Origin of the sequence: Brevibacterium sp. ZH18, from assembly GCF_022748595.1 — a bacterium.
Taxonomy (GTDB): Bacteria; Actinomycetota; Actinomycetes; order Actinomycetales; family Brevibacteriaceae; genus Brevibacterium.
The window spans coordinates 1-57,355 of sequence record NZ_JALDSX010000009.1 but is presented as its reverse complement, the minus strand read 5'-3'; the positions used below and the strand labels follow the sequence as shown (position 1 = coordinate 57,355).

Annotated in this window: 48 protein-coding genes, 1 tRNA gene and 1 other RNA gene (1 of these 50 cut by a window edge); 20 read left to right on the top strand and 30 right to left on the bottom strand. The window is 64.3% G+C overall.

From position 1 onward, the window contains the following. A protein-coding gene (locus tag MPN20_RS05570) for a SpoIID/LytB domain-containing protein (protein WP_242780342.1) crosses the window boundary here: on the top strand, positions 1 to 202 show its 3' end. The gene continues 1,373 nt to the left of window position 1, outside the view; 202 of the gene's 1,575 nt are visible here — the last part of the coding sequence; its start codon lies beyond the left edge, outside the window; it ends in the stop codon at positions 200 to 202. Between the two features lie 159 nt (positions 203 to 361). Here MPN20_RS05570 and MPN20_RS05565 read toward each other — a convergent pair. From MPN20_RS05565 to MPN20_RS05550, 4 genes are all read right to left on the bottom strand, one after another. After that, positions 362 to 446 (bottom strand) — tRNA-Ser (locus tag MPN20_RS05565). 117 nt (positions 447 to 563) lie between these two features. After that, complete coding sequence (locus tag MPN20_RS05560; RefSeq protein WP_242780340.1) at positions 564 to 1,763, bottom strand: ABC transporter permease; 1,200 nt, start codon at positions 1,761 to 1,763, stop codon at positions 564 to 566. Continuing rightward, positions 1,760 to 2,488: an ABC transporter ATP-binding protein gene (locus MPN20_RS05555; protein WP_242780423.1), complete on the bottom strand. Its 729-nt coding sequence runs from the start codon at positions 2,486 to 2,488 to the stop codon at positions 1,760 to 1,762. The genes MPN20_RS05560 and MPN20_RS05555 overlap by 4 nt, the downstream gene beginning before the upstream one ends. A gap of 14 nt (positions 2,489 to 2,502) precedes the next feature. Continuing rightward, positions 2,503 to 3,630 carry a hypothetical protein gene (locus MPN20_RS05550; protein ID WP_242780338.1) on the bottom strand — a complete coding sequence of 376 codons (1,128 nt, stop codon included), beginning with the start codon at positions 3,628 to 3,630 and terminating at the stop codon, positions 2,503 to 2,505. 182 nt (positions 3,631 to 3,812) lie between these two features. On the opposite strand from MPN20_RS05550, the gene ffs reads away from it, so the two are divergent. Both ffs and MPN20_RS05540 read left to right on the top strand, forming a co-directional pair. Then, positions 3,813 to 3,908: signal recognition particle sRNA small type (gene ffs, locus MPN20_RS05545), an RNA gene on the top strand. A 226-nt stretch (positions 3,909 to 4,134) separates the two neighbouring features. Then, a complete protein-coding gene (locus tag MPN20_RS05540; RefSeq protein WP_242780421.1) occupies positions 4,135 to 5,658 on the top strand; it encodes an Ig-like domain-containing protein in 1,524 nt (507 codons plus the stop codon). A 95-nt stretch (positions 5,659 to 5,753) separates the two neighbouring features. Here the strand turns inward: MPN20_RS05540 and MPN20_RS05535 are convergent, their stop codons facing one another. Continuing rightward, a complete protein-coding gene (locus MPN20_RS05535; RefSeq protein ID WP_242780336.1) occupies positions 5,754 to 6,782 on the bottom strand; it encodes an iron-siderophore ABC transporter substrate-binding protein in 1,029 nt (342 codons plus the stop codon). A 214-nt stretch (positions 6,783 to 6,996) separates the two neighbouring features. On the opposite strand from MPN20_RS05535, the gene MPN20_RS05530 reads away from it, so the two are divergent. Together MPN20_RS05530 and MPN20_RS05525 are read left to right on the top strand one after the other, a co-directional pair. Beyond that, a complete protein-coding gene (locus MPN20_RS05530; RefSeq protein ID WP_242780334.1) occupies positions 6,997 to 7,302 on the top strand; it encodes a hypothetical protein in 306 nt (101 codons plus the stop codon). Between the two features lie 174 nt (positions 7,303 to 7,476). Beyond that, positions 7,477 to 8,319, top strand: coding sequence for a membrane protein insertase YidC (locus MPN20_RS05525; protein WP_242780332.1), 843 nt, complete (start codon positions 7,477 to 7,479; stop codon positions 8,317 to 8,319). Between the two features lie 122 nt (positions 8,320 to 8,441). Here MPN20_RS05525 and MPN20_RS05520 read toward each other — a convergent pair whose 3' ends face one another. The 4 genes from MPN20_RS05520 to MPN20_RS05505 form a co-directional block, all read right to left on the bottom strand. Beyond that, entirely contained in the window at positions 8,442 to 11,063 is a 2,622-nt protein-coding gene (locus MPN20_RS05520) for an ATP-dependent Clp protease ATP-binding subunit (protein ID WP_242780330.1), read from the bottom strand. 78 nt (positions 11,064 to 11,141) lie between these two features. Continuing rightward, a complete protein-coding gene (locus MPN20_RS05515) occupies positions 11,142 to 11,987 on the bottom strand; it encodes a DUF3152 domain-containing protein (RefSeq protein ID WP_242780328.1) in 846 nt (281 codons plus the stop codon). 78 nt (positions 11,988 to 12,065) lie between these two features. Further along, complete coding sequence (locus MPN20_RS05510; RefSeq protein ID WP_242780326.1) at positions 12,066 to 12,734, bottom strand: VOC family protein; 669 nt, start codon at positions 12,732 to 12,734, stop codon at positions 12,066 to 12,068. Further along, a complete protein-coding gene (locus tag MPN20_RS05505; RefSeq protein WP_242780324.1) occupies positions 12,722 to 13,366 on the bottom strand; it encodes a VOC family protein in 645 nt (214 codons plus the stop codon). Before MPN20_RS05505 ends, MPN20_RS05510 begins: the two co-directional genes overlap by 13 nt. 201 nt (positions 13,367 to 13,567) lie before the next feature. Between MPN20_RS05505 and MPN20_RS05500 the strand changes: the two genes are divergently transcribed. Genes MPN20_RS05500 through MPN20_RS05475 form a run of 6 tightly spaced genes read left to right on the top strand, consistent with a single transcriptional unit; the run spans position 13,568 to position 21,441 of the window. Next, positions 13,568 to 15,304 (top strand): TIGR04028 family ABC transporter substrate-binding protein, encoded by a 1,737-nt coding sequence (locus MPN20_RS05500; protein ID WP_242780322.1) that lies wholly within the window; start codon positions 13,568 to 13,570, stop codon positions 15,302 to 15,304. Further along, positions 15,301 to 16,419, top strand: coding sequence for an ABC transporter permease (locus MPN20_RS05495; RefSeq protein ID WP_242780320.1), 1,119 nt, complete (start codon positions 15,301 to 15,303; stop codon positions 16,417 to 16,419). Before MPN20_RS05500 ends, MPN20_RS05495 begins: the two co-directional genes overlap by 4 nt. Further along, positions 16,416 to 17,279, top strand: coding sequence for an ABC transporter permease (locus tag MPN20_RS05490; RefSeq protein WP_242780318.1), 864 nt, complete (start codon positions 16,416 to 16,418; stop codon positions 17,277 to 17,279). The genes MPN20_RS05495 and MPN20_RS05490 overlap by 4 nt, the downstream gene beginning before the upstream one ends. After that, the gene (locus MPN20_RS05485) at positions 17,276 to 19,009 is read left to right on the top strand and encodes an ABC transporter ATP-binding protein (RefSeq protein WP_242780316.1); all 1,734 of its coding nucleotides are present in this window, start codon (positions 17,276 to 17,278) and stop codon (positions 19,007 to 19,009) included. The genes MPN20_RS05490 and MPN20_RS05485 overlap by 4 nt, the downstream gene beginning before the upstream one ends. A gap of 10 nt (positions 19,010 to 19,019) precedes the next feature. Next, positions 19,020 to 20,063 (top strand): putative FMN-dependent luciferase-like monooxygenase, encoded by a 1,044-nt coding sequence (locus MPN20_RS05480; RefSeq protein WP_242780314.1) that lies wholly within the window; start codon positions 19,020 to 19,022, stop codon positions 20,061 to 20,063. Between the two features lies 1 nt (position 20,064). Continuing rightward, positions 20,065 to 21,441 carry an alkylhydroperoxidase domain protein gene (locus tag MPN20_RS05475; RefSeq protein WP_242780312.1) on the top strand — a complete coding sequence of 459 codons (1,377 nt, stop codon included), beginning with the start codon at positions 20,065 to 20,067 and terminating at the stop codon, positions 21,439 to 21,441. A 7-nt stretch (positions 21,442 to 21,448) separates the two neighbouring features. Here the strand turns inward: MPN20_RS05475 and MPN20_RS05470 are convergent, their stop codons facing one another. Next, positions 21,449 to 22,072, bottom strand: coding sequence for a class I SAM-dependent methyltransferase (locus tag MPN20_RS05470; RefSeq protein ID WP_242780310.1), 624 nt, complete (start codon positions 22,070 to 22,072; stop codon positions 21,449 to 21,451). 146 nt (positions 22,073 to 22,218) lie between these two features. On the opposite strand from MPN20_RS05470, the gene MPN20_RS05465 reads away from it, so the two are divergent. Then, entirely contained in the window at positions 22,219 to 22,818 is a 600-nt protein-coding gene (locus MPN20_RS05465; RefSeq protein ID WP_242780308.1) for an XRE family transcriptional regulator, read from the top strand. A gap of 34 nt (positions 22,819 to 22,852) precedes the next feature. On the opposite strand, the gene MPN20_RS05460 is transcribed toward MPN20_RS05465, so the two are convergent. The 3 genes from MPN20_RS05460 to aqpZ form a co-directional block, all read right to left on the bottom strand. Next, on the bottom strand, positions 22,853 to 23,293 hold the full coding sequence (locus tag MPN20_RS05460; RefSeq protein WP_242780307.1) for a DUF779 domain-containing protein: 441 nt from the start codon (positions 23,291 to 23,293) through the stop codon (positions 22,853 to 22,855). After that, entirely contained in the window at positions 23,293 to 24,816 is a 1,524-nt protein-coding gene (locus MPN20_RS05455) for an aldehyde dehydrogenase family protein (RefSeq protein ID WP_242780305.1), read from the bottom strand. Before MPN20_RS05455 ends, MPN20_RS05460 begins: the two co-directional genes overlap by 1 nt. Positions 24,817 to 25,157: 341 nt before the next feature. Further along, on the bottom strand, positions 25,158 to 25,916 hold the full coding sequence (gene aqpZ / locus MPN20_RS05450) for an aquaporin Z (RefSeq protein ID WP_242780303.1): 759 nt from the start codon (positions 25,914 to 25,916) through the stop codon (positions 25,158 to 25,160). A gap of 252 nt (positions 25,917 to 26,168) precedes the next feature. On the opposite strand from aqpZ, the gene MPN20_RS05445 reads away from it, so the two are divergent. Further along, a complete protein-coding gene (locus MPN20_RS05445) occupies positions 26,169 to 26,381 on the top strand; it encodes a hypothetical protein (protein WP_242780301.1) in 213 nt (70 codons plus the stop codon). 19 nt (positions 26,382 to 26,400) lie between these two features. On the opposite strand, the gene MPN20_RS05440 is transcribed toward MPN20_RS05445, so the two are convergent. After that, on the bottom strand, positions 26,401 to 27,471 hold the full coding sequence (locus MPN20_RS05440) for an AI-2E family transporter (RefSeq protein WP_242780299.1): 1,071 nt from the start codon (positions 27,469 to 27,471) through the stop codon (positions 26,401 to 26,403). Positions 27,472 to 27,578: 107 nt separating this feature from the next. Between MPN20_RS05440 and MPN20_RS05435 the strand changes: the two genes are divergently transcribed. Next, entirely contained in the window at positions 27,579 to 30,248 is a 2,670-nt protein-coding gene (locus MPN20_RS05435; protein WP_242780297.1) for a M3 family metallopeptidase, read from the top strand. Further along, positions 30,223 to 30,969 (top strand): queuosine precursor transporter, encoded by a 747-nt coding sequence (locus MPN20_RS05430; protein ID WP_242780295.1) that lies wholly within the window; start codon positions 30,223 to 30,225, stop codon positions 30,967 to 30,969. Before MPN20_RS05435 ends, MPN20_RS05430 begins: the two co-directional genes overlap by 26 nt. On the opposite strand, the gene tgt is transcribed toward MPN20_RS05430, so the two are convergent. Continuing rightward, positions 30,966 to 32,216: a tRNA guanosine(34) transglycosylase Tgt gene (gene tgt / locus MPN20_RS05425; RefSeq protein ID WP_242780419.1), complete on the bottom strand. Its 1,251-nt coding sequence runs from the start codon at positions 32,214 to 32,216 to the stop codon at positions 30,966 to 30,968. The two genes, MPN20_RS05430 and tgt, sit on opposite strands and share 4 nt — an antisense overlap. Before the next feature lie 57 nt (positions 32,217 to 32,273). Here tgt and mmuM point away from each other — a divergent pair, with 57 nt between their 5' ends. Next, positions 32,274 to 33,197 carry a homocysteine S-methyltransferase gene (mmuM, locus tag MPN20_RS05420; protein WP_242780293.1) on the top strand — a complete coding sequence of 308 codons (924 nt, stop codon included), beginning with the start codon at positions 32,274 to 32,276 and terminating at the stop codon, positions 33,195 to 33,197. 5 nt (positions 33,198 to 33,202) lie between these two features. Here mmuM and MPN20_RS05415 read toward each other — a convergent pair whose 3' ends face one another. From MPN20_RS05415 to MPN20_RS05405, 3 genes are all read right to left on the bottom strand, one after another. Then, complete coding sequence (locus MPN20_RS05415; protein WP_242780291.1) at positions 33,203 to 34,204, bottom strand: 2-oxoglutarate and iron-dependent oxygenase domain-containing protein; 1,002 nt, start codon at positions 34,202 to 34,204, stop codon at positions 33,203 to 33,205. Between the two features lie 100 nt (positions 34,205 to 34,304). Next, the gene (locus MPN20_RS05410) at positions 34,305 to 35,723 is read right to left on the bottom strand and encodes an FAD-linked oxidase C-terminal domain-containing protein (RefSeq protein WP_242780289.1); all 1,419 of its coding nucleotides are present in this window, start codon (positions 35,721 to 35,723) and stop codon (positions 34,305 to 34,307) included. Beyond that, the gene (locus tag MPN20_RS05405; protein ID WP_242780287.1) at positions 35,720 to 36,805 is read right to left on the bottom strand and encodes a histidinol-phosphate transaminase; all 1,086 of its coding nucleotides are present in this window, start codon (positions 36,803 to 36,805) and stop codon (positions 35,720 to 35,722) included. The genes MPN20_RS05410 and MPN20_RS05405 overlap by 4 nt, the downstream gene beginning before the upstream one ends. A 262-nt stretch (positions 36,806 to 37,067) precedes the next feature. Between MPN20_RS05405 and mqo the strand changes: the two genes are divergently transcribed. Next, entirely contained in the window at positions 37,068 to 38,543 is a 1,476-nt protein-coding gene (gene mqo, locus MPN20_RS05400) for a malate dehydrogenase (quinone) (RefSeq protein WP_242780285.1), read from the top strand. A gap of 81 nt (positions 38,544 to 38,624) precedes the next feature. Here the strand turns inward: mqo and MPN20_RS05395 are convergent, their stop codons facing one another. From MPN20_RS05395 to MPN20_RS05385, 3 genes are all read right to left on the bottom strand, one after another. Further along, positions 38,625 to 39,449: a bifunctional allantoicase/(S)-ureidoglycine aminohydrolase gene (locus tag MPN20_RS05395; RefSeq protein ID WP_242780283.1), complete on the bottom strand. Its 825-nt coding sequence runs from the start codon at positions 39,447 to 39,449 to the stop codon at positions 38,625 to 38,627. 66 nt (positions 39,450 to 39,515) lie between these two features. Next, positions 39,516 to 40,823 carry an aldolase/citrate lyase family protein gene (locus MPN20_RS05390; protein ID WP_242780417.1) on the bottom strand — a complete coding sequence of 436 codons (1,308 nt, stop codon included), beginning with the start codon at positions 40,821 to 40,823 and terminating at the stop codon, positions 39,516 to 39,518. Positions 40,824 to 40,978: 155 nt separating this feature from the next. Further along, entirely contained in the window at positions 40,979 to 42,358 is a 1,380-nt protein-coding gene (locus MPN20_RS05385; RefSeq protein WP_242780281.1) for an NAD-dependent malic enzyme, read from the bottom strand. Between the two features lie 257 nt (positions 42,359 to 42,615). Between MPN20_RS05385 and MPN20_RS05380 the strand changes: the two genes are divergently transcribed. Continuing rightward, positions 42,616 to 43,401: an IclR family transcriptional regulator gene (locus MPN20_RS05380; RefSeq protein ID WP_242780279.1), complete on the top strand. Its 786-nt coding sequence runs from the start codon at positions 42,616 to 42,618 to the stop codon at positions 43,399 to 43,401. An 81-nt stretch (positions 43,402 to 43,482) separates the two neighbouring features. Here MPN20_RS05380 and aceE read toward each other — a convergent pair whose 3' ends face one another. The 4 genes from aceE to uraD all read right to left on the bottom strand — a co-directional run bounded on the left by aceE (position 43,483) and on the right by uraD (position 48,295). Further along, positions 43,483 to 46,281: a pyruvate dehydrogenase (acetyl-transferring), homodimeric type gene (gene aceE / locus MPN20_RS05375; protein WP_242780277.1), complete on the bottom strand. Its 2,799-nt coding sequence runs from the start codon at positions 46,279 to 46,281 to the stop codon at positions 43,483 to 43,485. Positions 46,282 to 46,346: 65 nt separating this feature from the next. Beyond that, the gene (gene pucL / locus MPN20_RS05370; RefSeq protein WP_242780275.1) at positions 46,347 to 47,231 is read right to left on the bottom strand and encodes a factor-independent urate hydroxylase; all 885 of its coding nucleotides are present in this window, start codon (positions 47,229 to 47,231) and stop codon (positions 46,347 to 46,349) included. 249 nt (positions 47,232 to 47,480) lie between these two features. Continuing rightward, a complete protein-coding gene (uraH, locus tag MPN20_RS05365; RefSeq protein ID WP_242780273.1) occupies positions 47,481 to 47,804 on the bottom strand; it encodes a hydroxyisourate hydrolase in 324 nt (107 codons plus the stop codon). Beyond that, on the bottom strand, positions 47,801 to 48,295 hold the full coding sequence (gene uraD / locus MPN20_RS05360; protein WP_242780271.1) for a 2-oxo-4-hydroxy-4-carboxy-5-ureidoimidazoline decarboxylase: 495 nt from the start codon (positions 48,293 to 48,295) through the stop codon (positions 47,801 to 47,803). The genes uraH and uraD overlap by 4 nt, the downstream gene beginning before the upstream one ends. Positions 48,296 to 48,617: 322 nt before the next feature. On the opposite strand from uraD, the gene MPN20_RS05355 reads away from it, so the two are divergent. Then, a complete protein-coding gene (locus MPN20_RS05355) occupies positions 48,618 to 49,808 on the top strand; it encodes a glycerate kinase (protein ID WP_242780269.1) in 1,191 nt (396 codons plus the stop codon). Between the two features lie 135 nt (positions 49,809 to 49,943). Then, entirely contained in the window at positions 49,944 to 50,411 is a 468-nt protein-coding gene (gene bcp / locus MPN20_RS05350; protein WP_242780267.1) for a thioredoxin-dependent thiol peroxidase, read from the top strand. A 98-nt stretch (positions 50,412 to 50,509) separates the two neighbouring features. Here bcp and MPN20_RS05345 read toward each other — a convergent pair whose 3' ends face one another. The 5 genes from MPN20_RS05345 to MPN20_RS05325 all read right to left on the bottom strand — a co-directional run bounded on the left by MPN20_RS05345 (position 50,510) and on the right by MPN20_RS05325 (position 57,172). Next, a complete protein-coding gene (locus tag MPN20_RS05345; protein WP_242780265.1) occupies positions 50,510 to 51,682 on the bottom strand; it encodes an endonuclease domain-containing protein in 1,173 nt (390 codons plus the stop codon). Positions 51,683 to 51,770: 88 nt separating this feature from the next. Then, positions 51,771 to 53,189: an allantoinase AllB gene (gene allB, locus MPN20_RS05340; RefSeq protein WP_242780263.1), complete on the bottom strand. Its 1,419-nt coding sequence runs from the start codon at positions 53,187 to 53,189 to the stop codon at positions 51,771 to 51,773. Between the two features lie 305 nt (positions 53,190 to 53,494). Next, complete coding sequence (gene gcl, locus MPN20_RS05335) at positions 53,495 to 55,306, bottom strand: glyoxylate carboligase (RefSeq protein ID WP_242780261.1); 1,812 nt, start codon at positions 55,304 to 55,306, stop codon at positions 53,495 to 53,497. Positions 55,307 to 55,388: 82 nt separating this feature from the next. Continuing rightward, a complete protein-coding gene (locus MPN20_RS05330; protein ID WP_242780259.1) occupies positions 55,389 to 56,276 on the bottom strand; it encodes a 2-hydroxy-3-oxopropionate reductase in 888 nt (295 codons plus the stop codon). An 83-nt stretch (positions 56,277 to 56,359) separates the two neighbouring features. Beyond that, positions 56,360 to 57,172 (bottom strand): TIM barrel protein, encoded by an 813-nt coding sequence (locus tag MPN20_RS05325; protein ID WP_242780257.1) that lies wholly within the window; start codon positions 57,170 to 57,172, stop codon positions 56,360 to 56,362. Between the last annotated feature and the right edge of the window lie 183 nt (positions 57,173 to 57,355).

The window sequence follows — 57,355 nt, the reverse complement described above, 5'->3', positions numbered from 1 at the left end:
CTGGACGGCCACTCTCAAGCAGTCGACTGCGGCGAATGCCTTCGGCCTCAAGGACGTTCGCACGATCGTCGTCACCCGAACTGGGTCCGGCCTCGTGAAGACTGCGAAGGCGACTTCGACGAACGGCCAGACCTCTAGCCTCACCGGCGCCCAGCTGCGCAGCAAGCTGGGTCTGCGCTCAGCGACGTTCACCGTGGGCTGAGCCGTGTCCTGAGTCCCACCGCGCCAGCCGAGCCCTGAGGCCCATCTCGCCAGCCGACCGGACGCCGATTCGACGACCGAACACTGAGCATTGAGCATTGAGCACAGACGACGAAGGCCCTCACCCGGATGCTTCCAGGTGAGGGCCTTCGACTCTACGCGGAGGATAGGGGATTCGAACCCCTGAGGGCGTTAACCCAACCCGCGTTCCAGGCGAGCGCCATAGGCCACTAGGCGAATCCTCCGCGAGCCAGCCTATCCGAGTCGTGTCGACAATGCGAAATCAAGACGGCCCAGTGTGAACCATCACACTAATCTCGGGTGAAATCCCCGTCAGCCTCCGCGCTCTCCTCCACCGGGCTTCAGGCTCGGATCGCGTCAATGATGCGCACCTTCGTAGCGACGATGGCCGGGATCAGTCCGGCAAGAGCGCCAACGCCGACTGAGACCAGCATGCCCACGGTGACGGCAGTGAACGGCACCTGAGGTGAGCTCGCGGCTCCGAACATGAGTTCAGAGACGAACGGTGCCTTGAGCACGAGAACGGCGATGAGAACGCCCACAGCTCCGGCGATGGTTGTGGCGACGACGCTCTCCATCATGACGGAGAAGAAGATCCGTCGGCTGGTCGCACCGAATGACCGACGGATGCCGATCTCTCTGATTCTCTGCTGGATCGTGACCAAAGAAATGTTGAGAAGGCCGAGCATGCCCATGAAGAGGATGAGAACACTGATGGTGAGCAGGACGTTCTTCACCGGCCCCAAGGACTCATCCATGTCCGAGGCGAAGTCGGTTCTGTCTGCGTAGACGTCGAAATCGGGCAGCTGCCGTTTGAGATCGGCCACCGCCTGCTTGCTCAGCTCTTTGCCCTCGTCCGGCGGAAGCCACATCTCAAACTCTGTGGGGGCCGCGACTTCAGTGCTGACTTTGTCTTCCTGGCCGTTGAGCACGTAGAGGCTTCCGTATTCGGCGTATTCCGTGGACTCGACCGAACCGATGACCGTGCCTGTTGACTGAGTCTCACCGGGCAGTGTGATCGTGGCAGGCAGACTGGCCGGATCGATTCCATATTCGTTCAGGAAATCCTCGTCTGCGACGAGGGCCGGCGACAAGTTGTTCTTGTCTGCTTCGGTGAACCACCGCCCATGTTCGACCTTGAGCCTGCGCATGTCATCAAAGGCCGGATCAACAATGTACATCGTTGCGCTGACCTTGCCTGTCGGGCCCGAGATCGACGTGTCGATCTGCCCGAAGGCCGACACATGGCGGATGCCGAATCGTTCGGTGGTGCTTTTGAGTGCAGCATCGACCTTTTCGACCTCGGACTCGCCCATGTCCGATTCAATGGGCTGGAAGCTGAAAGTGTAGGTCGAGTCGCGGCCCGCCTGCTGCTCGTATTCGTCTGCCAAGCCCTTCTGCATCATGTCACCGAACCCGACCACCAGCGTCAGGGCACAGACCGCGACCCCGACTCCGATGAGGGACATGAGGACACGCACCTTGTGAACGCGCAGCTCTTGCCACGCTTCGACGATTGATGCCGCAAAACCGGTAATCATGGACGTCCACCTGCCAGAGCCTCGGCGGTCACACCGTTGACGACCGGATGCAGCTGACCTTGACCGAGTGAGAACTGCCGAGATGCCATGTTTGCGATTGCCAGATCGTGGGTGATGGTGATGAGCGCAGCCCCGGAATCCTTGGTGATGCCGTCGAGGATCTCCATGACCTGCACTCCCGTATCGACGTCGAGGGCACCTGTCGGCTCGTCTGCAAGCACGAGTCTGGGTTCGCGCACCAAGGATCGGGCGATCGCGACCCGCTGTTGTTCACCACCGGAGAGCCGGTTCGGCTTCGTATTCATTCGATCCCCTAGGCCGAGCCTGCCCAACATCTCTTCTGCGATCATTCTCCGATTCCTGAACTCCCGGCCACTGCCGTACATCAGCGGAGCTTCGACGTTCTCGACGGCGGTGCGCCCGGGCAGAAGATTGAATTGCTGGAAGACGAATCCGATGTCGCGTCCCCTGAACGCGGCCGCGCGGTTTGGGGAAATCTTCTGCACTGGGGTCCCTGCGAATTCCATGTCGCCGGTCGTCGGCGCATCGAGGAGGCCGAGGATATTGAGCAGCGTCGACTTTCCGGTTCCTGAGCGACCGACGATGCCGATGTGCTCCCCACTGTCCACCTCAAGATTGACGTCGGTGAGAATCGTGAGAGCCTGGCCTGCAGCAATGGGTACCGACCGGGACACGTGTCGCAGTGACAGCAAGGTCGAGGCCATCGGCTCGGTGGGACTCACTCCTCGCCGCCTTCCATGTACGAGCCGTCTTCGAACTCGCCGTCCATCTCGTCATCTTCGGGTTCGGTTCCCGGTACGAATTCCTCGATCTCCTCACCTTCCTTGAGACCCGACTTCACTTCAACCATGGAACCGTCGTTGAGCCCGAGACGCACGCTGCGTTCCTCCGATTGACCATCGTCTCCGATGACCCACACCGTCCCCGAGTCCGTGAGACCGCGCACAGCAGTAACGGGCGCGGTGATGACGTCACTGACAGCTCCCGCCTCAACTGTCATGGTCAGGCCCAGGCTGTTGTACACCGTGACATCCTTGGGGACTTTGCAGATCATCTGCGGCCCTGACTCGGCACCTGCCCCTGAACCTTCGTCAGCGGCCGGTTCCTCAGCAGAGGACTCACCAGAGGCAGCGTCGTCTGCAAGGTCATCACCCTGAGCTTTCGATGCCGCAGGTGTCCCCGCACCCTGATCAAGGCGCAGATTCTCGCAGTCGAAGGGCTCGGGCCCATCAGTGATGGTGATGTTCGCAGTCTCCGGAAGCTTCGGCACCCGATAGAGATCGACCGCTTCGATCGGCGCCCTGGCACTGAAGGTGTTCTTCAGCAGCTCGTTCACCTGTGTGTCCGGCGAAACGTGTTCGTTCTTCTCAACGGCGAAGTCGCCCACGGTCCCATCGGCTGCTGCGGTGACCGTGTGATATTTCGGCTTCACGGGATCCTGTCCCTCTTCAGCCTGCGAATCATCCGGGGCGTCGGTCTCAGAATCGCTGCCCGAAGACGCCGGAGGCTGCGTGTCGTCTGCTTCTTCGCTTCTGACTTGGAACAGCTCTGCACCTTCAAGCACCTCGTCTCCGGGTTGCACGAAGAAGTGGTTGACCACGCCCTCATGAGCGGCCTTCACCGCGGTCGGTGCGTCGACGTTGATCGTGCCTTTGGCTTCGATGGTGTTGGAGATGTCTCCACGTTCAGCGGTGATGACCGAACCCTCGGGTTCACCCGTTGCTTCGACACCGTCGAATCCGTCGTCGGCAGCCGGCTTGAAGGCGATCCACCCCAGAAGCGCGGCGATCACCACGAATACGACAAGAAAGGCGAGAGGCAGAATGACGCGACGGAAGATGTGCATGTTTCCTTCGGAGGATAGGTGACGAGATTCGACCACTCTATCGAGCAAAACCGCAGGTCAAGCGTCGGTGGAGTCACAGAAACATAACAGATACCTTGTCAGAGTTTTCACGCCGGAGAACCACCGCCCCGCGACGCCGGGAACTCGTTTTGTGCCTCGACATGCTCTCGACTAGACTGTTCGTTGGCTCCCCGTGCGGCGTCATCTTGTGAACTCCCCCAGGGCCGGAAGGCAGCAAGGGTAAGCGAGCTCTGGCGGGTGCACGGGGAGTCCTCTATCTCCCAAGGTCACAATTCCACAACTCCCCTTCCCCTGTGTCAGCCCAGGTCAGAGACCACCCGGACAGCAAAGACGCGCACTGTGCCATTGGTTTGGCAACTTTCTTTAATACTTTCGTGATTTGGCTTCATTACCATGGAATGCGGCTCTCATCCCTTTGCCCGAACGAGGTTTCCTGTTTTGTCACACAAGAAGATTCAAGGGGCCGTTGCTGCCTTGTCAGCAGTGGTCCTCCTGGCGGCGTGCACGCCCTCTGGCTCCAACCCCGACACCACTCGCGATGATGCGAAGGAGTCTGCCGAAGCAGCCGCCGATCCCGTCTTCCGCGTCGGCACGATCACCGACGCTGCGGCCGATGACAGCGCCTCATCGAAGACAGGCGCTGCGTCGACAGAGCCCGCAGCACCGACAGGATCAGCCGCCCCCACGAGCACGACAGCACCCGCTCCCGAACAGGCCGGAGAAGTCGTCGATTCCGGCTCGGACATCACGGTCGACCCAGGGCAGCGACTCAGCCTCAACGTCGACGGCGCCGTGCTCAGCGACATCTCGATCTCGGACGTCGATCATCCGCGCATCTCCACCGACCCGGGCCAGTTCTTCGACACCTCGGGATCTCAGCTCGACGCGGTCAAGGCCGACGACGCTGCAAACGAGAAGTCCGGAAACTCAGAGTCGACGGAGGAGCCCACTCAGTCGGAGGACCCCACTCAGTCGGAGGGGCCCACGGACGAGAGCACCAAGGAATCCACCGACGGTGCCACAGAGGACCCGCAGGATGAGAAGAGCAAGCAGGAGAAGGCCGACACTGTCACCGCTCCCGACGATGCCGCCGCCTGGGTCTCCACGTACGACCTCACCGGCGACAGCACCTACGATCTCACTGCCACTGCCACCTCGGCGGACGGGCAGGAGCACAACTTCACTGCGACGGTCACCACGAACACCTCGAGCGACGCTTCGCCGATGTCCGTGCGCACGACCCTCTCCGACGATCAGACAGTCGGCGTGGGCGCACCGATCATCTTCAGCTTCGGGTCGACCGTGGCCAAGCAGTACCGCGATGACGTCGAACATCGCCTCTCGGTCAAGGTCACCGACAAGGACGGCAAGAAACGCAAGGTCGAAGGATCATGGGCCTGGCTGCCCGACGACCCGCAGTCGCGACTGCACTTCCGCCCCAAGGACTTCTGGCCTGCACATTCGAAGGTCTCCGTCGACGCTCCGCTGAAGAACGTGCCGACGACCGACAAGACTGTCGGGCAGAACGACCTCACCCTCGATTTCGAGATCGGCCGCAAGCAGGTCGTCAAGGCTGACGCCAAGTCCCACCGCATGACGGTGACACGCGACGGCAAGCAGACCATGAACTTCCCGGCCTCACTGGGCGCCCCGAAATCCCCGTCCTACAACGGCACCCACGTCGTCATGTCGAAGTCGGCTGACTACACGATGAAGTCCCAGAAATGGGACTACGAAACCGACGTCAAATGGGCCGTGCGCATTCACAACAACGGCGAATTCATCCACGCTGCCCCGTGGTCGACCGGCGTTCAAGGCTCAGCCAACGTCTCCCATGGCTGCATCAACCTTTCGACTGCGCGCGCAAAGCAGTACTACGACACGGCCATCTTCGGCGATCCTGTCGAGATCACCGGCTCGGACGTCAACCTGTCCACCGAGGACAGCGACATCTCCGACTGGGTCTACGACTGGAGCGACTGGAAGAAGATGAGCGCGCTCGACTGATGTGCCCTGCGGGCACCCAATGACCTGGCCCGAGCCCGGACCCGGCGCGCACAGCATCGTGCGCGCGGGACCCCAGGACCAGCCTCGGCGAGCAATTATTTGTCGAGCTTCTTGACGGCTTCGTCGATCATCGGCACGTAGCGCTTGAGCGTCCACGGCACGGTCAGCGGATTGATGATCGATGATCCCGTGACGAACGGCTGGTCGTCAGGGGCGACGACCGCACCCTTCTTGATCGCCGGAATGTTCGCATACAGTCCCTGGGATTCGATCTCCTTGCGGTTGGCATCATCCGAGTAGAACGTGAAGATGAGGTCCGAGTCGTTGAGTTTGTCCGCATTCTCCAGACCGATGAGCGCGGAATCGGTGCCCGGCGCATCAAAGTCCTTCTTGAGAGTGTCGACAACAGGGTCGGGGGTCAATCCGAGTGCTGAGACCATCGACACGCGCTGCTCGCCCGGATAGAAGACACCCAGTGTGCCGGGGCCCGAGTTGTAGATGAAGGAGAAGGTCAGCCCGTCATATTCGGGGCGCTTGGCATCTTTGAGCTGTTTCTTGATGTCCTCGACGAGGCCCTCAGATTCCTTCTCCTCACCCAGGGCTTTGCCGATCGTCGTGATCTGGTCATCCCACTCGATCGTCCATGGCTGCTCGGGATAGGCGACGGTCGGTGCGATCTGGTCGAGCTGCTTGTACTGGTCGGCGGTGATGCCCGACCAGGGAGCGAGGATAACGTCGGGTTCAAGCTCGGCGATTGCTTCGACATCGAGTTCCGTGTCGCCCTGGAACTGCTTGGGAAGTGTGTCGCCTCGCTTCTCCACTTCTTCATGGATCCACGGCATGTAGCCCGAGTCGTCGCTGCCCCACTTGTACTCCTCCATGCCGACCGGGGTCTTGCCCAGGGCGATGGCGGTCTCTGTCGAACCCTGCCCGAGGGTGACGACGCGCTTGGGCTCGGACTCGATGACGGCCTTGCCCAGCGCGTGTTCGATGGTCACAGGCTGGAAGTCGCTCGATGCGGTCGTCTCCGACGCTGCTGAGTCCTGGCTGCACGCGCTCGCACTGAAAGCGAGCGTGATGATGGTGCCGATGGCCATGGCCCGGCGAGTGAGATGAGCTGTCATTCCTGCCCTTCCGACAGTTGGGTCGTGATCGACCCCACGTTCATTACATAGGACAGCCTAACTTAATCTTTCGAAGGATTTGAAACATTTGTGAGGTATACCTCAGTCCCCCGCGGAACCGTTCACACGCGGTCCTGCCCGCTCGCTGCACCAGGTTCACTCGCTCTCCGCGTGATAAAGTCGACTCACGAATCGAGCGGAAAGGTCGACGAGAATGCTGCTGAATCTGTGGATGACAGTGCATTTCTTCGTGGTGCTCCTCGGCGCTGACGTCGACTCGACCCTGCAGCAGTCACCATCACATCTGCTCATCCTCGTTCTCCTGGGCGCTGCCCTTCTTTCGCCTCTTGCCTCGTGGGCTACTGCCGCACTCGCGAGAGCTCTCTCCCTCGCCACGCACCGCCCGTGGATGCGTCGCGAGCAGGCTGAGGTCCGCGACTTCCGCATGCCCTCTGAGCCGGGAACTCCTGGAACAGCCTGGGCCAGAGCCCCTTCACTCGTCGTTCGCTCCTTCGCCTGAACGACGACTCTCCCGACGTGTCTCCAAGGCACGGTCACTGACGTCTCCCCTGCCCGCCTGTCTGTGCGCGGCCGCGGTGTCGCCATGCGTCGTTCGGACGACGAACACCCATGACGAAACCACGATTGCTGAGAGCCTCAGCTGCTCCAGCAGTGCCCAGGAGGGCCGCCCACCATGAACATCTATGAATTCCCACCCATCGAACTCCTTGTCAACGCCGCCTATTGGATCGTCACCTGGCTCAGCGCACTCCTCGAACCGTTGGCCGGCACGGCGAGCGCAGCACTGGCCGTCGTCGTCCTCACGATCGCGGTGCGCTGCCTGCTCATCCCCGTCGGCCTATCTCAGGTCAAAGCTGGGATCACGCGCAAACGCCTTGCACCGAAGATCGCCGAGCTGCAGGCTCGGCACAAGAAGAATCCCGAGTTGATGCAGCAGAAGCTCATGGAGCTCTACAAAGAGGAGAAGACCTCTCCGATAGCTGGCTGCCTGCCGGTCCTGGCACAGATGCCCGTGCTCATGGCCGTGTACGGGATCTTCATCCAACCCACGATCAGCGGACATACCAATGAACTCCTCAGCCATTCGCTGCTGGGCATCCCGCTCAACACCGGTTTCGTCCGACTGCTGGGCGCGGGCGATCTGACGCCGGTCACGCTCACGGTCTACGCCGTCATCGTCGTAGTCATCGCGGTCGTCGCCGGGCTGTCGCGACATCTCCTGACTCCGGCCGCACCGGAGACGAACGCCAGGCAGCAGTCGGAGGCCACGCAGAACGCTCCTGTCACGCAGAACTCCGTGGCAGGGACGCCTGCCGTGCCCGATCTGTCCGGGGTGATGAAGACCTTGAGCTTCATGCCGTTCATCACTGCCGTCATCGCGCTCTTCGTCCCTCTCGCCGCCGCCCTCTACCTGATGACGACGACCTCATGGACGCTGTGCGAACGGATCGTACTCAACCGTCTCCTCAAGGCCGACGAGATTCCGGATGCGGCCCAGAAGAGTTCAGCCGGCTGAGTGCTGCGGGGGCATGGCTGCCACGTAGAGCAGGCCCGGACCGGAGGAATGATCCTCCGGTCCGGGCCTGCTGTTATGCACTTCGCTTGTCACCTCGGCGGGCACAGCCACCGAGGCGGTGCTCAAGCTGCCACGGGTACCTCGGGTGATCCGGAGGTCACCTGCAGCTGCCCGTCGACGACTCGTGCGCTGACGGTTCCACCATCGGTGACCGCCTCGTTGACGAGGAGATCAGCGATGCGGTCGTCGAGCTCACGCTGGATCACGCGGCGCAGCGGACGGGCACCGAATTCGGGCTCGTATCCGGTCTCGGCCAGGAAGTCCACGGCGTCCTCGGACACCGTAAGGCTGATTCCCTGGCGTGCCAGACGCTCAACGGAGTGCTCCAGCTGGAGGCGGACGATGACGCGCAGCTGCTCACGATCGAGGCGTGAGAACATCACAGTCTCGTCGATCCGGTTGAGGAACTCGGGACGCATGACCTCCTTGAGCTTGCCCATCACCTTCGAGCGCAGATCCTTCTCGGTGACCTGCGCATCGGTCGAGGCGAAGCCCAGCGGAGTGGTGCCTGCCATGAACTCGGAGCCGAGGTTGCTCGTCATGATGATGACAGTGTTCCGGAAGTCCACGGTCCGGCCCTGTCCGTCGGTCAGTCGACCGTCGTCGAGGACCTGGAGCAGCAGGTTGAACGCATCGGGGTGGGCCTTCTCGACCTCGTCGAGGAGGATCACCGAGTACGGACGCCGCCTGACCTGCTCGGTGAGCTGGCCGGCCTCTTCGTAGCCGACGTATCCGGGAGGCGAACCGACCAGACGCGACACCGTGTGGCGCTCCCCGAATTCGCTCATGTCGAAACGGATCATGGCCGACTCGTCATCGAACAGCGTCGATGCGAGCGCCTTAGCCAGCTCGGTCTTGCCCACGCCTGTGGGGCCGAGGAACAGGAAGCTGCCGATCGGACGATCGGGATCTCCCATGCCCATCTGCGAACGGCGAACGGCCTTCGACACTGCCGTCACCGCATCGTTCTGACCGATGACACGACCGTGGAGGACATCCTCGAGGTGCGCGAGTCGGGCCTTCTGGTCCTGAGTCATGCTCGCGGCAGGGATGCCGGTGGCCCGGGACACGACCTGGGCGATCTGATCGGAGTCGACGACGCCGACTTCGTCGCCCTTGTTCTGAGCGAGACCGTCGTCCTTGTTCTGAGCGAGACTGTGGCGGCCCTCATGGTCAGCCGGGGCCTCAGCCTGTGCCGCGGACTTCTGCGGGTTCTCCGCCGCCAGAAGCTTCTCACCCAAGTCCATGATCTCGTCGCGGAGTTCGCCGGCGCGCTCGTAGTTCTCTTCGCCGATGGCTGAGTTCTTCTCGGTCTCGAGACGAGCGATCTCTGCCTTCATCGCCTCAGGATCGGCCTTGGGGCCGCGGCGCAGGGACAGCCGAGCACCGGCCTGGTCGATGAGGTCGATGGCCTTGTCCGGCAGGTACCGATCGCTGATGTAGCGATCGGAAAGTTCGACTGCCGCACGCAGCGCTTCCGGTGTGTAGGTGACGTTGTGGTGCTCGGCGTAACGGTCCTTGAGCCCGTCGAGGATCTTCACGGCATCCTCGATGTTCGGCTCACCGACGCGCACCGGCTGGAACCGGCGCTCGAGCGCGGAGTCCTTCTCGATCGTGCGATATTCCTTGAGCGTGGTCGCTCCGAGCATATGCAGGTCACCGCGAGCCAACCGAGGCTTGAGGATGTTGCCGGCGTCCATCGAGTTGGACTCGCCGTTTCCGCCGGCCCCGACGAGCGTGTGCAGCTCGTCGACGAAGACGATCATGTTGCCGTCCTCGGCGATCTCGTCGAGGGCACCGGTCAGTCGTTCTTCGAAGTCACCGCGGTAGCGGGTGCCGGCGAGCATACCCGGCAGGTCGAGGGCGATGACGCGCTTCCCCGAGAGCTGAGCCGGGATGTCGTCGGACTGGATGGCCTGTGCCAGGCCCTCCGCGATCGCGGTCTTGCCGACGCCTGCCTCACCGAGGAGGACAGGGTTGTTCTTTGTGCGACGAGCGAGGATCTCGATGGTCTCCTCGATCTCCTTGCCACGACCGATCACCGGGTCGAGCTCACCATCGGCGGCCAGAGCTGTGAGATCCGTGCCGAACTTCTCAAGCATGGACCCGCCAGTCTGACCTGCGCCAGATGCGTCGTCATCGGGGTCGCCCATATCGGCGCCCTCGGCACCGGCCTGCAGCCTCTCCTGAGTCACTCCCGCCTGCGCAAGGATACGTCCGGCGGGCATCTCATGGTTGAGGACGAAGGCGAAGAACAGGTGCTCGGGGTCGACGTAGGTCGACCCAAACGCACGCGCCACCTGGTAGGCGTCGAGGAGCGCACGCTGGCCGGAGCCGGTCAGCGTCAGAGCGCCCTCGGGCCTAGTGTCCGTGGCAGCCGGGAGGCGTTCCTCGACGGAGTGCGCAACCTGCTTCGGGTCCGCGCCAGCCTGGCGGATCGCTGAGATACCGGGTTCCGTCTCGGCCATGGTCCGCAGGATGTGCAGCGCGTCGACCTCTGACTGACCGTGTTCGCGGGCGTAGTCCGCGGCATTGTCGATGACCTCGTGGCTGCGCTTGCTCAGCAGCTTGTTGATGTCGACGCTGCGTCCTTGACGGGCACCGTGCTGACCCTGCAGGTAGCGGGCGAGGAACTCGTCGAACGAGTCTCCGCCGGAGCCGGCAGGTCCGAAGAATGTGGCCAATCTGACCTCCTGTTGAAAGTTGAGCGTGTATGACTCAATAAACGACGGAAGGTGCAGTCTTATTCCCACCCGGATCCATCAGGCCTTCGAGGGCCACCCGTTGGGTTCGCAGCCCTGCAGGCCCTTGGTCTGCTGCTGCATGAGAGGAGCCGTCTTGCCTGGACCTGGACAGTTCTCGTGGCTGTGGCCCAAAGCGTGGCCGACCTCGTGGTTGATGAGGTACTGGCGGTACTGAGTGATGTCGTCGAACTCGTCCGTGGCGGAGACCCAGCGCTTCGCATTGAGAATGACGTTGTTGCCGTTGCGACACGAGAGCTTGCCCAGGGTGCGCAGCGGCAGGCACATCGAGTCCACCGTGTCGGGGCTGGCGATGCTGATCATCGCGTCCTGGCCCTTATCGACCATTTCGATGTTCACATCGTCGAGATCCTGCCAACCGCGCTCATCCTGCAGAGTCGTGATGATGAAGGCTGCAGCCCCATCGACGTCGATCGGCAGATTGTCTTCGACTCGCAGGGCGACCTTGAAGGTCTTCCCTCCTTTGCGATTGGGCCCGGTCTCCTTCTCCGGGCGGTCCCATTCGCCGCTGCCACTCATATCGATGTCGCTCTCACTGATGCCCTCGGCACCGGCAGCTTCTGCACCGTCGGACCCTGCACTCTCAGTAGGTCCTGCAGACTCGCTGGGGCTGCCGGAGTCGCTCGGAGCCGTTCCCGCACTCGCGCCCGTGGAGGATGCAGCCGGTTCGGCCGCGGCAGAAGTCGGTCTCGTCTCCTCAACCGAGTCGGGGGCGCAGGCGCTCAAACCGATGAGCAGGGAGGCGAAGATGAGCATCGCGCCCACGCGCAACGGATGGACGGAGGAGCGCAACGAGCGGACGGAGGAGGCGGAGGAAAACGGGGTGGGGCGCGGAAGTCTCGACACGTCTGTGAGTCTATCGCGAGACACTCTCAGATACGGGTCGAAGCGACCGCGAGCGTCAACCGTTGGTCGCCAGCAGGCTCAGAACTCGAGCACGCCGCCGGGACCACGCAGCCGAGCATGGAGTCGATAGTCAGGGCCATCGACGACCACAGCGTCCGGGGCACCGAGCACGGCGAGTGCTGCACGCGTGGCCTCGGCATCAGGAGATTCGACCGAGAACTCGAGCAGTTCGACGGAGGGCAGAGCCGCCTCGGCGGGGTGGGTCGACTCGCCCCAGTCGATGAGGAACGGCTGCGTCCCCTGGTGCGGCAGCGGCTGCTTCGACGTCAGCCGCCACTCAAGGAGGTCACCGTCCGCGGTCTCCCGGGACATGTCGCGGACCTCACCGAAGTCGACTCCCTCGGTATTGGCGCCGGCGACCTTCGCGAGGAATGCGGGCGGATGGATGGCCCACGTCTGCAGAGTCAGACCCTGGGCCAGGTGGGCGTCGAGAGGAAGAGTGCCATCGGCCGGAGCTTCCTGCTGCGGATCGGGGCCGAGGATCTCAAGGTACGTGTGCGCACCGGTCGACCACCCAGCGGGCGCGAGGCCGACGAGGAAGTTCGCCGTTCCCCGTCCCGGATGACGACCGCCGGCGACAGCTCGGACTCCGGTCAGTCGCTCGAACTCGGCGATCCCGGCTTCGAGCTCGGGGACCGTGATGATGAGATGGTCGAGATTGGAGGGAATCGAGTTCAGATCGTCCATGATCCACCGGGACCTTTCAGCGTGGCGTGCAGGGATTCGGAGACTCCTGCCTCTGTCTCGATCCTAGCCGCCAGAACGTCGAGGATACTGCGCGTCTCATCCGCATCCGGGCTCGTGGCCCAGAACGCTTCGAGCTCGACGGCGGGCATCGCCTGCTCCGAAGGATGCGGCGAGGACTTCCAATCGATGAGGAACGGCTGGATTCCTCCCAGCGCCAGCGGAGTCCGCCGCGTCAGCCGCCATTCGAGAAGCTCGCCCTCAGGAATGCGCCGGGACATGTCATAGACCTCGCCGAGGTCGACAATCGGGTCCTGCGATTTCGCAGCAGTCGCGACGGCCGAATCGAAATCGTCCGGGCAGATGGCCCACCGCTGCACCGTGGGCTCGGTGATCCCGGCCAGGCGAGCGGCAGCGAGGTCCGGGTCCTGCTCGGGGTCGGGACCGATGAGTTCAAGGTAGACGCGGTGGGCGCCTGCAGTCGTGAGGCCGAGCAGGGCATTGGCCGTACCGAGGCCGGGATGCACTCCGCCGGCAATGGGAAGCACCCCAAGGTTCGCGTGACATTGCTCAACACATTCAGCGAGGACTGGAGCCGCAATCACGAGGTGGTCGACATTCGAAGGAATCAACATGTCTCAATATTAAGCCTCCAATTGACTGTCAGTACACCGATGCGCTTAACTCAAGGCATGCAGATGCACGCGGAGAAGCAAATGTGGTGGCACCGCCTCCACGTCGACCTCATGCTGGTGACCAGCTCCAATTGTTGAGCTATCTTTCACACCCCACTCACTGCCCTGCTCACCGTTGACCTGTACAAAGGACCACATTCCATGACGGATCTCCGTCCCCTCGCCTCGGCGCATGACGCCCGCACCTCACATGCGGGACGTCCCTCGCGCACTGTCGGCCGGCGCAATTTCCTCAGCCTCGGGCTGGGATTGGGCACGATCATCACACTCTCCGCCTGCACCCCCACCGATGACGCGCCATTGGCCGATACCGGTCAGCCCGTCAAGGGCGGAGTGCTCACGTACTTCGAACCCCAGACCTGGACGCTGCTCTATCCGCCCTCGGTCGGGTTCTACCCCAACGGCGGCATCCTGAACAACATCTCGGCCCGCCTGCTGTGGCAGGATCCGACGACCCTCGACCTCCACCCCTGGCTGGCCACTGAGCTGCCCGAGATCAATGCCGATGCCACCGAGTTCACGTTCACGATCCGTGATGGTGTGACCTACTCCGACGGATCACCGCTGACGGCGAAGAACGTCGCTGCGAACTTCGATCTCTTCGGTAAGGGCGACGAGGCGCGCACACTGCCGGTCTCCGAACAGATCTCGAACTATGAGCGCAGCGAAGTGCTCGGTGAGAACCGCGTCCGTTTCCACTTCAGCGCCCCGTCCCCCGGCTTCGCGCAGGCGACGTCGACGATGAATGCGGGCCTCCTCGCCGACTCGACGCTGGCACTGGACGCCGAGGGCTTCGGTCCCGGCGGAGCCACGCAGATCCACACTTGCGGGCCGTTCCACATCACCGAGGAGACTATCGGCACGAAGCTCTCCGTCCGCGCTCGAGACGACTACGACTGGGCACCGCCGCATCTGTCCCACCAAGGCCGAGCCCACCTCGACGGCATCGACTACCTGGCCAACAACGAATACTCGGTGCGTATCGGCGCGGTCCTCTCTGGCCAGGCCGACGGTGTCCGCGACGTCCAAGCTCCGGATGAGCCGCGGGTGAAGGAACAGGGGCTGCGCCTCTTCGCGAAGGCCACGAACGGCATCAACAACAGCATCAACTTCCGGTTCCGGCACGAACTGCTAGCTGACCTCAAGGTCCGCCAGGCCATCATCGCCGCCATCGACCGGCAGGAGATCGTCGACAAGCTCTTCACTCCCAACTACCCGCTGGCGACCGGCCTGCTGGCCAAGGGCGCGATGGGCTACAAGGACCAGTCCGACTCCTGGGTCCACAACCCGGATGAAGCGAACAGCCTCCTCGACGAGGCCGGCTGGGGCGAGCGCAACGGGCAGGGCTTTCGCACCAAGGACGGTCAGGTGCTGGCCCTTGTCGTCAACATCGCCTTGCCGCAGCCACGGTCGAATGAGGTTCAGACCCTCATCCAGCAGCAGCTGCGCCGCGTCGGCGTGCGACTCTCCATCAACCCCGGCGACCAGTCCAAGCAGACGCTCGACGCACTCGATCTCGAGACGGTCCAGATCTATCACTCGATGGTCGCCCGCGCGGACTTCGACAATCTGCGGTCCAACTATTCCTCGGTCAACCGCGACGTCTTCCTCAACGGGAAGGATCGCACGGATGCCGATGAAGAGAGCATCGACCCGGAGATCGACCGGCTCCTCGACGCGCTCGCCTCTGAGCCCGTGACCGAGAAGCGGCAGAAGGCTGCCGAGAAGGTCCAGGACTACCTGGTCGACAACGCCTACGTGCTGCCCTTCTTCGAAGAGCCCCAGGTCTTCGCCTTCCGCCGCCACGTCCACGGCTTCGCGACCGAACCTGTGGGCCGTCCCGACTTCTACAGCGCCTGGTTGGCAGGAGAGAAATGATCATCGACACCCGCTACCTCTTCCTGCGGCTGGGCCAGGCACTGCTCGTGCTCCTGCTCGCCTTCACCGCAGCGTTCATCCTGCTCAGCCTCATTCCCGGCGACGGCGTCACCGCGCGCTTTGCCGATCCGGCGCTCGGCCTCTCGGCCGACCAGGTCGCCGAGATCCGCACCGAAACCGGTGCCGACGAACCCTGGTTCAGCCGCTACCTGCTCGCTCTCGGCGGCTTCTTCACCGGTAACTTCGGCTTCTCCGTCCAAACCGGTGCCGCGGTCTCGACGATCATCGCCGCGGCTCTGCCCTCGACCGCAGTGCTCGCGCTCTCAGGGTTCACCACCGCGCTGGTCCTCGCCGTGGTCATCGCGGTGCTCGCGACCTTCGGGCCGGCGACCGGACCTCTGTCCTGGGTCCGGCGAGTCCTCGACTCGGTCCCCAGTCTGTTCATCTCGATCCCGGTGTTCTGGCTCGGCATCCTGCTCATCCAGGTGTTCTCGTTTCAGCTGGGGGTGGTCTCCGTGGTCTCCCCCGGCCCCGCCGAGGCGCTCGTCCTGCCCACGCTGACCGTGGCGGTTCCGCTGTCGGCCCCGATCGCACAGGTCCTCATCCGTTCGATCACCGACGTCAAGGCCTCCGGCTTCGTCAAGGTCACCTCGGCGAAGGGTGCGTCCGAACTGTGGATCCTCGTCCACACGGTCGCCCGCAATGCGGTGCTGCCGGGTCTGACCATCATCGGACTCGTCTTCGGTGAGCTCGTCGCCGGCGCCGTGGTCACCGAGACCGTCTTCGGCCGCAACGGCATCGGGCAGATCACCGCGCAGGCCGTGACCCACCGGGACAATCCGATCCTGCTCGCCGTCGTGGTCATCGCGACCTTCGCCTACGTCATCATCAACCTCATCGTCGATCTCCTCTACCCGATCATCGACGTTCGCCTGCGCAGTCAGGCCAGCACCGCCTCGGCGGGGGCATTCCGGTCGTCGACCAAAGCGGACGCTTCCACCCGCCGAGCCCTGGCCACGACGGCCGGCAGCGTCGGCGTCGACCTCGGCTGGGACGAGAGTTCCGAGCCGGGCCGCTCCCCCGCGTCGCACGAGACGAAAGGTCCGCGTTCATGAGCCTCTTCACCGCGATCACCCGCACCTCCCCCGAGGCGACCCGCCCCGGCCGCAGCCGCCGCGCCAATGCCATCGGACCGGCAACCATCGTCTCGGCGCTCATCCTGCTCATCGCAGTCCTGTGGGCGCTCTTCCCGAGCCTGTTCACCCACCACGATCCCAACGACGGCGGGGACACAGCAGCTCTGCTCGCGCCGAGCCTCGACCATTGGTTCGGCACCGACCAGACCGGCCGTGACGCGTTCACCCGTGTCGTCTACGGCGCTTCGCAGTCACTGCTGGCGGCGCTGGTGGCAGTGGGCGTCGGCCTCATCGTGGGCACCGCGATCGGCCTCATCGCCGGGACTCGACGCGGCTGGCTCGACGATGTGCTCATGCGCTTCATCGACGTGCTGCTCTCGATCCCTGCGATCCTGCTCAGCCTCTCGATCGTCATCGTCCTCGGCTTCGGCACGATCAACGCGGCCATCGCCGTCGGCGTCACGGCCATCGCCCAGTTCGCCCGGCTGGCCAGGTCAGAGGCCGTACGGATCAACACGAGCGACTTCGTGGCCGCAGCCTACGGATCGGGCGGGACGTTCTTCTCAGTCCTGTTCCGACACATCCTGCCGAACTCGATCTCCCCTGTGCTGTCCCTGGCCGTCCTGCAGATCGGATCCGCGATCCTGCAGATCTCGACGCTGGGCTTCCTGGGCTACGGCACTCCCCCGCCGACCCCGGAATGGGGTCTCATCATCGCCGAGGGCCGCAACTTCGTCGCCACCGCCTGGTGGCTGACGGTCTTCCCCGGCCTCGTCGTCATGGCCATCGTCCTGGCCACCCACCAGATCGGCAACACCCTGCGAAAGGCAACATCATGACCGATGCGACTCCGCTGCTGAAGGTCGAGGGACTCACCGTCGACTTCTCCCGCCGAGGCGAATCGGCACCCCCGGCTGTCGACGGGCTCAATCTCGTGGTCCGGCCCGGATCGATGACCGCGGTTGTCGGCGAATCCGGGTCGGGAAAGTCGACGACGGCGAACGCGGTCATCGGCCTCCTCCCCGAGACCGCACGAGTCACGGGCGGCCACATCCACTTAGGCTCGGTCGATCTGGGTTCGCTGGGCACGACCGCCTGGCGGGGTGTGCGCGGCAGTCAGATCGGCTACGTTCCGCAGGACCCCGGCAATTCGCTCAACCCGCTGCAGACGATCGGGAAGTCCGTCGCCGAGGCGCTGCGGATCCACGGGCGCGCCGACCGCAAGTCCGCACGAGCCCAGGTCCTCGATCTGCTGGAGAAGGTCGGCATCGACCGTCCCGAGATGCGCGCGGATCAGTTCCCGCACGAGCTCTCCGGCGGTATGCGTCAACGGGTGCTCATCGCTTCGGCCATCGCACTGCGTCCGCGTCTGCTCATCGCCGACGAGCCGACCTCGGCCCTCGATGTGACCGTGCAGAAACAGGTCCTCGACCTCCTCGACGACCTGCGTGCGGAGACCGACATGGGCATCCTGTTCATCACCCACGATCTCGCGGTCGCCGGTGAGCGCGCCGATGAGGTCGTCGTCATGCAGTCCGGGAAGGTCGTCGAGGCCGGGTCCGCTGACCGGATCTTCTCCCGGCCCGCGACTGACTACACGTCCCGGCTGCTCGCCGATGCTCCCGCGCTGAAGACGAAATCCCGACGTGCCCCGACCGCCATCGAAGCTGGGGCCCCGACCGCCGCCGAGGTGGGCGCTGGGTCTGGGTCTTCGGTCGAGCCTGGTCGTGCGTTCGTCTCGGTCGAGGGTCTGACGCAGGTCTTCACTCGCAGCGGCGACCAGGTCATCGGCGTCGAGGACGTCTCCTTCACCGTCGAGCGCGGGACCACCCACGGCATCGTCGGCGAATCCGGATCCGGAAAGACCACGACGGGGAAGGCTCTGGCCGGCTTCCTCGCTCCGCAGTCCGGGCGACTGCTCGTCGGGGACTTCGACGCGGCGAATCTGGGTCAGCAGCGAGGTCGCGGTGCTCGCGCGCGACTTCAGGACTTCCGTCGCACGGTTCAGCTCGTCCACCAGAATCCGTATTCGGCGCTGGATCCGAAACACTCGATCCGCCAGACCGTGACCGAGCCCCTGCGCAACTTCCGCATCGGCACCCGGGAGTCACGGCCGGCACTCGTCGAGGAGACCCTCGAACGGGTGGCCCTGCCCAGGACCTATCTCGACCGCCGGCCGCAGGAACTCTCCGGCGGACAGCTGCAGCGTGTGGCCATCGCCCGGGCGCTCATCGCGGGTCCCGAACTCGTCGTCTTCGATGAAGCGGTCTCGGCCCTCGACGTGACGGTGCAGGCGCAGATCCTCGACCTCCTCGACGAACTCCAGACCGACCTCGAGCTGACGTACGTCTTCATCTCCCACGATCTCGCGGTCGTGCGCCAGATCGCTGATACGGCGTCGGTGATGTCGCACGGTCGCCTGGTGGAGAACGGACCGACGGAGGGTCTCTTCGCCCGCCCGCAGACCGACTACACACGCACACTCCTCGATGCGATCCCGCGCCCCGTGATGCTCCACGGCGGCGAGGACTCCGAGAGTCCAACCTTGCACGCAGCAGCAGAAAGATGAGACGAACACGATGACAAGCACCACCCGCAGCCCCAAGCTCGGCTTCTTCACCCGCCTGCTCGAGGACGCTCCCGCGCCTCTGCGCTACCAGTACGCCCTCGAACAGATCCACCGCGCCGAGGCCGTCGGCTTCGACTCCGCCTGGGTCGCCCAGCACCACTTCTCCGCAGCCGAGGGCGGGTTGCCCTCCCCTCTCGTCTTCCTCGCCCACGCTGCGGCACAGACCTCGCGGATCCGTCTGGGCACGGCGATCATCACCCTGCCCATGGAGAACGGCGTGCGCGTGGCCGAAGACGCAGCGGTCACCGATGCGCTCTCCGGCGGACGCCTCGAGATCGGACTCGGCTCGGGCGGCAACCCGAAGTCCTTCCCTGCCTTCGGCACGAGCTTCGACGAGCGCCGCGAAGTCTTCGCGAGCAACCTCGCTGCGTTGAAGACGCTGCTGGCCGGTCAGTCACTGGAGACCGGGCATGCGCTCTACCCGGAGCCGGTTGGTCAGTCTGACGGTGTCGGGCTCGTCGATCGTCTGTGGCAGGCCACCTTCTCCTCCGGAGGTTCCGCCGCGGCCGGTGCTGCCGGAGACGGCCTCATGCTCTCGCGCACCCAGCCCAGGCCCCAGGGCAACCCCGGAGCAACCCTCGACGAGGTGCAGCTTCCGGTCATCGACGCCTACCTGTCGAACTTGCCCGACGGGATCGAACCGCGAATCCTTGCCTCACGCACGGCCGTCGTCGCCGATGCCGAATCACTGCCTCAGCTGCGTGCACTCACCGAGCCGGCACTGCGTTCCGAGGCCGACCGCCTCGTCGGCTACGACACCTCCGGCCTGACCTTCGATGAGCTGCTCGTGGCCACCGACACCTACCTCGGCACCCCCGAGCAGGTCAGCGAACGCCTCTCAAACGATCGCGTTCTGGGGCAGGCCACCGACGTCAGCTTCCAGGTCCACTCCGTGCCCGCGACGAATGAGACCACCCTGCGATCGATCGAACTGCTCGCCACCGAAGTTGCCCCGGCACTCGGCCTGGCACTGACCACGGAACAGGCGGTCTGACATGCCCGACATCATCAACACCCTCGCCGGAATCTCGGCCCAGGACCCCCTCGACGCACTCCGCGATCACCGGGCACAGGCGAAGGAAAACGCCCAGCTCAGCTTCGAGGCTCTGCTCGAACCCGTCGACCCGGGCGGGTTCTCCCACCGTGACCGCTACGCCGTGGCCGCGTTCACCGCCGGGCTGCTCGGCTCCTCGTCCGCTGAGGAGTTCTATCGCGATCTCCTCCGCGACGAAGACGAGGTCGCCTCGTGGACTATTGCGGAACTTCTCGATGAGGCACTGCTCGAACTCGACTCACGCTCGGACGTGCGCGGGCCCTACGGCATCTTCGAATCCGCCGAGCTCTCCAGTGAGAATGTCGCCGGGCCCTGGCTGGTCGTCGACGAGAAGTCCGTCGACATCCTTGGCCCTCTTCTCGCTGCAGGACTCGAGTTCGCCCATCTGCTCGTTCTGCATCCTCGGGGTTCGCGGCCCGAGCACATGGCACGGCTGCTCGACGCCGGATGGGACGAGGACATGATCGTGACACTGGCGCAGCTGGTGTCGTTCCTCAACTTCCAGATCCGCATCAGCACGGGGTTGGCGGCGCTCTCCCATGCTCCTGCTGCCGTCGACGTGCCCGTCTCCGACGCAGTGCCGACACCGACGGGTTCAAAAAGCCAGCCCGAGCATTCCTCTGCGGGCGGCGGCAAGGGCGGGACCACCTCGGCGCGGGACGCAGCCGCAGCGAAAGGCGCCACGGCCTTGAAGAAGGTGGGCGAGCGCGTGAGCACGTACCCCGATCTCACACGCCCACAGCTTTTCCAACAGTCGGGACTCGGCTGGGTGCCGTGGATCGCACCCGTCGACGAGGCGGAGCTGAGCGAGGTCCAACGCGAGGCACTCATCGAAGCGGGGCGGGCGAAGAACCCCTACTTCCGCCTGCTCGCCAGGGATCCGGCGGCTTTGCGTGCACGGACCCTGACGGATCTCGACATATTCTTCAACACGACCGACGGGCTCGGGCGGGCCGAACGGGAACTGGCAGCGACTGCGGCCTCACGACTCAACGGTTGCCTGTTCTGCGCGTCGATCCATTCGGATCGGGCGACGGAGGAATCCGGCCGCCGGGATCTTGTGCAGACGCTGCTCGACGAGGGAATCGGGACATCGTCCAACCTCGGCGATCCGGTCTGGGATGCCGTCGTCGATGCCTCGGTGGCGCTCACGCTCACCCCACAGGCATTCGGTCCTTCGCACGTGAGCGCACTGCGCGAAGCCGGCCTCGACGACGGGGACATCATCGACGCCCTCAACTGCGCAGCCTTCTTCAACTGGGCCAACCGCCTCATGCTCTCCCTCGGAGAGCCCGAGGTGCTGACTCCCGGGAAGTGAGCCGGCCTCAGACGCGGCGCAGTGCTCTGACGATGACGTCGTCGATGGCGTTGGGGCGGCCTCCGGGACCAATGACGAAGCGATGCGACTCCTCTGCCATGATGATCTCCCATACCGCTGGGTCGAGACGGTCTGTGATCGCGGCAGCAGTCGCCGAGGCTGTGGCCGGCGGATGCGTGTCACCGGCCGATGAGTGCTGGTGGAGGTGTCCGACGATGAGCAGTGTTCCGCCCGGTGCCACCCAGGATGCGATGCGATCGTAGAACTCCAGCTGCCCCGTCGCGGGGTGGGCGTAGTGAGTGGTGACCAGGTCGAATTGCGTGTCCGGCTCCCAGACGGAGAGGTCCGCTTGGACCCAGCGCACCCGGTCCGCGACTCCGGCGGCCGCGGCGCGGTCCTTCGCGTAGCCAAGTGCTGCGTCCGCAACATCGGCCCCGGTGACGTCCCAGCCCTGGGCTGCCAGCCAGATCGCTTCTGCCCCGGCACCACAGCCAGCGTCGAGGGCCATTCCAGGAACGAGGCCTCCTGTCTCATGGACCAGATGAGGGTTCGGGTCTCCGGAACTCATCCCCGGCGCCCGTTCACCGCTCCAGGTCCGGTCCCAGTAGTTCTTGTCGAATGAGTGAGTCATCAGCTCGCCTTCTCTGTTTGCTTGTTGGCCAGATCCACCACTGCGTGATCAAGGTCCGTGGGGATGGGGGTGGTGTTGATAACTCCAATGGTGACGACGACCAGGCACTATTGCAAACGATTTTTCCAAATGGCAAACTGGTGAGCATGGATGAACTCTTGGATCGCACTCTTGATGCTGTTGGGCCACGGCTGAAGCAGCTGCGACAGCGTCGCGACATCACTCTGACAGATCTCTCTGCGGAGACCGGTATCTCGATCAGCACACTGTCCCGACTCGAAGCCGGCCACCGCCGTCCCAACCTCGAGCAGCTGCTGCCCTTGGCGCGAGCGTTCGGAACCACTCTCGATGAACTCGTCGACGCGCCGCCGACCGGAGATCCGCGCGTCAACTTACGCCCGATCCCCACTCGCGACGGCCGAACGATCCTGCCGCTGTCGCGTCGCGCCGGCGGCATCCAGGCCTACAAATTCGTGCTGCCGGCAGGACATGACGGCGAGGAGCCCGTGCTGCGCACCCACGAGGGCTATGACTGGGTCTTCGTCCTCAACGGCAGGCTCCGCCTCGTGCTCGGCGAACACGATCTCATCCTCGAACCCGGTGAAGCCGCCGAGTTCGACACCCGCACCCCACACTGGTTCGGTGCCACGAGTTCAGGACACGTCGAGTTCCTCAGTCTTGTCGGCAAGCAGGGCGAACGAGCCCATGTCCGAGCAGCACCCAAGCGGCACCTCGGCGCAGAATAGTGCCAACTCCCGTTTGACGGTGACCAGTCTGGCCTCAGCCGACGTCCATAAGCGTGGACCGGATGATGAAGCGGTTGCCCGTCGGGGATTCGACGCTGAAGCCGCCTCCTCGGCCGGGGACGACATCAACGGTCAGGTGCGTGTGCTTCCAGTACTCGAATTGTTCGACCGACATCCAGAAGTCGATGCCCGAGGTGGTGGCATCGCCATCTGCACCGGCAGCGTCGGGCACTGGCACCTCGAAGTGGCCGAGCAGGACGTCGGCATCCGAGGTGAGGAAGTCGCCCTCCGGGAAGCACATCGGCGATGAGCCGTCACAACAGCCTCCGGACTGGTGGAACATGAGCTGTCCGTGTTTGACGATCAGCGGCCCCAGGAGGTCGATGGTGGCCTGGGTCATCGCGACCCGTGACTTCTCCTCTCCGTCGATGGTCGGAGTCGATTCGAGGACTGTTGTTTCGGCTGTCTCATTCATCAGAAGAATCCTTGTGCGTTCTCCGAGTAGCTGACCAGCAGGTTCTTGGTCTGCTGGTAGTGGTCGAGCATCATCAGATGGTTCTCTCGACCGATACCGGATGATTTGTACCCACCGAACGCTGCGTGCGCCGGATAGGCATGGTAATTGTTCACCCAGACGCGGCCCGCCTGGATGTCGCGGCCTGCCCGGTAGGCAGTGTTGCCGGTGCGGGCCCAGACGCCTGCGCCCAGACCGTAGAGGGTGTCGTTGGCGGTGGTGATGGCGTCGTCGTAGTCCTTGAACGAGGTCAGGGCGACGACAGGTCCGAAGATCTCCTCCTGGAAGATCCGCATGTTGTTCGTGCCTTTGAAGATGGTCGGCTGGACATAGAAGCCTCCGGCCAGGTCGCCGTCGAGTTCGGCTTTGTCGCCCCCGATGAGCACTTCGGCGCCCTCATCCTTGCCGATCTGCAGGTAGGACATGATCTTCTCGTACTGATCGTTCGAGGCCTGTGCCCCGACCTGGGTGTCGGTGTCGAGCGGGTTGCCCTGCTTGATCGCACGGACGCGCTCGACGCCGGCGGCCACGAAGTCGTCGAAGATCGACTCCTGGACGAGTGCACGTGACGGGCAGGTGCAGACCTCGCCCTGGTTGAGCGCGAACATTGCGAAGCCCTCGAGAGCCTTGTCCCGGTAGCTGTCGTCGGCGGCCATGACGTCGTCGAAGAAGATGTTCGGCGATTTGCCGCCGAGTTCCAGTGTCACCGGGATGATGTTCTGCGAGGCGTACTGCATGATGAGGCGACCGGTCGTCGTCTCACCGGTGAACGCGATCTTCTTGATCCGCTTGTTCGAGGCCAAGGGCTTGCCTGCCTCGACGCCGAAGCCGTTGACGATGTTGAGGACTCCTGGTGGCAGCAGATCGCCGACGAGCTCAGCCAGGATGAGGATTGATGCGGGGGTCTGCTCGGCCGGCTTGAGGACGACGCAGTTACCGGCGGCCAGTGCAGGTGCCAGCTTCCATGTGGCCATGAGAAGAGGGAAGTTCCACGGGATGATCTGTCCAACGACGCCGAGCGGCTCATGGAAGTGGTAGGCGACCGTATCGTCGTCGATCTGAGAGAGACCGCCCTCCTGAGCCCGGATGGCCGAGGCGAAGTAGCGGAAGTGATCGATGGCCAGCGGGATGTCGGCTGCCAGTGGCTCGCGGATACCCTTGCCGTTGTCCCAGGTCTCGGCGACCGCGATCATCTCGAGGTTCGCCTCCATACGATCGGCGATCTTGAGGAGGATGTTCGATCGTTCCGTGACCGAGGTTTTGCCCCAGGCAGGTGCCGCGGCCCACGCTGCGTCGAGTGCGGTTTCGATGTCTTCGGCCGTGGAACTGGGGATCTCAGTGAAGACCTGCCCGGTCACGGGTGTGATGTTCTCGAAGTAGTTGCCGTTCTTCGGCGGCACCCACTCTCCTCCGATGTAGTTCTCGTAGCGCGGTTTGAACGTGACGAGCGAACCTTCGGTACCAGGTGCTGAGTAGACTGCCATGACACTCCTTCGTGTGAGTCCATCCACTCGAAATCGTCTGTCATCTCCGGTGCTCTGACCGGTGCCGACCGAGTGGATGAGTAGCGTCCTCTCACCATAGGCCGGACAGTGCGCAGGGACAATAGGCGTCATTGCTTCGTCGTTGAGTTCGCAAGGTTTGGGCGCGCATGTCGGGACTTGTTTTCTCTTCGCCGGGATGATCGCATAGCCCGCGCTAGCCCGCCCTTCGTCGAGTTCTTTCAACCAAAGCCCACAGTGACCGATCGCGACGTCTCGCTCGTCCACCGCTCGCAGCATGACCTGCCCAAAAGCCGGAGAGAATGCAGGCCAGGGCGGCAGAATCATCCACCCTCGGTGATGGGCACTTCCGCTGCCTTCGGGAACAGCAGGTTATAGGTGAGTCCGGCAACGGCGGCACCAGCGAGCGGCGCGAGGAAGAACACCCACACTTGGCCGAGCGCATCCCCACCGGCGAACACCGCAACTCCGAATGAACGCGCCGGGTTGACTGAGGTATTCGATATCGGGATGGCGACGAGGTGGATGAGCGTCAGCGAGAGGCCGATCGCCAACGGGGCCATTCCGACCGGAGCTCTGTCATCGGTTGTCCCGAGGATGACATAGAGGAAGATGGCGGTGAGGATGAACTCGGCGATGAGGACGCTGGCCAAGGAGAATCCGTTCGGGGAGAATTCTCCATACCCGTTTGTGGCCAGACCGTCCTTCGCAAGCGAATAGTCGGGATTGCCTGAAGCGATGAGAAGGACGACTCCACCGGCGACGATGCCGGCGACCATCTGAGTGATCCAATAGGGAACTGCGTCCCTGATCGGGGTCCGGCCCGCGAGCACGCAGCCCAACGTCACTGCGGGATTGAAGTGCCCACCGGAGACATGCCCGACGGCGAAGGCCATCACGACGACGGTGAGACCGAAAGCCAGTGCGACTCCGAGGAATCCGATCCCCATGTTGATTCCGTCATCACCGACGACCTTCGCAGCGAATACAGCAGCACCGCAACCACCGAAGACGAGGACGAATGTGCCGAGGAATTCGGCGAAGATCTTTGAGAGAAGTGTGGGTTTCTGCTGGACAGCCATGAGGGATCATCCTATCTGTGATGCGTATCACATATCAGGTCGTTTCCCATACTACAGTCACGTCTCAGCAAATGAACTCAAGCTGCGCTGTTGTTTCTCCTGAGCAGGACCGACGATCTCATTTCAACGGCATCACCATTGATCAGACAGATTGATCAGACAGGGAGTGCGGTCGTAGTGGGGATTAGGACTCGATGCGGCAGACGGACACCCGGTCCTGCTGTGTCACCGGCACTTGGTACGCTCGAAACCATGAGCGACACTGACAGCCCCGTCGCGCGGCTGGTTCCCTATCTGTTGGCGATCACGGTCACTGTGTTCGCCACCCTGGCCGTGATCGGCCGTGACGGCAACCTGCTGCTGACCCTGGTCATCGCCGTCGTCGCCTACTTCGGGACGTATTTCCTGTCCCAGCTCGTCATCCGGCTTTTCATGCGCCGAGGCCGCGGAGACGACCCGCACTAGAACTGCGCCGCGGCAGCCCCTACTTCTTCGCCTGCGCAGGCACGACGACTTTGCGGATGATGATGAGACCCGAGGCGGCCACGGGAACTGCGACGACTGCACCGAGGACTCCGCCCAAAGTGCCCCCGGCGATGGCCGCGATGATGACGAGAGCACCAGGCACATCCACGGCCGCCTTCATGATGCGCGGGCTGAGCAGGTACGCCTCGACCTGCATGTACACGAGATAGTAGATGCCGGCTGCGATGCCCAGCCCCGGCGAGACCATGAGGCACGACGCCGTGATGATGACCGCGCCAGTGATCGGACCGACGAGCGGAATCAGCGAAGCGAGGAACGCGACGAACGCGAGCAGCGCCGGCAACGGGGCGCCGATGATCGTCAGGAAGATCGCCGAGCACACACCATTGACGATGCCCAACGACACCTGCCCCAGAACGTAGCGTCCGATGGAACGAGTGACCTCCTCGGTGACGGATTCGACCGTCGGCCGGGAGCTGGCAGCAACGAGGGAGAACATCGCGGATTTGATCGTCGGCATCGTCACTGCGAAGTAGATCGTGAGGATGACGACGATGATGACACCCGTGACGAAGCTGAGGATGCCCGCCCCGATGGACACGACGCCGCCGCCCAGGGACAGCACGTTCTTCGGATCCGAGACCCAATCGCCGAGGCTCGCAAAGATCGCATCGAGGTCGACGGCACCGGTGAATCTCTGCTCGAGGTCGGTCACCCACCCCGTCGACGAAATGTTCGCGACGATGCCCGGCAGATCCCCGATGAACTGCTGGATCTGGCTGATCACGGCCGGGGCGATGAGCAGCACGGCACCCGCAACGACGATGACGAACGCGAGAACGACGAGGACGACTGCGACAGACCGTGCCAGCTTGCGTTCGACGAGCCACAGGATGATCGGCTCGAGCCCGAGCGCGAGGAACAGGGCCAGACCGATGTAGATGATGACCGTCGCCACCGACTGCAGGGCCATCATCAGTCCGATCGCCAACCCAACGCCGAGGGTGCCGGTGAACCCGACCCGGAACGCGCTGTTGAGTGTGAGGGTCTTCCCCTGCCCTTTGCCCATGAACCCCAGTGTAGCCAGCGACCATGCAGCGCAAGGGCCGCACACGTTAGGATCGATGGCAGACCTGACACAATCCCCTAAGCAGTGAAGAAAGCGGTACGTCGACGATGAGCTCCGATCCGAACAGCATCGATGTCTGGGACGTCTTCCTCGACCCGCAGGGCGAGTTCTCACTTCCCGACTTCTCCGCCGTCACCCCGGCATCGCTGATCGCTGCGGCCCGCTCAGCCACGGACTTTGCCCGTGCCGAGGTCGAAGACATCATCAACGACGAGAATGAGCCGACCTTCGTCTCCACGACCGTGAGATTCGAATCCGCCTCCATCCCGATGACCCGGATCTCCTCCGTGGTCAGCGCCGTCGAATCGAATCATCTGCGTCCAGAACTCACTGATGCCGTCGCCGAGGTATGGGCCCGGCTGTCCGCGTCCCGGACCGCTATCCTGCTCAACGTCGATCTCTTCCACCGCATCGAACAGGTCCCGGTCACCGACCTCAACCCCGAGGACAAACGCCAGCAGGAGCTGACGATCGAAATGTTCGTCCGTGCAGGAGCCCGCCTCGGCGAGGATGAGCGCGATCAGATGACCACGATCGTGGCCGAACTCACGAACCTCGAGTCTTCCTTCTCCCGCGCCCTGGCGGAGGATACGCGCGAACTCGCGGTCCACCTCGGCGAGGCGGGGGAACTGGCCGGGCTCAGCGAGGACCACGTCGCCGCTGCCGCACAGCGGGCGAGCGAACGCGGAGTCGACGGCTACCTGCTGCCGCTGAACAATTTCACGCAGCAGCTCGTGCTCGGCTCACTCGAATCGAAGTCGACTCGTGCTGTGGTGCTGCACAACTCGATGTCCCGCGGTGCTCTGGGCGGTGCGGGCGACACCCGCACCCAGGTCGCCGACACCACAGCCCTGCGCGCGCTGCAGGCGAAGCTTCTGGGATACCCGTCGTTCTCCTCGTTCGCGATCGACAATCAGACCGCAGGTGGACCAGATGCGGCCGCGGACATCGTCTCCTCCCTCATCTCTCCTGCCAACGCACAGCTGGCCGCCGAACTCGCGGCCGTCCAGGAACGCTACGGGATCGACGATGTCGCAGCCGAAGATGTGAAGTACTACCTCGCGAAGTACCGCCACGACGAATTCGGCATCGATGCCGATGAGGTCGCCAAGTACTTCGAATTCGACACTGTCCTGAACGAGGGCGTCTTCCGCGCTGCGACCGGGCTCTACGGGATCACGTTCGCCCCGCGCACGGACATCGCCGGCTGGCACGAGGACGTCCGCGCCGTTGAGGTCACCGACGCGAACGAACGCACCCTGGGACTCATCCTCATCGACCCCTACTCGCGTGACACGAAACGCGGCGGGGCGTGGATGGACCAGCTCGTGTCCAGCTCACGACTGACCGGGCACCTGCCCGTCGTCACTCTCTCACTCAACCTCGCCAAGCCAGGAGAGGGCAGGCCGACGCTGCTGAGCCCCACCGAGCTCAAGACCTTCTTCCACGAGTTCGGCCACGTCCTCCACGGACTCTTCGCGAACTCGACCTACCCCTCGAGCGCGGGCACCGCCGTTCCCCGCGACTACGTCGAGTTCCCCTCCCAGCTCAACGAGATGTGGCGTTTCCACCCACAGGTCCTCCCCCACTTCGCCCTACACGTCGAGACCGGCGAGCCGATGCCGGAGTCGCTTATCTCTGCCCTCATCGCCAGCGAGAAATTCGGTCAGGGCTTCGACACGATCGAATACTTGGCTGCTGCAATGCTCGATCTGTCGTGGCATTCGCTCGAGGCCGGTGAGCACATCACCGACGTCCTGTCCTTCGAATCCGAGGTTCTGGCCGCATCCGGATTCTCCGGACTCGTACCACCGCGCTATCGCACCACGTACTTCGGCCACATCTTCGCCTCCGGCTACGCCTCGGGCTACTACTCCTACATCTACTCCGAGGTCATCGCGGCCTGGGTCACCGAGTGGTTCGAGGACCAAGGCGGACTCAACCGCGAGGCCGGCGATGCCTTCCGCGAGGCCATCCTCGCCCCTGGCTACTCGGTCGACCCGATGACCGCGATCGAGAAGTTCTTCGGAACCCGGCCCGATGTCGCGCCGCTGCTGCGCCGCCGTGGGCTGGCCGAGCCGGTTGAGGCTGACGAGACTGCTGCTGTTCCCGAAACGGACGAGACGCCCGAGTCCGCCGAGGCGGGGGCCGGCTCGGCCGCGACCGAGCCCGAATCAGTGGTTGAGTCCTCGTCCGACTCCGCTGCCGGGACGACGGCTGAAGGTGACTCACAGCTGCACCGGAACAACGCTGCGGTCGCTCATGTGCTGCAGTCCAAGGGAATCGAACCGCAGATCCGGCTCTTCGACGATGCGGCTCCGACGGCAGCCTCGGCGGCGAAGAAGGTCGGCGTCGAAGTCGGCGCGATCGCGAACAGTCTGATCTTCTCCGCCGGAGGTGACCCGGTGCTCATCATGACCTCGGGACGTCACCGTGTCGACACGGACTTCGTTGCCCGGGCGATCGGCGTCGATTCGCTTGACCGCGCCGACAAAGATCTCGTCCGCGCCTCGACGGGACAGGTCATCGGCGGAGTCGCACCCTGCGGCCACCCGCAGCCGATTCCCACGTACGTCGACGCGGCGCTGAAGGACTATCCTGTTCTCTGGGCTGCCGCCGGTACACCGAATTCGGTGATACCGCTGACGTACGAGCAGCTGCTGGCAGTCACCGGAGGGAAGGAAATCACCGTTGTCGCAGAAGGATCCGAAGGCTGACGACTCGGGGGCGCTGAGTTCGGAGAGCTCGGGGGCCCATAGCGCCGAGCCCGCAATGGGCCGGTTCGCGGCCTTCGCCTCATCGCGCGGGCGCTACTACGCGGTGATCCTCGCCGTGTTCTCGGCGGTCCTCATCATCTCCAACATCTCCGCGACGAAGGTCATCGGCTTCGGTCCCATCGTCACCGACGGCGGCGCATTTCTCTTCCCCATCGCCTACATCCTCGGCGATGTGATCAGCGAAGTCTACGGCTTCAAGGCCGCCCGCAAGGCCGTCATCACCGGCTTCGGACTCCAGATTCTGGCGACCCTCGTGTTCTGGCTCGTGCTCATCTCACCGCCAGGTCCCGGCTATGAGAACCAGGACGCGTTCGCCGCCGTCCTCGGGTTCTACCCACGCATCGTGGCAGCATCCCTGGCCGGTTATTTCTTCGGGCAGCTGCTCAACTCATACGTGCTCGTGGCCGTGAAGAAGCGCATGGGCGAGCAGAAGCTGTGGGTCCGTCTGCTGACTTCGACAGGCGTCGGCGAATTCGTCGACACACTGCTGTTCTGCATCATCGCCTTCGCCGGCGTCATCCCGGGCCTCGACTTCATCAACTACATCATCTTCGGCTTCGTCTACAAGGTCGCCGTCGAAGTCATCCTCATGCCCGTCACCTACCGGGTGATCAAGCTGGTGAAGAAGCACGAACCCAGCTACGAGCTGCCCGGAGCCTAGCTGCGCGTCTTCGCGTAGTAGCGGCCCAGCACCTCAGTCTCGAGTTCGGCGAAGCGACCCTGTTCCATGGCTCGGCGAATCTCGGCGACGAGGTTGACGACGAAGTACTCGTTGTGGATCGTGCACAAGGTGGAGAACAGCATCTCCTTCGCCTTGTACAGGTGACGCAGGTAGGCCCGTGAATAGTTCTCACAGGTGTAGCACTTGCAGTCCGGATCGAGAGGTCCGAAGTCTCGCCGGTACTTCGCTCCGGTGAGGTTGTAGCGGCCGTCGCGCGTGTAGATAGCCGCATTGCGGGCCACCCGTGAGGGTGAGACGCAGTCGAAGGTGTCGGCACCGGTCTTGATCGCTTCGAACAGGTCATCGGGTTCTGAGATGCCCAGCAGGTGCCGGGGCTTGTTCTCCGGCAGTTCCTCGCACACCCAGCGGATGATCGTGCCGAGGTTCTCCTTCTCCAGCGCACCGCCGATGCCGAAGCCGTCGAAGTCCATCGCCCCCAGGTCCTGGGCGGCCTTGCGGCGCAGGTCCTCGTACTGTGCACCCTGGAGCACACCGAAGAGTGCCTGGTAGGGCCGGTGCGTGCGTGCTGCGGTGAGCCGCTTGTGCTCCTCGATGCAGCGCAGCGCCCACAGCCGGGTGCGCTCGAGTGAGGTCTCCTGGTAGCCGCGGGTGTTGATCAGGGTCGTGAGCTCGTCGAAGGCGAACATGATGTCCGCGCCCAGTTCGTGCTGGACACCCATGGAGATCTCAGGTGTGAAGCGGTGCATCGACCCGTCGAGGTGCGATTTGAAGGTCACGCCGTCGTCGTCGACGTTCGAGAGCCTCTCCTTGCCCACCGCCACGAGGTCGTCATTCTGCTCCCCGGTCGATTCCATCGAGATGACCTTCTTGAAACCGGCGCCGAGACTCATCACCTGGAATCCGCCCGAGTCCGTGAATGTCGGGCCAGGCCAGTTCATGAACTTGCCGAGTCCGCCGGCCTCATCAATAAGGTCGGACCCTGGCTGCAGGTAGAGGTGGTAGGCGTTGGCGAGCACGGCCTGACCGCCGAGCTCGGCCACCTCGTCGGGACGCACGGCCTTGACCGTGGCCTTCGTGCCGACCGGGATGAACGCCGGTGTCGCGATGTCGCCGTGCGGGGTGTGGATGACGCCGGTGCGCCCACCCTCGTCGAGGCGAGTGCCCACGTCGAAGCCGAACCGGGATCGATCGTTGATGGCCGGAGCGTCTGTGGCGGCTGAGGGCACTGTCTCAGATGGTGCGAAGGATTCGTTTGGGGTCACCGAACAAGTTTAACTGGGACCATGCCCACGACCTTCATCCAGATCCTCGAGACAGCAAGCACCACCGGCGAGCCCATCATCATCGACGGGGGCCTGGGCACTGCCCTCGAGTCCCGCGGCATCGATCTCAGCCACGAGCTGTGGTCGGCGGCCCTGCTCCGAGATGCACCGGAGACCCTCGCCGAGGTGCACGCCGACTTCATCCGCGCCGGTGCCCGGATCGTCACGACCGCCAGTTACCAGGCAACACCGTTGGGCTTCGAAAGGGCATCGATTCCGGCCGAGGAGGGCCGTCGTCTCGTGGAGCGCAGCGTCGTGATCGCCAGGCGGGCCGCCGATTCCGCGAATGGCCGGGTTCTCATCGCCGGGTCCGTCGGACCCTATGGCGCAGCCCTGGGCGACGGCGCCGAATACACCGGCGACTACCATCTCAGCGACGCCGAGTTCGCGGACTTCCACCGCCCCCGCATCGAGGCCCTGGTCAGTGCCGGCGCGGATCTGCTCGCCATCGAGACCCAGCCACGTCTGCCAGAGGTCAGAGTGCTCGCGGCCCTCGCCGATGAGTACGGGATCCCCGCGTGGCTGAGCGTGACACTGGCCGACGGCGGACACATGGCCGACGGCACCCCGTTGACCGACCTCGCCGAGGCGGTCGCCGGGTCAGCGATGATTCGTGCCCTCGGCGTCAACTGCGTCCGACCCTCGCTCGTCCTTCCGGCCTTGGATGCTCTGGCGAGTACCACGGATCGTCCGCTCATCGCCTACCCGAATTCGGGTGAGGTCTACGATGCGGCGACGATGGACTGGCATGAGGGCGCGTCCTTCGACACGAGTCCGGCGGCCTTGGCACCGTGGGTGACCGCGGGCGCCCGCCTCATCGGCGGCTGCTGCCGGACCACACCGGCCGACATCGACGGCCTGGCTCGCGCCCTGCTGCGGATCTGAGCAGCTCAGTCCGTGAGGTACTCGGCGTAGTACTTCTCGGCCACATTCGGGTGCGAGCGCAGACGCGACATGAACGCGTTCTGCCCATAGACCGAATGAAGCGCATCGAGTTCGTCGACGGAGACTCCGCGCGCCTGGGCAGCTAGCTCCGGCGGCAGGTCGACAGCGGGCAGCTGACTGCGCAGCGCCGGGTTGAAGAAGAACGGGATCGAGATCCGGTCCTCCCCCGGCTTCGTCGGCAGGACCCGGTGGACCGTGGCTTTGAGGTAGCCGTTCGTCGCAACCTCGAGCAGTTTGCCGATGTTGACGACAAAGGCGTTCTCAATCGGATCCGCATCGATGAAGCCATCCTCAGTCAGCACCTGCAGCCCCGTGGTTCCCGGCTGAGGATAGAGCAAGGTGAGGGTCCCACCGTCGCGGTGCTCTCCGACGCCCTGAGTCACATCGTCGCTCTCGGCCGAGGGGTAGCGGACGATCTTGATGAACGACTCCGGATCGCGGTCGAACGCTGATGCGAAGTGATCGGCGGGCTGGCCCAGACTCAGCGCCCACTGCTCGAGGAGTCTGTTGCCCAGTTCGGTCAGCTGGGCATGCCACTCATCTGTGGCTGCCTTGAGCTCAGGCAGTGACTCCGGGTACTGGTTCGGACCGGTGAGATTGTCGAAGTCGAATTCCGGCTCGGCCACGGGTTCGCGTTCGGGACCGATGTCGATCTGCTCGCGCCAGTCGACCTGACCACGCGTGCGCTCGCCGCCGGTGCGAGTGTAGCCGCGGAAGTGCGGTGAGTTGATGTTCTCGATTGCGAGCTTCTCCTCCTCGGGCAGGGAGAAGAACGTCTGCGCAACATCGATGATGCGGGAGAACTCGGCAGCGGGTATGCCGTGCCCGACGAGATAGAAGAAACCGATCTCGTGCGTGATCCGGCGCAGGTCTGCCCGGAACCCCTCGGCGGTGGCGGGGTCATCGGCGAGACTGAGGTCGAGGATGGGGAGTCGACTGAGCGTCATTGCAGGAGTCCTTTCGTGGGTGCTCAGCACATTACGCCGAGCCGCCACGAGGACATTGCCGGAAAGTCATCGAGCGCAACGAAACGTCACACGCCTGCTTTCAGCCGAACATCTTCCCCGGATTGAGGATACCCAGCGGATCGAGGGCGTCCTTGATCTGCGTATGCATCAGTCGTGCTCCGGCGTCGAGCTCATGTCCGAGCCACTCCCGTTTGAGGAACCCGACTCCATGCTCACCGGTGATCGTGCCACCCAGATCGAGGCCCAGCTGCATGATCGCGGCGAACGCCTCCTGTGCCTGTGCCACCTGTGCCTCATCACCGGCGTCGAAGACGACGGAGGGATGCATGTTCCCATCACCGGCGTGACCGGCTGTGGCGACCTCAACATCGAATTGAGCATCGATGAGGCGCAGCTTCTCGAAGAACTCGCCCAGAGCCGAACGCGGCACGCAGACATCGTCGATGAGCTCTCCCCCACCACGCGTGTGCGCATACTTCTCCATCGCCGGCCCGACCGCACGACGGGCAGCGACGAGCATCTCGGAATCCGCCGGGTCATCGGAGACGAAGACCTCACTGCTGCCGTTGGCTTCGGCGACTCGTTGGAAGGCTTCAAGCTCCTCAACTGCTCCGCCACCCGTGGCATTCGACTGCACGATCAGCAAGGCACCGACATCGTCGGGCAGACCGAAGTCGCCGTAGTCGTTGACCATCTTCACTGTAGGTCCGTCGAGGAGTTCAAGCAGCGAGGGGCTGGCACCGGATCCCATGTACTCGGTGACCGTGCGACCGGCGGACGCAGTGTCGGGGAAGATTCCGACGGCGGTGATCGGCGGGGCCAGTGCCGGTTTGAGGGCCAGAGTCACCTCGACGATGGTGCCCAAGGTTCCTTCTGAGCCGACGAGGAGCGCCGGCAGGTCCAGGCCCGCGACGCCCTTGGCCGTCTGCCGACCCAGCTTCGTCACAGTGCCGTCGGCGAGCACCACGGTCATGGCGCGGACGTAGTCCTTCGTCACCCCGTACTTCACGCAGCACATGCCGCCCGCATTGGTCGCGACATTGCCGCCGATCGTCGAGATCGCCACCGACCCGGGGTCGGGAGGATACGACAGTCCGTACTCGGCCAGCGCCGTTTTGAGGTCCTGGTTGATGACTCCGGGCTGGACCCGGCACGTCTGGTTGACCGGGTCGATGGCCACGATCTCGTTCATTCCCGCGACGTTGAGCAGGAGAGAATCATCGATGGCATTGGCAGCGCCGGAGAGTCCGGTCCGTGCACCCTGGGTGACGACGGGGATCCGGTGTTCGGTGGCAAAGCGCATGACGGCCACGACGTCGTCGACCGACCGCGCCCGAATCAGGCCGAGCGCCCGACCCGCGGGACAGAAGAGCGCCTTGTCGGAGGCATAGCTGTCGATGACATCACGATCGGTGACCAGAGCACCAGGGCTCAGCTGAGATGCCAGCGTCGCGAGATCGTCGACCCTGGAGCTGACCTGCAAGGTTCCCTCACTCATGAGCGAGCGGCCTGCGCGAATTCCGCGGCGACCTTGCGCACTCGATCGAGGGCCTCATCAGGACCGATGCTCACGCGCACTCCGCCGGAGAGTCGGCGGATCGCGACGGCCTGTGCGGCGCAGGCTCCTTCGAACTCGACGGCCGCCTCGGGGCCCAGTGCGATCCACACGTAGTTGGCCTGAGTGTCAGGGACGGTGAAGCCGAGGTCGCGCAGGTCCTGTGCGAACTGGTCGCGGGTCGCAGCGACCTCCTTCGCGCGCACCATCACCTCATCGCCGCGGGCAAGAGATTCGAGGGCTGCGGCCTGGGCGCCTGCGGAGACGCTGAACGGGGCGATGACCTGGCGCAGGGCAGAGGCGATCTCTGCATCGGCGATGCCGAAGCCCACGCGCAGTCCCGCGAGCCCGTGCGCCTTCGAGAAGGTGCGGGCAATGACGAGATTCGGGTACTCGGCGAACGCGGCCACCCCGTCGACCACCTCGGCGGCGGTGGCGAACTCCCAGTACGCCTCGTCGAGGACGACGATGACGTTCTCCGGAACCTCGGCCATGAAACCGTCGAGCTCGTCGGTGGTGATCGAGGGTCCGGTCGGGTTGTTCGGCGAGCAGAGGAGGACGAGCCGGGTCGTGTCATCGATCGCGGCGGCAAGGCCGGCGAAGTCGTGCCGACCGTCGGACAGAAGGTCGACGGGCCGTTTCTCGGCACCCCGCGCCGAGGCGAGGATCGGGTACATCTCGAACGACGGCCACGGGTAGACCACGGAGGTGCCCGCTTCGAGCGTGATGTTCGTCAGCGCGGACAGGACCTCGGAGGCACCGGCGCCGGGGACCACCTCGGCGGGATCGACGTCGAAGTGGGCAGCGATGGCCTTTACGAGCTTCGCGGAGGTCGGATCGGGGTAGTTCGCGGGCAGCGCCGAGGCGGTCGCGACGGCCTCGGGCACACCGGGCAGCGGTGCCAGGTGGTTCTCATTCGACGACAGCTTGTACGGTGTCAGACCCGGCGCGCTGACCGGCGGTTTGCCCGGTACATAGGGCGGGAACTGGGCGAGGGCATCACGAAGCAGGAATCGGTTCGACATGTGCCCATATTTGCACATCCTGTGTCCAGGGACACACGGCGTCCATAACGAAAAGTCCGATTGGTCGGAAAATGCCGCCACCTCCGGACGGGCATCCCTCGGCGACCGAAGCGACTTCCGCTGGCGGTCGAAGTGCCATCGGCTGTGAGAATGCTCGCATCACCACCCTCGACCCTCGGCCCGGGTTACTGGTTGACCGACGGCGGAGAGTAGTGTTTAAGGCGAATACTTGTAGTCAGTGACGAGGAATGTGAGAGTTCAAATGCCCTCTACGCAGGAAAAGGTCGACGTTGTCTTGATCGGCAGCGGCATCATGAGCGCCACCTTGGGCGCCATGCTGACCGAGCTTCAGCCCGAATGGGACATCCGGGTCTACGAGAAGCTCGACTATGTCGCCAAGGAAAGCTCGGATCCGTGGAACAACGCAGGCACCGGTCACGCTGCCCTGTGCGAGCTCAACTACACCCCCGAGGATGCGAACGGCCACATCGATCTCGCGAAGGCCTCGCAGATCAACGAGCAGTTCCACCACACCCGCCAGTACTGGTCGCACCTCGTCGACAACGGAGTCCTGCCAGACCCGACGTCGTTCATCAACCAGGTCCCTCACATCAGCTACGGCCGAGGTGAGAAGGGCCGCGACTACATCAAGAACCGTCGCGAGCAGATGGTTCGCAATCCTCTGTTCTCCGAGATGGAGTTCACCGACGATCCTGACACCCAGGCCGAGTGGCTGCCCCTGATGTTCGAGGGCCGCGGTCCCGGACAGGTCAACGGCGTCTCGCGGACGAAGATCGGCACCGATGTCGACTTCGGTTCACTCTCACGTCAGCTGCTCAACTACGTCGGCGACAAGGGTGCGAAGATCCGCACAAGCCACCAGGTCACCGACCTCGAACGCTCCTCCGACGGCTGGACTGTCACCGTCAAGGACCTGCTCTCACGCGAGACCCACAAGGTCAGCGCGAAGTTCGTCTTCGTCGGCGCCGGCGGCGGCGCCTTGCCGCTGCTGCAGAAGTCCGGCATTCCTGAGGGCCGCGGCTACGGCGGATTCCCGGTTTCGGGCATCTTCCTGCGGACCTCGAACCCTGAACTCGTCTCCCGCCACCAGGCCAAGGTCTACGGTCAGGCCTCCTTCGGGGCCCCGGCCATGTCCGTGCCTCACCTCGACACCCGTGTCGTCGACGGCAACGAGTACCTGCTGTTCGGCCCCTACGCCGGCTTCTCACCGAAGTTCCTCAAGGGCGGCAAGTTCACCGACCTGCCGTTCTCGGTGCGCGGAAACAACCTGCCCACGATGCTCAACGTCGCCAAGGACAACACGGACCTCGTCACCTACCTGCTCACCGAGCTGGCATCGTCGAAGAAGTCCCGCTTTGAGTCGATGAACGAGTTCATCCCGAACATCGATCCCAGCGACTGGGAGTTCATCCAGGCCGGACAGCGCGTGCAGGTGATGAAGAAGGATCCGAAGAAGGGCGGAGTCCTCGGCTTCGGCACCGAGCTCATCTCCTCGGCCGACGGCTCGATCGCCGCTCTGCTCGGCGCTTCTCCGGGCGCATCGACCGCCGTGGCGATCATGCTCAACCTGCTCAAGACCTGCTTCCCTCGCCAGTACAACGCGTGGGAGCCTGCGATCAAGGACATGGTGCCGTCGCTGGGCCACAGCCTGGCCGACGACGAGACTCTGCTCAAGGAGCTCTCCGAGTACACGGCTCGCACCCTGCAGCTCATCTGACTGCTGCCGGCATGAGTCGGCATAGCTGAGAACAGAAGAACGGCGGACCTGATGGTCCGCCGTTCTTCGTCTGTCAGTGCCTCAGAGTTCGACCTGGCGGTTGACGTCCTTGTAGAGCAGGTAGCGGAAGCGCCCCGGTCCACCGGCATAGCAGGCCTGCGGGCAGAAGGCGCGCATCGAAATGAAGTCACCCTCTTGAACCTCGACCCAGTCGCCGTTGACACGGTAGACGGCCTTGCCCTCGAGCACGTAGAGGCCGTGCTCCATCTCGTGGGTCTCGGCGAAGGGAATGACCGCGCCGGGTTCGAACGTCACGATGTTCACGTGCATGTCGTAGGCCAGATTCTCCGGGTCCAGCGGGCGCGTCGTGCGCCAGCGGTTGTCGGTCCCGGGCATCGCCGCAGGCTCGACGTCGACCTCGTTGCCGAAGGCCGCCTCGGGGGTCAGACCCGCGGCGGGCTGGTAGCGCTTGCGGATCCAGTGGAAGCGAGCAGCCTCGGTGCCGGTGGACTTCGCACTCCACGTCGAACCGGCGGGCAGGAACGCGTACCCACCTGGGGTCAGCGTGTGGGTCCGGCCCTCATGGGCGATGTCGAGCTGGCCGGCCATGACGAAGATGAACCCTTCGACCTCGACCTGCGGTTCGGGCTTGTCCGCGCCGCCGCCCGGGGCGACTTCGAGGATGGTCTGCGAGAACGTCACCGCTCCCCCGGCCACCGGCTTGCTCAGCACCCACGCGCGGGTCTGGGTCCACTCGGGCAGGTTCGAGGTGACGATGTCGCGCATGACTCCGCGCGGGATGACCGTGTACGCCTCGGTGACGATCGCGCGGTCGGTGAGCAGGTCCGTCTGCGGCGGGTGTCCGCCGGTCGGAGCCCAATAGGTGTAGGGATCGGTCGTCGTCATGAGCGTGGAATCTCCTTCGAATCAGTGCGTGTGTCTGGGGTGAGCGCTGGGCTCATACGGCTGGGCCTATTCGGCTGAGCCGGTGCGGGCGATCTGCGCGAGGGTCTCGATCGACAGCTTCGTGCGGTCGACCACGAATTCCTCGGTGTGGGCCCCGCAGGAGAGTCCACGGCGCAGGTAGCGGGCCATGGCCTTCGCAGTCGCGGGCTCGTCGAGGACTGCCGAATCCTCTTTGAACACGTAGTTGCGCAGTCGTGTCGCAGCCGCCTCGGCGCCTTCGCGGTAGAAGCGGAAGGTCGCAAGGAACCGGGTCGGCAGGTGATGCGGGTGCATGTCCCAGCCCTGGTAGATTCCGCGCTTGAGATGCCTGCGGACGAGTCCGGAGTGCAGTGCCCACGCACGCTGGACATCCTCGGGCTCACCCAAGGGCAGGATGTTCGTCGACCCGTCGGACATGTGGACGCCGGTGCCGGCGACCGCGAGCAGCATCTGATTCTTCGCGAAGTCAGCCACCGGATGGTCCATCGCCTGGTACGCCGCAGCGACTCCCATTGACGCAGAATAGTCGTAGGTTCCGTAGTGCAGCGAGGTCACGCGTCCCTCCCCGGCGTGCAGGGCCGGTGCCACCGGCACGGATCCGTCTGCGCCGAGGATGAGCTGCGGGGTCTCGACCTGCACCTCGAAAGTGATCGCGCCGGCCGGCAGACCGTGTTCGGCTTCGAGTGACTTGCACGCGAGGACCATGGCCCTGACCTGGTCGACGGTGCTGACCTTCGGCAGAGTGAGCACGAGCTGCTTGGGCAGGGAGCCGTGGGCGGCGATCACCTCGGAGATGAACAGGTCGAGGGTCCGCAGACCTCTGGCTCGGGTGTCAGCCTCCATGCATTTGAACCGGATGCCGAAGAACGCGGGGGCCGCGTCTCCGCTTAGGCCTGCGACGGCGTTGCGGGCCGCCTTGCGGACACAGTCGTCCTCGGTCTCGTCGTCGCGGTTGCCGAACCCGTCTTCGAAGTCGATCCGGAGGTCCTCGATGGGTTCGGTGGACAGCTTCCGGGCGACCGCCTCGGCGAGCATCTCAGCTTCCCGGGCGACCTGGTGCAGGTTCGGGATCGTCTGGCTGACCTGGGATCCCGCCTCCTTGCGGGTGGCGATGATGACCCGTTCAGCCAACTGCACCATGCCGCCGTTGGCCTCGACGAAATCGAAGGCCTGCTGCCCCCATTCACGGGTCACGTCGGGTGTCGACTGGTCCCCGGGGACGTAGACGGTGTGCACGGGCTGGCGCACATCGCGATCACCGGGGTAGCTCGTGGTCAGCAGCTCATCCGTGTCCGACAGGAGCGCATCGATGTCGGCCAGCGTTGATTGATCCAATTTCACGTTCTCTTTCGTCGCATTCAGTTCGCGGAAGTCTCTCGCCTGTGACCATTGTCTCTCATCCGAGGGCCGATGGTGGAAGGCCAGCCGAAGGATGGTCACAGGTCGACAGAAAGACGGCCGGCCCCTGTGTCAGGCGACCGGCCGCTGCTTCAGGACGAGACTGCTGCGACCGCAGCCGCAACCTTCTTCGCAACCTCCGGATCGAAGACGGACGGGATGACGTAGCCCGGATGGAGCTCGTCCTCGGGGATGCACGAGGCGATCGCGTCGGCTGCCGCCACCATGATCTCTTCGTTGACGTCGGTCGCCTCGGCATCGAGAAGACCACGGAAGATGCCGGGGAAGGCGAGCACGTTGTTGATCTGGTTCGGGTAGTCGCTGCGTCCGGTGGCGACGACGGCCGCGTACTTGAGCGCCTCGGCGGGGTCGACCTCGGGATCAGGGTTGGCCATCGCGAAGACGAGCGCATCCTTGTTCATCGCCTGAATGTCGCTGCCGTCGAGGACGTTGGGAGCGGAGACTCCGACGAACACGTCGGCGCCGACCACAGCCTCCTTGAGGCTGCCCTCGAAGCCCTCCGGGTTTGTGTTCTCCTGCAGCCACACCTTGTGTTCGGTGTCGACGCTCGAGTTCGGTCCGATCGCTCCCCCGCGGCCGCAGGCGATGATGTTCCTCGCTCCTGCAACCTGGAGGAGGCGGATGATCGCGTTGCCTGCCGCACCCACTCCGGAGACGACGATGCGCAGGTCCTCGAGGTTCTTGCCCACGACCTTGAGTGCGTTCTTCAGCGCCGCGAGGGTGACGATGCCCGTGCCGTGCTGGTCATCATGGAAGACCGGGATGTCGAGCTCGTCGCGCAGACGGCGCTCGATCTCGAAGCAGCGCGGTGCGGAGATGTCTTCGAGGTTGATGCCGCCGTAGGCCGGTGCGATCGCCTTGCAGATCGAGATGATCTCCTCGGTGTCCTTCGCATCGAGGGCCACGGGCCAGGCATCGACGCCGGCGAACTGCTTGAACAGAACAGCCTTGCCCTCCATCACCGGCATGGCGGCTTCGGGGCCGATGTCGCCGAGGCCCAGTACCGCGGTCCCGTCAGTGACGACGGCGACGGTGTTGCGCTTGATCGTCAGACGCCTGGCATCGGCCTTGTTCTCCGCAATGGCCTGGCACACACGGGCCACACCCGGGGTGTAGGCACGGGAGAGGTCGTCGCGGTTGCGCAACGGGACCTTGGGCGTGGATTCGAGCTTCCCGCCGAGGTGGAGCAGGAAGGTCCGGTCGGAGACTTTCTTGACCTCGACGCCATCGAGTTTGCCCACCGCCGCTGCGACTTCGTCAGCGTGGTCGACGCCGCGCGTATCGGCACTGACGTCGATGATGACGGTGTGCGGGGTGGATTCGACGACGTCGAGTGCCGTAATCGCAGCGCCTGTCGCTGCGGCGGCGGCCACGAGGTCGAACGTCGATGTCCGATCCACTGCAGCAGCCACTCGAAGAGTGATTGAGTATCCGGGGCTTGGAGCAGCCATGAAAGATATCCTCCCTGATAGATCTTTTCCGTATCACGGATCCTATATTCTGTATTGTGGAATATCTACTTGAGATTCACTCCAGTGGAAACTTTCTTCCATTTCAGGACTAGACTGAGCGGTAGCTTCACTGAGCGAAGAACGTCGAATTTCCACGACGCCCACGGCTCATCGGCTGCGATGGACAGTCGGGACCGAGACACTCTGCGTCGATGTTGACGCTCGCGAAGTTCACGACTTGAGGAAGAGGAAAAGGGATGACCAGCAACGAGACGAAGGCCCCAGCAATCCGGCAGACGAAGGGCGGCGTCCAGTCCGTCGAGCGCGCCTTCGGGCTTCTCGAGTGCATCGCCAACTCCTCCGGGTCGGCCACACTGAGTCATATCGCCGCCGAGGTGAGCCTCCCGCTCCCGACGATCCATCGTCTGCTCAACACCTTGGTCAACCTCGGAGTGGTCAGGCAGCTGCCCAACCGCGGCTATGCGCTGGGGCCGGGACTCGTCCGGCTGGGCAACCTGGCCGGCGAGCAGCTGGGTGCGATCGCGCGCCCGTATCTGCGTACCCTCGTCCAGGAACTCGGGGAATCGGCGAACGTCGCGACCCTCGACGGCGACATGGTCGTCTACGTCGATCAGGTCGCCTCCCAGCGGCAGATGCGCATGTTCACCGAGGTGGGACGCCGTACCCATATGCACGACACCGGCGTGGGCAAGGCGATCCTCGCCGGACTCGATCCCGAGCATGTGCGCCACATCGTGACCACGGCGGGAATGCCGACGCCGACCGAATACAGCATCGCCACCGTCGAGGAGCTCGAAGCCGAGCTCGTGCGCATCCGCGAGCGCGGGTATTCGATCGACGAGCAGGAGCAGGAGTTGGGCGTGCGCTGCTTCGCAATGTCGATCCCCAATGCCCCCGCCCCCCTGGCGATCTCGGTCTCGGGACCGATCAGCCGAGTCGACCAGGCCTTCGCCGATCGTGCGATCCCGCTGCTCAAGTCCGCCGCCGAGGCGATCTCGGCAGACATGCGCGGAACGGCGTAGCTCACACCCGCAGCAGCCTCCGCAACAGCAACGAAGAGCGGCCCTGGAGCGTGTGCTCCAGGGCCGCTTTTTCGCGATTGCTCAGGAATCGCCTCCGGCGGTGCCTGAGGTTCCCGCGTTGACCTCGTTCAGGCGGTACTTCTTGGCCGCCTCGACGGGCACCGAACGCTCGATCTCGCCACGATCGGCGAGCAGCTGCAGAGTGCGCACGACCATTGAGTGAGCGTCGATCTTAAAGTGGCGCCTGGCCGCAGCCCTCGTGTCCGAGAAGCCGAAGCCGTCGGCCCCGAGCGTCGCGAAGTCCTGCTTGAGGAACGGACGGATGAGGTCGGGCTGAGTCGAGTCGAAGTCGCTGGTCGCGACGATCGGCCCGGCCTCGGCACCCAGACGCTCACGCACATAGGGCACGCGCGGCTCGGCCTCGAACTTCTCGAGACGATCGGCCTCACAGGCCAGGGCATCACGGCGCAGCTCGGCCCACGACGTGACCGACCAGACGGCCGCATCCACGCCCCACTCCTGAGCCAGCAGCCCACGAGCCTCCAACGCCCATGGGACTGCAACCCCGGACGCGAGCAGCTGAGCCTGCGGGCGGTTCCCGGCCCCCGCCTCGGCGCCGGATTCATCCGCACCAGCGGTGCCGGCTTCTGCGACGCGATGGATTCCGCGCAGGATCCCATCGACGTCGACATCCTCGGGCTCCGGCGGCTGGAGCATCGGCTCGTTGTACACGGTCAGGTAGTACATGACGTTGCGCGCATCGTCGCCGAGGTCGTGCTCGCCGTACATGCGGTGCAGGCCGTCGCGCATGATGTGGCCGATCTCGTAGCCGTAGGCCGGGTCGTAGATCCGCACAGCCGGGTTGGTCGCAGCCAGGACCGGCGAATGGCCGTCGGCGTGCTGCAGACCCTCACCGGTCAACGTTGTGCGCCCGGCGGTGGCGCCGATGATGAACCCGCGGGTCATCTGGTCGCCGGCTGCCCAGAAGGCATCGCCGGTGCGTTGGAACCCGAACATCGAGTAGAACACGTAGATCGGGATCATCGGCTCGCCGTGCGTCGAATACGAGGTTCCGGCGGCGGTGAATCCCGCTGCCGCACCGGCTTCGTTGATGCCGACGTGGAGCAGCTGGCCGTTGGTCGCCTCCTTGTAGGAGAGGAACAATTCACGGTCGACGGCGAGGTAGTTCTGCCCGTTCGGGTTGTAGATCTTCGCGGTCGGGAAGAACGCGTCGATGCCGAAGGTCCGCGCCTCATCGGGGATGATGGGCACGATCCGGTTGCCGATGCCCTTCTCCCGCATGAGGTCCTTGAGCAGACGGACGAAGGCCATCGTCGTCGCAGCCTGCTGGTGGCCCGAGCCCTTCTTGGTCTGCGAGAAGGCCTTGTCGCTGACTGCGGGAAGCGTCTTCTTGCTGTTCTCCGGCTTCCGGTTGGGCAGGAACCCTCCCAGCTTGGACCGCTTCTCGAGCATGTACTGGATCTCTTCGGCGTCGTTGCCCGGGTGGTAGTAGGGCACCGCGTAGGGATCCTCGTCGATGACCTTGTCGGTGATCGGGATGTCCATCCGGTCGCGGAAGGCCTTGACGTCGGCAGCAGTGAACTTCTTCATCTGGTGTGTGGCGTTGCGCGACTCGAAGGTCGTGCCCAGACCGTAGCCCTTGACGGTCTGGACGAGGATCACGGTCGGCTTGCCGGTCATGTTCACTGCCTGCTCGTAGGCCGCGTAGACCTTGTGGTAGTCGTGGCCGCCGCGCTTGAGGTTCCAGATGTCGTCGTCGGACAGGTGCTCGACGAGGCTCTTCGTCACGGGTGAGCGGCCGAAGAAGTTGTCGCGGATGAACCCGCCGGACTCGGCCTTGAAGGTCTGGTAGTCGCCGTCGAGGGTCTCGTTCATGATTCGGACGAGTTCGCCGGTGCGGTCGGCTTCGAGCAGGGAGTCCCATTCGCGGCCCCACAGGACCTTGATGACGTTCCAGCCGGCGCCGGTGAAGACCGCTTCGAGCTCCTGGACGATCTTGCCGTTGCCGCGGACCGGGCCGTCGAGGCGCTGGAGGTTGCAGTTGATGACGTAGGTGAGGTTGTCGAGTCCTTCGTTGGCCGCCAGCTGCAGGGCGCCGCGTGATTCGGGCTCGTCCATCTCACCGTCGCCGAGGAACGCCCAGACCCGCTGGTCGGACGTGTCCTTGATGCCGCGGTTGTGCAGGTACCGGTTCATCTGCGCCTGGTAGATCGAGTTGATCGGCCCCAGACCCATCGACACGGTCGGGAACTGCCAGAACTCGGGCATCAGCCTCGGGTGCGGGTAGGAGCTCAAACCATTGGGAGCCTTCGACGCCTCCTGTCGGAAACCGTCGAGCTGCTTCTCGTTCAGTCGGTTCTCGAGGAAGGCGCGGGCGTACATGCCGGGTGAGGCGTGGCCCTGGAAGAAGACCTGGTCACCGCCGCCGGCGTGGTCCTGGCCGCGGAAGAAGTTGTTGAACCCGATCTCGTAGAGAGTCGCAGCACCGGCGTAGGTCGAGATGTGACCGCCGACAGATATCTCGGGGCGCTGAGCACGATGGACGAGCATCGCGGCATTCCAGCGCAGCCATTTGCGGTACTTGCGCTCGAGTCGTTCGTCGCCGGGATAGACCGGTTCCTGGTCTGCCGGGATCGTGTTGACGTAGTCGGTGGTGGTGACTTTGGGCTGGGCCACGGAGTTCGACGCTGCGCGACGACGCAGTGCCTCCATGATCTCGCTCGCGCGCATGGTGCCGCGTTCGCTGACGAGCCCCTCCCAGGACTCGAGCCATTCGTCGACCTCTTCATCTCCAGTGCCTCTCGGGATCGCCGAGGTGGTGCTGAAGTTCTCACCGGGCTGTGATGACAGTTCGGTCATAGTTGTCCCTCTCATACGAGTCGGGTCCACGGGAGGTGTTCCCATGGACCCGACTGCGATTCATATCAGCAGAAGCCAGCGATCTGAGCCCAGGCTTCTTTGTTCTCGTCGACACCGTCGCGGGTGAAGGTGGCTTCGATCAGACCGTAGGGCCGATCGGCGACGATCATGACTTCGTTCGGGTTCTCCAGACCGAAGCGCTCGATGTCGTAGAGGAAGTGGTGCTTGTTGGGGCAGGAGAAGCGGATCTCATCGATCTCCGGCACAGCTTCGATGACCTTCTCACCCATCTGGTACAGGGTGTGCTGAAGAGCATGCGAGAAGTGGTCGGTGAACGAGTCGAGGATGATCTCCTTGACCTGTCGGTAGGTCGCCTCGAAGTCGAGGTCCTTGGTGTTGTAGATCCAACGGGTTGCGATGTCGGTCGCAAGGATGCGGTCCTCGGTCTCCGGCAGGGTCGTGTACTTGTCCTTCGGATAGCCGACGAATCCCGACTCGGTGGTCTTGAGCACGGTGAGTCCGTAGAAGCCCGAGATCAGGGTGTCTTTGTCGCCGTCGCGCGTGAAGACCGTGGTGCGGGTCTCCGGCGCTGACTTGTAGAACGAGTGCTTGTGGTCGTTGATGCGGCTCCAACCGTATTCCTCGGCGGCCCAGCGTCCGCCGGTGACCCAGTCGAAGCTGGTGGTGAAGTGGTCGGCGAGGCCGATGAGGAACTGCTCGGGCGACGTCACGCCGAGCTCCTTGGCCTTCGCGAAGACCGTGTTCTTCTGGGTGTCGGTGGCCACGACATGCTCGTTGTTGCCATCGGTGTGGGCCGTTTCGAAGTCGCCCCACAGCTGCGAGGTGACATTGAGGTCGCGGATCTCGTGACGGTCGGTGTCACGGTAGACCCTCATCAACCGGTTCTCCGCCTTGCCGTACTGATTCGTTGTCAGTCTTACCTTGCTCATCTTCTTGCTCCTGTTGCGCTGTCAGCGGTCGGACCGCCTCGGCGAGCGAAGTACCGCAGGTGCGGTGTCTAACCGATCCGACGGAATCGTCGACCGGCGCCGAGGTGGTCGTGACCACTGTGACCAATTTGATTAGCGAGGTTGCCGGCTTCTGTCTCCGGCGAACTTCGGCGGTTTGTTGAGGATCTCGATCCTACAGGGGGCCTGCTTCCCCTGATATTCGTGGGTGCTGCTGGAGGTGCGGGCTGCTCAGCTGCCGCGGTACGTGCTGTAGGCGAAGGGGCTGAGCAGCAGCGGCACGTGGTAGTGGGCTTCGCCGGCTTTGACGCTGAAGTCGATCGACACTTGAGGGTGGAAGTGATCCTGCCCCTGGGCGTCGAAGTAGGCGCCGGTACCGAATACGATCCGATAATCGCCCGGCTCAAGGTTCTCCGGTCCGAATTCCGAGACGCGGCCGTTGCCGTCCGTGCGGGAGTTCGCGAGCACCTCGGCCCCGGCGAGCAGAGTGACCTCGAGGTCAGCGGCCGGGGTGCCCAGTGTGGAGTCGAGAGCGTGTGCGGAGATGAAGCTCATGCAAGTATTCCTTCGAGGCGGAGGACGGCGATCTGGATCAGCTGCTCGCCGACTTCGGCGAGTTCCTGAGTGTCGGTGTTGCTCATGCGGCGTTCGAGTTCGGCAAGGATCTCGTCGGGGGTGCGACCTGCGGCGCGGATCAGGAAGACGCGGTCGAAGCGCTCCTCGTAAGCGGCGTTGCCGGCGGCGAGTCGGGCCTGGACGCTGCCGTCGAGATCACCCAGGCTCGCCTGTTCGCGGGAGGAATGAGCCGCCTCGGCGGAGGAGCCTTCGGCCTTTTCACCGATCCGGGGGTGGTGGGACATCGCCTGCGCGATCTCATCGTCACTGAGGGGATTCGCGCTCGAATGAGCAGCCTCGAGAGCCGATTCCACGGTCGAGAACGGCCTGGCGTCGACGACTCCGTCGATCCAGCGATCGACGTCCAGGCACGGGCGCAGAGCCTCGCGGGCCTCGTCTGTGGAGTACCGATTGAACGCGTCCAGGTCCACATTGACCTCCTCGGGAATCGGGGTGCGACGGCGGTTTCGCATCGTTTCGCATCTCGGAATGTTATTTCCGTTTCGTAGATCCGAGTGTGGCGCGAGGGTGATCTGATGTCAAATCCGAGCCGGGGACGCGGGTGGGGCCGGGCGATACGAGCAGGGCCGGGCAAAACGGACCAGGCCGGGCATCGCTTGATTTGGAAACTTTATTCCACATAACGGATAATAGGCGTGCAGTGAGGTTTCGCTCACGCCCCTGGGGTGCGGGCGCGGTCCGACTGCTGAGCACACCGCCACGGAATTCACGACGATGAGGTTGAATGACGTCATGAGCAGGGAAGCTTCGACACTCACACCCACCATTGTCTGCGCGCCCGATTCCTTCAAGGGGTCAGCTGGCGCCTCCGAGGCCGCCGCCGCCCTGGCCCGCGGCGCCCGGCAGGCATTCCCGCACGCGCACATCACCGATCTGCCCTTCGCCGACGGGGGCGAGGGCACCCTCGACGCTCTGCTCGCCGTCTGGGGCACACCCGCACGCACCGTCGAAGTCGTCGATGCCATCGGCCGCCCGGCCACCGCGCGCTTCGGCCTGTCCGCCGATGGAAAGACCGCAGTCATCGAGGCGGCCCAGGCCAACGGCCTCCCCCAGGTCTCCGACGTCGACCTCCAACCCGAGCGCGCCGACACCTACGGCGTCGGCCTCATCGCCCGTCAGGTACTCGCACTCGGCGTCGAAGAGATCCTCCTGTGCATCGGCGGATCGGCGAGCACGGACGGCGGCGTCGGCATCGTCTCCGCACTCGGCGCCACCTTCACCGATGGCTCCGGTGAACCGATCGCCCCGGGCGGCGGTGGCCTGTCGGCCCTTGCCTCCGTCGACACGACGAACCTCGACCCTCGCGCCCTCGATGTCCGCTGGCGCATCGCCGTCGACGTCGACAATCCGCTCACCGGCCCCCACGGTGCGGCTGCGGTGTTCGGCCCTCAGAAGGGCGCGACCCCGGAGTCCGTGGCTGTTCTCGATTCCGGGCTGGCCCACCTCGCCGAGGTGCTCGCCAGCTCCGGCGAGACTTCCGCCGAGACCCTGGCCGCAACGCCCGGGTTCGGTGCAGCCGGCGGGATCCCGATGGCCCTGACCGCACTTCTGGGCGCCGAGGTGGTGCCCGGGTCCAGCATGGTCGCCGAGGCGGTGGGGCTGACCGACGCCCTCGCCGGAGCCGACATCGTCCTGACCGGCGAAGGCTCCTTCGATTCCCAGTCCCTCGGCGGCAAGGTCGTCGCGGCCGTCCGGGACCACGCCCCCGCCTCGGCGAGTATCGTCGTCATTGCAGGACGCGTCGCGCTCACCCCGGCGGAGTGCCGCGCTGCCGGGATCACTGCAGCACTGTCGATCGCGCCGGGCCCGGCCGAGCTATCGGAGCTCTCCGACCAAGCCGAGGAGCTCATCGAGTCCGCAGCCGCCCACGCCTGCGCACTGCTGGCTGCGGGATCGACGTCCTCGCCCGCGCTGCAGAACTGAACACCCACCCACAGTCAGTCACCTCGACCAATCGACCAGCTCAGCTGAGCGACGCAGTGCAACACCAACGAAGCGCAGCACAACACCAACGCAACACAGCGCAACACCAACGCAACACCAACGAAAGGAACCAGCATGACAACTGAACTCAAAGTCGGACAGGACGCTCCGGATTTCTCCTTGGCCGACGCAGACGGCACGACCTATTCGAAGTCGGACTTCGCCGGCAAGAAGGTCATCCTCTACTTCTACCCGAAGGCTGCGACGCCGGGCTGCACGACCGAGGCCTGCGACTTCCGCGACAACCTCTCTTCGCTGGCCAACGCCGGATTCCAGGTGCTCGGAGTCTCCCCCGACGAGGCTGAGGCGCTCAAGGCTTTTGCCGCAGACGAAGGCCTGACCTTCCCGCTGCTCTCGGATCCGGGCGCTGAGCTCGCGAAGACCTACGGCTCGTTCGGCGAGAAGACAGTCAACGGCAAGACCCTCGAGGGCACGCTGCGCTCGACGTTCGTCATCGACGAGGACGGCAAGCTGTCCAGCGTCGAGTACAACGTCGACGCAGAAGGCCACGTCCGCCGCCTCCGCGAAAAGCTCGGCGCGTAACTCGGCGCGTAGCTCGACTCTACGAGCCCGCCGAGCCACAGCAACCTTTCGGGCGCTGAGCAACCCAAGCAACGGTTGCCCAACGCCCGAAGGGTTGCTCACTTCGACGCAAGTCGCTCTGCGGTCGCACTCAGAATGAAAGTGAACAGCTCCGACCTGAACAATTGGCGCCAGGTTAGCCTGATCACCAGATACCCGGCCGCGCTAAGTGCAGATTCCCTAAGCTTCTCCTTCTCGATCTCGCGGTTCGGATTACCTGAGCCGAGACTGTACTTGCCCAATCCGTCGACCTCGACAATGACTTTTGCCGCCTCGTGGCAGGAGTCGACTCGGCCCAGCCAGTTCATGTCGCTATCGAATATGTTCACCTGAGGGACGAAACCGCTGATGCCGAACTCGAAGAATCGAACTCCGCAGATTGATTCGGCCGCAGACTCACGCCGCTCGTCAGCGAGTTCGATAGCGGTCTCCACCTTTCGGGCGCCGTTGATCTCAGCACACTCCAGAGCACTGGACCTGACAGCATCAAGAGTCGTCGAACGACTGCGCAGGGCGTGGTCGAACATCGGCACCGCCATCTCGAGCGAGTAGTCACGAGCGACGTCAATGAGAGTCCGCTCCAATGACGTCACCGGATAGATGCCGGTGCGGGTGTGCTGACCTTCGGGGATCGATCGACGTCGGACCCGCAAGTGGGCGTAGGTGCGACTCACTGCCGGCCGCACGACCTCCACCTTCTGCGCGTTGAAGCCACTGACCGGCAGCTCATGGATGAGCGCAGCGGACAGATGGCTGAACAGCTCGCCCCCGCGGGGTGACGACTGATTCAATTGCGCTGCTTGAAGATGCTCTGCTCTCGCGCGGATGAGCACCTTGAGCCGCTCTACCCGGTCACGGATGTCGCCGAACTGAGGGAATTCGTCGCTGGAGCCGGTCTTGACTGACTCCCACAACCGGTTGTGGGCAGGGTTGGAGCACACGCGTTCGGTGACATACCGTCCTCGCGCTACGCGTTGCAGACAGCAGCCCTGCGCACGTTTCACCTCGGCACGAGAGAAGCCTAAACGCAGCAGACGTGCCGCGGTGAATTGCGTATACATGGATACTAAACTGCACCATTCCACAACAAACTGCAACAAGAAACTTAAAACTGTGGATAACCCTGTGGGTAACCCTGTGTATAGAAACCACCCACCCGGAAACCCTGCGGCCGTATGGCTACCCGAACGTTGGCAGCAAAACGAGCGAGCAACCTTTCGGGCGTCGAGCAACCCGTCTAATGGTTGCTGGACGCCCGAAAGGTTGCTGTGGCGTCGGATGCGATGAGCGACGGCGGGGAGGCTGAGGTGCGGGCGCCTGTCAGCGGGCGCGGAGGAGGTGGCCCTGCGGCTCGGAGAAGTCCACGGGAGCGCCGCGGAGGATGGTCTGCTTGACCTCGCCGCGGACCGTGCGTGCATCGTAGGCGCTGATCTGGTTACGGTGATAGAGCTCTGTCGCGTGGACGGTCCACTCCGCATCGGGGGCGAAGAGAGCGAAGTCCGCGTCGTTGCCGACGGCGATGGAGCCCTTGTTCTCCACGCGAGCCACGGCCGCCGGCGCCGATGACATCCAGGAGACCACATCGGCGAGGGCGATTCCGCGCTTCGCAGCCTCGGTCCACACGAGGGGAAGGCCCAGCTGCAGCGAGGAGATTCCGCCCCATGCTGCACCGAAGTCACCGGTGTCGAGGAGCTTCAGCTCAGCCGTCGACGGCGAGTGGTCGGAGACGATGCAGTCGATGGTCCCGTCGATGAGCCCCTGCCACAGCGCCTCACGGTTGGACTCCTCACGGATGGGCGGGCAGCACTTGTGCGTGGTCGCCCCATCCGGGATCTCCTCGGCGGTGAACACGAGGTAGTGCGGGCATGTCTCGACCGTGAGCTTGATGCCCTCAGCCTTGGCAGCAGCGATCTGGGGCAGCGCGTCAGCCGAAGACAGATGGAGGATGTGGGCGCGGGCACCTGTCTCCCGGGCGGCGTCGATGACTCGGGCGATCGCGACGTTCTCGGCCTCGCGCGGACGGGAGGCGAGGAAGTCGCTGAACTTGCGGCCCGAGTTCTTCGGCGCCCCCGCCATGACCGAGTGGTCCTCGGCGTGAACGATGAGCAGACCGTCGTACTTCGCAAGCTCGGCCAGGTCCGCGCGCAGTTCCTCGGGCTCGAGCGGCGGGAATTCGTCGACACCTGAGTCCTCAAGGAAGCACTTGAATCCGTAGACTCCGGCGTCATAGAGGGGCTTGAGGTCGCCGGTGTTGCCGGGGATCGCACCGCCCCAGAAGCCGACGTCGATGAAGGCCTTCGAGGCAGCGACCTCGCGTTTGATGTCAAGGGATTCGACGTTGACCGTCGGCGGCAGGGAGTTGAGCGGCATGTCGACGATCGCCGTCACGCCGCCGGCCGCGGCCGCGCGGGTGGCGCTGGCGAAGCCCTCCCATTCGCTGCGACCGGGATCGTTGACGTGCACGTGGGAATCGACGAGTCCCGGCAGAAGGACCTGGGACGCGTCGACGTCGATGACCTTCGCATCCGCCGAGGCGGTCCCGCTCAGTTCCGCTCCCCCGGTGGCAACTTCGACGATCGTCCCGCCGCTCACGCCGACCTGCACTGCACTCTCACCTTCGGGCAGGATCGCCCGATCAGCGCGGATGATGAGGTCGAATTCATTCGCCGAGGCGGAATCTCGAGGTGATGGGGCGGATGCATCGGTGGAGGTGGGCTCTGAGGCCTGATTGGCATTCATGGATACTCCTTCGTGTCCGTTGCTGCCAGTTCGTACCCGGTCGATGACAGCGGATGATTCGACCGGCACAATCGGTGTCTGGCTTTCGGTTCAAGTCTAGTCGTCGATACCCTATTTTCGGTATACCATCGCCCGATATCTCTCTTCGAATCTGCCGAGTAGGCAGCTGGGAACAGCGCAGCGCGTGTTCACGCGGGCGTCAGCACCAACGACGAGGAGCCCGGTCACCGGAGGTAACCACCCTCCGGCGACCGGGCTCCTCTCTGACTCGCTCACCGGGTCACTTTTCTGACTCGCTCACCGGGTCACTTCGCGGCGACGAGCTCGTCCATCGGCGTCAGCGCGGTGGGCGCGTCTGCCGGAGTCTGGGCGAGAACCTCGAACTCGTTGATGCTGTCGAGCGCGGCGCCCATCGAGATGTTCGTGACCCGCTCGAGGATGACCTCGACGACGACCGGAACCTGGTGCTCGCTCATGAGCTCCTGCGCCACGCGCAGCCCCTCACCGATGAGCTCCGGATCTTCGACGCGCAGCGCCTTGCAGCCCAAGCCCAGAGCCACGGCCACGTGGTCGACGCCGTAACCGGCAGCGGCACCTGAGGAATTGATGTTGTCGAAGGCCAGCGACACTTGGTAATCCATGTCGAATCCGCGCTGCGACTGACGAATCAGACCCAGGTAGGAGTTGTTGACGACGACGTGGAGATACGGGATCTTGTGCTGGGCACCGACGGCCAGCTCTTCGATCATGAACTGGAAGTCGTAGTCGCCGGAGAGCGCAACGACGGTCTCACCCGGCTTGCCCTTGGCCACACCCAGCGCTGCCGGTCCGGTCCAGCCCAGCGGTCCCGCCTGGCCGGCGTTGATCCAGTGGCGAGGGCGGTAGACGTGAAGCATCTGCGCACCGGCGATCTGGCTCAGCCCGATCGTCGACACATAGGTGACGTCCTGACCGAAAGCCGAGTTCATCTCCTGATAGACCCGCTGCGGCTTGATCGGCACATCCGTGTAGTTGGTCTTGCGGTGTTCGGAGCCCTTGCGCTTCGTGCACTCGTTCGCCCAGTCGGTGAAGTCAGGCAGGCTCCCGCCCGCAACACCAGCACCTGCGCTCCGACTGCGAGCCGCGCTCAGCAGCGCGTCGAGGGCGGCGCCAGCATCGGAGACGACACCGTAGTCGGGTGAGAACACGCGCCCGATCTGCGTCGGCTCGATGTCGATGTGGACGAACTTCCGTCCTGCCCGATACACCGAGAGGTCCCCGGTGTGGCGGTTGGCCCAGCGGTTGCCGAGCCCGATGACCAGGTCTGATTCGAGGAACGAGGCATTGCCGTAGCGCACGTGCGTCTGGATGCCGACCATGCCCGCCTGCAGCGGGTGATCGTCGGGGATCGTGCCCCAGCCCATCAGGGTCGGCGAGACCGGGATCGAGGTCAGTTCGGCGAATTCGACGAGCCGATCAGCAGCATCGGCGTTGAGGATTCCGCCGCCGGCGATGATGAGCGGGTGCTTCGCCTCCGCGATGAGATCGAGGATCTTCTCCGCCTGCGCCGAGGTGGCCGCAGGCTTCGCGGGCACGAGCGGTTCGTAGGTTTCGATGTCGAACTCGATCTCGGTCTGCTGCACGTCGATCGGCAGGTCGATGAGGACCGGTCCGGGACGGCCCGAGCGCATGAGCTGGAACGCCGACTGGAAGACGCCTGGCACCTGGCCGGCCTCGAGCACGGTCTTGGCCATCTTGGTCACGGGCTTGGCGATCGAGGCGATGTCGACGGCCTGGAAGTCCTCTTTGTCGAGCACGGCGACCGGGGCCTGGCCGGTGATGCACAGGATCGGTTGTGAGTCCGCGGCGGCCGCGTAGAGCCCGGTGATCATGTCGGTGCCGGCCGGGCCCGAAGTACCCAGGCACACGCCGATGTTGCCGGCCGCGGCTCGCGTGTAGCCGTCGGCCATGTGCGAGGCACCTTCGACGTGGCGGGCCAGTGTGTGGTTGATTCCGCCGTGCGACCTCATCGCCGAGTACAGCGGGTTGATGGCCGCTCCCGGCAGCCCGAATGTCTGGGTGGCGCCTTCCTTTTCGAGGATGAGCACCACCGCTTCTACTGCGCGCATACGTGTCATTGTTCTTCCTTCGTGTCAGTGGCCCGGATTCGAGTCGACCGAGCTCGTGAGCCGGCGTCGACTCTGTCGCCGAGGCGGTGGTTCAGCTCTGGTTCTTGCCCGAGAGCGCTTCGACGACGGTGAGGAGACCCGAGTGGTCGAGTCCACCGTTGCCCTGCTGGACGGTCGAGGCCACGAGCTGCGCGACGGCCGAGCCGAGCGGGATGGCGACGCCGGCCTCACGAGCGGCGGCGGTGACGATGCCCATGTCCTTGTGGTGCAGGGCCAGGCGGAAGCCGGGCTCGAAGGAGCGGTCAAGCATCTTCTGGCCCTTCTGGTCGAGAACCTTGGATCCGGCGAGTCCGCCGCCGAGGACCTGGAGCGCCGAGGTGGTCTCGACTCCGTAGGCCTCAAGGAAGACGACGGCCTCTGCGAGGAGTTCGATGTTGCCGGCGACAATGAGCTGGTTCGCGGCCTTCACGGTCTGACCCGAGCCGGAAGGCCCGACGAGGACGATGGTTGTGCCGATGGCGGCGAAGACATCGGAGACCGCATCGAAGTCCGCCTGTTCCCCTCCGACCATGATCGACAGCGCACCGTTGATCGCGCCGGCTTCGCCCCCGGAGACCGGGGCGTCAAGGGGCTTGAGGCCCCTCTGGGCCGCCTGTGCGGAGAGATTCTTGGCGACGTCGGGGCGGATCGTCGAGTTGTCGATCCAATAGGCGCCGGACTTCGCGTGGGCGAGGATGCCGTCCTCGCGGGTCAGGACGTCTTCGACGTCGGGCGAGTCCGGGACCATCGTGATGATGACATCGGCACCGTCGACCGCCTCGGCGATGGTGCCTGCGGCCTGACCGCCCGCAGCGGCGAGATCCTGGGCCTTCTGCGGTGAACGGTTGTAGCCGCGGACGGTGAAGCCGGCGTTGACGAGGTTCTTGGCCATCGGCAGGCCCATGATGCCGAGTCCGATGAATGCGATTGTCGTGCTCATGTTCGAAATCCTTACTCAAGTGTTGGTCGCAGCGAATGCTCAGCGGGGGTGGTTGAAGCGAGTGCTCAACGGGCTGGAGGAGCTCAGTTGCCGAGCCAGGCAAATGCGGTCTCGCGGTCTTGCTTGAATTCGAGGGCGACCGAGCCCGTATAGCCGAGCTCGTAGGAGCGTTCGATCCAGTTCTTCAGCGGCAGCGAGCCGGTTCCCGGTGCTCCGCGACCTTCGGCGTCAGCGATCTGGATGTGGCCAAACGAGGCGGCGTCGGCTTCGATGACCGCCGCGACGTCGTCGCCGTTGACGGACATGTGGAAGAAGTCGGCGAGGACGGCGATGTTGTCGATGCCCTGGGCACGGACCTTCGCGACCACCTCGGCGGCATCGCCTGCCTTCTTCAGCGGGTAGGCGTCGGCTCCGGAGACCGGTTCGACGAGGACGGTTCCGCCGATCTCAGCGACACTGTCTGCGGCGAGCTTGAGGTTGGCCACGGCCACGTCGTCCTGTTCCTCAGCAGTCTGTCCTTCGGTGCGCAGTCCGTAGAGGGCGTTGAAGGCGCGGCAGCCGGTGCGGCGTCCGATCTCCTTGACGATCTCGACGTTGGCGGCGAAGTCCGCCTCGGCACCGGTGATCGAGACCATGCCGCGGTCGCCGTCGGCCATGCTGCCCGCCCAGAAATTGAGGCCCTTGAGTTCGACCCCTGCGTTATCGAGGGCGGCGACGAATTCGTCAACCTCCGCCGAGGTGGGGGTCGGGTCCCCGTCGAAGGGCCACCAGAACTCGACCCGGGTGAAGCCGGCGTCCTTGGCGGCCTGAGCGCGCTCCATCACCGGCAGTTCGGTGAGCAGGGTGGAGCAGTTGAGGACGTAGCTGTCTGCCTTGGTGAAATCGAATGTCGCCATGGGAGTCTCCTTCGCGTCTCTGCGAGTCTCAGCTGTTGATGTTTCCGTATCATGGAAGTTTATTTCCGTTTAATGAAAACAGCATAGGCTCGGCCGATCGACGGAGTCAACCCGGTGAGGAAAATTTCCGCGCGGAGCCCTGCGTCCAGGCGCGGCCAAACAGCGAGCAACCCTTCGGGCGCT

Excerpts from the sequence above, each read along its gene's own strand:
- MPN20_RS05535 (WP_242780336.1), bottom strand. The coding sequence starts at position 6,782 with ATGACAGCTCATCTCACTCGCCGGGCCATGGCCATCGGCACCATCATC.
- MPN20_RS05480 (WP_242780314.1), top strand. The coding sequence starts at position 19,020 with ATGACAAGCACCACCCGCAGCCCCAAGCTCGGCTTCTTCACCCGCCTG.
- MPN20_RS05505 (WP_242780324.1), bottom strand. The coding sequence starts at position 13,366 with ATGTTGATTCCTTCGAATGTCGACCACCTCGTGATTGCGGCTCCAGTC.
- MPN20_RS05325 (WP_242780257.1), bottom strand. The coding sequence starts at position 57,172 with ATGGCGACATTCGATTTCACCAAGGCAGACAGCTACGTCCTCAACTGC.
- MPN20_RS05510 (WP_242780326.1), bottom strand. The coding sequence starts at position 12,734 with ATGGACGATCTGAACTCGATTCCCTCCAATCTCGACCATCTCATCATC.
- MPN20_RS05410 (WP_242780289.1), bottom strand. The coding sequence starts at position 35,723 with ATGAGTGAGGGAACCTTGCAGGTCAGCTCCAGGGTCGACGATCTCGCG.
- aceE (WP_242780277.1), bottom strand. The coding sequence starts at position 46,281 with ATGACCGAACTGTCATCACAGCCCGGTGAGAACTTCAGCACCACCTCG.
- mmuM (WP_242780293.1), top strand. The coding sequence starts at position 32,274 with ATGCCCACGACCTTCATCCAGATCCTCGAGACAGCAAGCACCACCGGC.
- MPN20_RS05355 (WP_242780269.1), top strand. The coding sequence starts at position 48,618 with ATGAGCAGGGAAGCTTCGACACTCACACCCACCATTGTCTGCGCGCCC.
- uraH (WP_242780273.1), bottom strand. The coding sequence starts at position 47,804 with ATGAGCTTCATCTCCGCACACGCTCTCGACTCCACACTGGGCACCCCG.
- allB (WP_242780263.1), bottom strand. The coding sequence starts at position 53,189 with ATGAATGCCAATCAGGCCTCAGAGCCCACCTCCACCGATGCATCCGCC.
- MPN20_RS05500 (WP_242780322.1), top strand. The coding sequence starts at position 13,568 with ATGACGGATCTCCGTCCCCTCGCCTCGGCGCATGACGCCCGCACCTCA.
- MPN20_RS05445 (WP_242780301.1), top strand. The coding sequence starts at position 26,169 with ATGAGCGACACTGACAGCCCCGTCGCGCGGCTGGTTCCCTATCTGTTG.
- MPN20_RS05530 (WP_242780334.1), top strand. The coding sequence starts at position 6,997 with ATGCTGCTGAATCTGTGGATGACAGTGCATTTCTTCGTGGTGCTCCTC.
- MPN20_RS05465 (WP_242780308.1), top strand. The coding sequence starts at position 22,219 with ATGGATGAACTCTTGGATCGCACTCTTGATGCTGTTGGGCCACGGCTG.
- bcp (WP_242780267.1), top strand. The coding sequence starts at position 49,944 with ATGACAACTGAACTCAAAGTCGGACAGGACGCTCCGGATTTCTCCTTG.
- gcl (WP_242780261.1), bottom strand. The coding sequence starts at position 55,306 with ATGACACGTATGCGCGCAGTAGAAGCGGTGGTGCTCATCCTCGAAAAG.
- MPN20_RS05380 (WP_242780279.1), top strand. The coding sequence starts at position 42,616 with ATGACCAGCAACGAGACGAAGGCCCCAGCAATCCGGCAGACGAAGGGC.
- MPN20_RS05525 (WP_242780332.1), top strand. The coding sequence starts at position 7,477 with ATGAACATCTATGAATTCCCACCCATCGAACTCCTTGTCAACGCCGCC.
- MPN20_RS05475 (WP_242780312.1), top strand. The coding sequence starts at position 20,065 with ATGCCCGACATCATCAACACCCTCGCCGGAATCTCGGCCCAGGACCCC.
- aqpZ (WP_242780303.1), bottom strand. The coding sequence starts at position 25,916 with ATGGCTGTCCAGCAGAAACCCACACTTCTCTCAAAGATCTTCGCCGAA.
- MPN20_RS05560 (WP_242780340.1), bottom strand. The coding sequence starts at position 1,763 with ATGATTACCGGTTTTGCGGCATCAATCGTCGAAGCGTGGCAAGAGCTG.
- mqo (WP_242780285.1), top strand. The coding sequence starts at position 37,068 with ATGCCCTCTACGCAGGAAAAGGTCGACGTTGTCTTGATCGGCAGCGGC.
- pucL (WP_242780275.1), bottom strand. The coding sequence starts at position 47,231 with ATGAGCAAGGTAAGACTGACAACGAATCAGTACGGCAAGGCGGAGAAC.
- MPN20_RS05330 (WP_242780259.1), bottom strand. The coding sequence starts at position 56,276 with ATGAGCACGACAATCGCATTCATCGGACTCGGCATCATGGGCCTGCCG.
- MPN20_RS05555 (WP_242780423.1), bottom strand. The coding sequence starts at position 2,488 with ATGGCCTCGACCTTGCTGTCACTGCGACACGTGTCCCGGTCGGTACCC.
- MPN20_RS05460 (WP_242780307.1), bottom strand. The coding sequence starts at position 23,293 with ATGAATGAGACAGCCGAAACAACAGTCCTCGAATCGACTCCGACCATC.
- MPN20_RS05385 (WP_242780281.1), bottom strand. The coding sequence starts at position 42,358 with ATGGCTGCTCCAAGCCCCGGATACTCAATCACTCTTCGAGTGGCTGCT.
- MPN20_RS05490 (WP_242780318.1), top strand. The coding sequence starts at position 16,416 with ATGAGCCTCTTCACCGCGATCACCCGCACCTCCCCCGAGGCGACCCGC.
- MPN20_RS05405 (WP_242780287.1), bottom strand. The coding sequence starts at position 36,805 with ATGTCGAACCGATTCCTGCTTCGTGATGCCCTCGCCCAGTTCCCGCCC.
- MPN20_RS05435 (WP_242780297.1), top strand. The coding sequence starts at position 27,579 with ATGAGCTCCGATCCGAACAGCATCGATGTCTGGGACGTCTTCCTCGAC.
- MPN20_RS05415 (WP_242780291.1), bottom strand. The coding sequence starts at position 34,204 with ATGACGCTCAGTCGACTCCCCATCCTCGACCTCAGTCTCGCCGATGAC.
- MPN20_RS05485 (WP_242780316.1), top strand. The coding sequence starts at position 17,276 with ATGACCGATGCGACTCCGCTGCTGAAGGTCGAGGGACTCACCGTCGAC.
- MPN20_RS05395 (WP_242780283.1), bottom strand. The coding sequence starts at position 39,449 with ATGACGACGACCGATCCCTACACCTATTGGGCTCCGACCGGCGGACAC.
- MPN20_RS05550 (WP_242780338.1), bottom strand. The coding sequence starts at position 3,630 with ATGCACATCTTCCGTCGCGTCATTCTGCCTCTCGCCTTTCTTGTCGTA.
- MPN20_RS05455 (WP_242780305.1), bottom strand. The coding sequence starts at position 24,816 with ATGGCAGTCTACTCAGCACCTGGTACCGAAGGTTCGCTCGTCACGTTC.
- MPN20_RS05440 (WP_242780299.1), bottom strand. The coding sequence starts at position 27,471 with ATGGGCAAAGGGCAGGGGAAGACCCTCACACTCAACAGCGCGTTCCGG.
- MPN20_RS05470 (WP_242780310.1), bottom strand. The coding sequence starts at position 22,072 with ATGACTCACTCATTCGACAAGAACTACTGGGACCGGACCTGGAGCGGT.
- MPN20_RS05495 (WP_242780320.1), top strand. The coding sequence starts at position 15,301 with ATGATCATCGACACCCGCTACCTCTTCCTGCGGCTGGGCCAGGCACTG.